Source organism: Streptomyces sp. NPDC050448, assembly GCF_040655295.1.
Lineage (GTDB): Bacteria > Actinomycetota > Actinomycetes > Streptomycetales > Streptomycetaceae > Streptomyces.
Genome location: NZ_JBFAJR010000003.1, coordinates 308,049 through 363,656, shown reverse-complemented (window position 1 = coordinate 363,656; position 55,608 = coordinate 308,049). Strand labels below are relative to the sequence as shown.

Here is a 55,608-nt window from a genome sequence, read left to right as displayed (position 1 = left end):
AGCCCGGCCTCCTGCTCCTCCCGGGACAGGACCGTCACCAGCTGGAACCGGTCGGGGAAGCGGTCCTTGAGGTCGGCGACCTCGTCCAGGAACATCGTCGACGCCGCGGTGCGGTCGCTGCGGACCAGGCAGAACCGGGCGTCGGGCCGCGCCGCCAGCAGCGAGGCGGCGATCGACAGCACCGGGGTGATCCCGCTGCCGCCGACGATCGCCGCGTAGTGCCCGGCGGCCGGAGCGGCGGCCGGCTCCAGGACGAACCGCCCGGCCGGAACCATCACGTCCAGCACGTCCCCGGCGGCGATCTCCTTGTGGGCGAACGTGGAGAACTCGCCGCCCTCCACCAGCCGCACGCCCACCCGCAGCGCCGCCGGGCCGGAGCCCGCGGGGTCCGGGGCGGGGGAGCAGATCGAGTACGTACGGCGGATCTCTTCGCCCTCGGGGGTGACGCGGCGCAGCGTGAGGTGCTGGCCGGGGGCGTGCAGGTACTCGCCGCACAGCTCCGCGGGGACGCGCAGGGTCAGCGCCACGGAGTCGTCGGTGAGCCGGTCGACCGCCGCCACCGTCAGCGGGTGGAAGGCGCCGTGGCGCGCGGGGCGCCCGGAGCCCGACGTGGGCGACGGCGTGGACGCGGCCATCTACAGCTCCTTGAAGTGGTCGAACGGTTCACGGCAGGCGGTGCAGCGGCGCAGCGCCTTGCATGCGGTGGAGGAGAACCGGCTGAGCAGTTCGGTGTCGGTCGATCCGCAGTTCGGGCAGCGGACCGAGAGGGTGAGCGGGACCGGCCCGCCGGCCGCGTGCGGGCGCGGCGGGGCGATGCCGAACTCGGCGAGCTTGCGCCGGCCCTCGGCGCTGATGTCGTCGGTCGACCAGGCCGGGGCGAGGACGGTGCGCACCCGCACGTCCGGAATGCCGTGGCCGGTCAGGACCCGCTCGATGTCGGCGGACATGGCCTCGATGGCGGGGCAGCCGGTGTAGGTCGGGGTGAGGGTGACCTCGACGTGGCCGTCCTCGTGCATCCGCACGCCGCGCATCACGCCGAGCTCGGCGAGGGTGAGCACGGGCAGCTCGGGGTCGGGCACGGAGCCGGCGACCTCGGCCAGCTCGGCCTCCAGGCGGGTCATGGCCTCGGCGCCGTCCGCCGGGGCCACGGCGCGGGGCGTGTCCGTCACCATGACGCCCCCGGATGGCTGCGGTGCAGGTGCTGCATCTCGGCGAGCAGCCTGCCGAACGACTCGGTGTGCAGGCCCTGCCGGCCGGCTCCCGCCGCCCAGGCGCCGGTGCGCGGGCCTTGGGGGAGCGCGAGTCCGGCCCGCTCCAGTACGCCGCCCACGGCGGCCAGCCAGCGGCCCTCCAGAGCGGCCCAGTCCACGCCGTCGATCCCGTCCACCGGCTGGAACATCTCGCCGGTGTACTTCCACAGCGCGTCCAGGGCGGCCCGCATGCGGGCGCGGCTCTCCTGCGTGCCGTCGCCGAGCCGCAGGGTCCACTGCTCGGCGTGGTCGCGGTGGTACGCGGTCTCCTTGACGGCCTTGGCCGCCAGCGGGGCGAACGGGCCGTCGCCGACGGCCAGTTCCGCGTAGAGCTCGTGCTGGTGGAAGGAGAAGTAGAGCTGGCGGGCGATGGTGTGGGCGAAGTCCCCGTTCGGCTGCTCGACCAGCTGGAGGTTGCGGAAGGACCGCTCCTCGCGCAGGAAGGCCAGCTCGTCCTCGTCGCCGGCCATGGACAGCAGGACGCGGGCCTGGCCGAGCAGGTCGAGCGCGATGTTCGCGAGGGCGACCTCCTCCTCCAGGACGGGGGCGTGACCCGCCCACTCGCCGAGGCGGTGGGAGAGGATCAGCGCGTCATCCCCCAGCGCGAGGGCCGCCGACGCCGTGACATCGAACGCGGTGACATCGAAAGAAGTGACATCGGTGCTGGTCACAGGTGGTGCACCCCCTCGGGGATCTCGTAGAAGGTCGGGTGCCGGTACGGCTTGTCGGCCGACGGGGCGAAGAACGGGTCCCGCTCGTCCGGCGAGGACGCGGTGATCTCGGTGGAGGGCACCACCCAGATCGAGATGCCCTCGCCGCGCCGCGTGTAGAGGTCGCGGGCATTGCGCAGGGCCATCTCCGCGTCGGGTGCGTGCAGGCTGCCCGCGTGCGTGTGCGAGAGGCCGCGGCGCGAGCGCACGAACACCTCCCACAGTGGCCAGTTCTGCGTCATACCCCTGCCTCCTCGTTCGTTGCCGTGCTCTGTACGGCGGTGTGTGCGGCGGTCTGTGCGGTGTGCTTCTCCGCGTACGCCGCGGCCGCCTCGCGGACCCAGGCGCCTTCCTCGTGGGCCCGGCGCCGCTGGCCGATCCGCTGGTCGTTGCACGGGCCGTTGCCCTTGAGCACGTCCCAGAACTCCGCCCAGTCGATGGCGCCGAAGTCGTGGTGCCCGCGCTCCTCGTTCCACGTGAGGTCCGGGTCGGGCAGCGTCAGGCCGAGCGCCTCGGCCTGCGGAACGGCGATGTCAACGAAGCGCTGGCGCAGCTCGTCGTTGGAGTGCCGCTTGATCCGCCATGCCATGGACTGCGCGGAGTGCGCCGACTCGTCGTCCGGCGGGCCGAACATCATCAGCGAGGGCCACCACCACCGGTTCACGGCGTCCTGGGCCATCGCGTGCTGCGCCTGCGTGCCCTTGGACAGGGCCATGAGGAGCTCGAAGCCCTGGCGCTGGTGGAAGGACTCCTCCTTGCAGATCCGGACCATCGCGCGGGCGTACGGCCCGTACGAGCAGCGGCAGATCGGCACCTGGTTGGTGATCGCCGCGCCGTCCACGAGCCAGCCGATCGCACCGACATCGGCCCAGGTCAGCGTGGGGTAGTTGAAGATCGAGGAGTACTTCTGCTTGCCGGAGTGCAGCTTGTCGAGCAGCTCGTCGCGGCTGGTGCCGAGGGTCTCGGCGGCGCTGTACAGGTAGAGGCCGTGGCCGGCCTCGTCCTGGACCTTGGCCATCAGGATCGCCTTGCGGCGCAGCGAGGGCGCGCGGGTGATCCAGTTGGCCTCGGGCTGCATGCCGATGATCTCGGAGTGGGCGTGCTGGGCCATCTGGCGGACGAGCGAGGCGCGGTACGCCTCGGGCATCCAGTCGCGCGGCTCGACGCGCTCGTCGGCCGCCACGGCGGCGTCGAAGGCCGCCGCGAGCTGTGCCCCGAGGTCAGCCCCGAGGCCCGTGTCCTGCCCCGTTTCCGGGGTCACTGCCACCATCCCGGCCCCCTGCCAGAGATTGTTGACCGCCCGACCGACCGATCGTTCGGTTCGTACTCTTCAATGGTGGGTCGGCGGCCCGTAGGGTGTCAACCTCTGAGGTCAACCCTGTGGACGCCGGATGATCGGGGCGGGATGGATTCGAACGAGCGCGAGCCCGCGGAAGGGGCTGTTCCGCCGGTCGATCCACCCGTCGTCCCGTCGCCCCGTCCGGCCGCCCGTCCGCCGGCCGACGGGCCGGCCGACGGGCCGGTCGAACCGCCGGCCGGACCGCCGGCCGACCCGGCGCCGCCCCGGGCGCCCGGGATCGCGGGCCTGTCCGCCCCGTACCGGGTCGTCACGGCCCTCGCCCTGGCTGCCGTGGCCCTGGCCGCCTGCGGGCACCTGGCGCTGGTCTTCCTGCACGTCGCGCCGTCCAACACGGTGAGCAAGCAGCACGCGCAGACGGTCGACGACTGGATCTACCCCGAGTTCGAGCAGAACTGGAAGCTCTTCGCCCCCAACCCGCTCCAGCAGAACATCGCGGTGGAGGTACGGGCGGAGGTCCGCACGGCCGGCGGCGGGCCGGTCGCGGGCGGCTGGCGCGACCTGTCCGCGGAGGACGGCGCGGCCATCCGGCACAGCCTGCTGCCGAGCCATGTGCGGCAGAACGAGCTGCGCCGGGCCTGGGACTTCTTCACCGGCTCGCACGACGACGACAACAAGCCGATCGGCGAGCGCGGGGAGCTGTCGGAGCAGTACCTGCGGCGGATCGCGCTGGACCGGCTCGCGGACGACGGGGTCGCCGCGGGTGAGATCCTGCGGATCCAGCTGCGCTCGGCGACGCGGGCGGTGGCGGCGCCGCCGTGGAGCGACGAGAAGACCGACACCCAGACCTACTACCGGGAGCTGCCGTGGTGGACGGTGTGAGGCGGGCACGGGCCGCCGCCGGCCGGGCGGTCGCACAGGTCTCCGGACAGGCGCTGGGCCCGTACCAGAGCGCCGTCGTCCGCATCGGGTTCTCCGCGACCTGGCTGTTCTTCCTGCTGCGGGAGTTTGCGAACCGGCACGAGCTGTACGGGCCGGACGGGCCCTGGAGCTTCGGGCTGGCGGAGCGGCTGATCGACTCGAACCACGCCTTCACGGTGCTGATGTGGTCGGACTCGGCGCTGTGGTTCGAGACCGTCTACGCGGTGTCGGTGCTGTCGAGCGTGCTGCTGATGCTGGGCTGGCGGACGCGCGCGATGTCCGTGGTGTTCATGGTCGGGGTGCTGTCGCTGCAGAACCGCAGTGTGTTCATGGGCGACGGCGGGGACAACGTCGTCCACCTGATGGCGATGTACCTGGTGCTGACGCGGTGCGCCCGGGTGTGGTCGCTGGACGCGCGGCGCGCACGGCTGCGGGGTTCGGCGGCTGCGGGGGCGGCCGGGCCGGTGCTGTGGGGTGTGCTGGGCGCGGTGTTCGCGTACGGGGCGGTGACCGCTCGGTTCGGCTACGGCTGGCTGGCGGCCTTCGCGGCGCTGTGGGTGGTCTGCGCGGTGTGGTGGATGGTGGACCGGTACGAGCCGGAGGGGGAGGGGCGGGCGGTCCTCGACGTCCTGGCGAACCTGGTGCACAACGCGGGGATGCTGGTGATCATGGGGGAGGTCTGCCTGATCTACGCGACGGCCGGCTGGTACAAGATCCAGGGCTCGCGGTGGCAGGACGGCACCGCGCTGTACTACCCGCTCGGGCTGGACTACTTCACGCCGTGGCCGGGGCTGTCGTCGGTGGTGGCGGGGAGCGGGACGGTGGTGATGCTGCTGTCGTACGGGACGGTGGTGGTGCAGGTCGCGTTCCCGTTCACGGTGTTCAACCGGCGGGTCAAGAACGTGCTGCTGGCGCTGATGATGCTGGAGCACGCCGGGATCGCCGTGCTGCTCGGGCTGCCGTTCTTCTCGCTCGCGATGATCGCCGCCGACGCGGTGTTCCTGCCGACCGGCTTTCTGGTCTGGCTCGGCGCCAGGGCCTCCGGCCGGGTGGGCCGGGCGGCTCGTTCGCCGGTTCCGGCGCATGCCGAGGCGGTCCTGGCGCGGGGGGAACCGAGCCCGAGCGTGCGCTGACCGCTGCGCGGTGCCTTCTCCCCGCCCCGCCCTTTCTCCGTTTCCCGGGGCACGGCCCCGGACCCCGTTCGGGTGCGGCCCGGTTGCGGGGGCGCTGCCCCCGAGCCCCCGCGCCTCAAACGCCGGCGGGGCTGGATTGGCTCGGTGGCGCGTGTTGGGGCGGCGGGGCTGGAGTGGCCCCGCGGTGCTGGATGGGGCGGCGGGGCTGGATTGGCTCGGTGGTGCTGGTTGGGGGTGGCGGGGCTGGATTGGCCCGGTGGCGCGGGTTGGGGTGGCGGGGCTGGAGTGGCCCGGCGGCGCAGGATTGGCCGGCGGGGTGGCCGGGCGCGGGGAAGAAAGCCCAGGCCGTGGGACCGTAGGCTCCCGGTATGAGTGAGCAGACTGGGCGGGAGTGGCGGGACGCGGCCGAGCGGGGGGACCTCGTGCTCCTCGACGGGTTCCATGCGCTGAAGCACGCCCTGCGCTTCGGGGCCGACGTGCAGGCCGTCGTCGCCGACGACCCCGACGCGGTACTGGCGCTGGCGGACGAGCTGGCTCCGGACGTGGCGGGCGAGGTCGGGCGGCTGGTGCGCAAGGCCGAGCTGCGCACGCTGCTCCCCCGCGTCCACCCCACGGGGGTCGCGGCGCTGGCGGTACGGCCCGACCGCGCCGAAGGGCGGGCCCGGCTGGAGCGGCAGCCCCGGACCGCGCCCGTCGTCGTGCTCGACAACCCCCGCAACCTCGGCAACGTCGGCGCCGTGGTCCGGCTCGCCGCGGGCTTCGGCGCCACCGGCGTGGTGACCCGCGGCGACCTCGACCCCTGGCACCCGAACGTGGTCCGGGCCGGGGCCGGGCTGCACTACGCCACCACGGTCGACCGCGTCGAGATCGACACGCTGCCCGCCGGGCCGGTGTACGCGCTCGACCCGGAGGGCGAGGACATCCGCGCCCTCACCCTCCCCGACGACGCCCTGCTGGCCTTCGGCTCGGAACGCCACGGCATCTCGCCCGAGCTCCGCGCCCGCGCCGACCACCTGGTGTCCCTGCCGATGCGCCCGCAGGTCTCCAGCTACAACCTGGCGACGAGCGTCGCGATGACCCTGTTCCACTGGGGCGGACCCAGGGGCTGAGCCGCCGGGCCCGGCAGGCCCGTCAGGCCTGGCGGCGGATTTCGACCATGCGGAAGCGGTTCGAGACGAAGGCTCCGTCGCACAGGGCCGCGTTCGCCGCCGGGTTGCCGCCCGAGCCGTGGAAGTCCGAGAAGGCCGCCGTCTGGTTGACGTAGACCCCGCCCGTCAGGTTCAGCGACAGCTGCGCCGACTCCTCGAGGCAGACCTCCTCGATGGCCCGCTCGGTGTCCGCGGACGTCGTGTACGCGCCGACCGTCATCGCGCCCTTCTCCCGGATCGTGCGGCGCAGGAGGTCCAGGGCGTCCGCCGTGGAGTCGACGGCCACGGCGAAGGACACCGGGCCGAAGCACTCCGAGAGGTACGGGGCCGAGTCGTCCGCCGCGTCCCAGTACTTCCGTGCGCCGTCCAGCTTGACCATCACCGGCGTGCGCACGACGGCGTCGGGGAACTCCGGGTTCGCCACCTCGCGCGAGGCCAGCGCCACCTCGCCGAGGCCGGTCGCGGACTCCAGGCGGGCCTTGACGTCCGGGTTGACCAGCGCGCCCAGCAGCGCGTTGGCCCGGGCGTCGTCGCCCAGCAGGCCCCCGACCGAAGCGGCGAGGTCGGCGACGACCTCGTCGTACGACTTGTGGCCGGCGTCCGTCTCGATGCCGTCCCGCGAGATCAGCAGGTTCTGCGGGGTGGTGCACATCTGGCCGCTGTACAGCGACAGCGAGAAGGCCAGGTTGGACAGCATGCCCTTGTAGTTGTCGGTGGAGTCCAGGACGACGGTGTTGACGCCGGCCTTCTCCGTGTAGACCTGGGCCTGGCGGGCGTTGGTCTCCAGCCAGTCGCCGAACTCGGTCGAACCGGTGTAGTCGATCAGCTTGATCTCGGGGCGGACGGCCAGGGTCTTGGCGATGCCCTCGCCGGGCCGCTCGACGGCCAGCGCCACCAGGTTCGGGTCGAAGCCCGTCTCGGCGAGGACCTCGCGGGCCACCTTCACCGTCAGCGCCAGCGGGAGCACGGCGCGCGGGTGCGGCTTGACCAGCACCGCGTTGCCCGTGGCCAGGGAGGCGAACAGGCCCGGGTAGCCGTTCCACGTCGGGAACGTGTTGCAGCCGATCATCAGGGAGACGCCGCGCGGGACGGCCGTGAAGGTCTTGCCCAGCTCCAGCGGGTCCTTCTTGCCCTGCGGCTTCGACCAGTCGGCCCGGCCGGGGACGCGGGTCTGCTCCTCGTACGCGTACGCCACCGCCTCCAGGCCGCGGTCCTGCGCGTGCGGGCCGCCCGCCTGGAACGCCATCATGAAGGCCTGGCCGCTGGTGTGCATGACCGCGTGCGCGAACTCGTGGGTCCGCGCGCCGATCCGGGCCAGGATCTCGATGCAGACCAGGGCGCGCGCCTCGGGGCCGGCGTCCCGCCAGGCGCCCATGCCGGCCTTCATCGCGGGCAGCAGTACGTCGGGGTCGACGTGCGGGTACTCGACGCCCAGCTCGGGGCCGAACGGGGACACCTCGGCGCCGGTCCAGCCGTCCGTGCCGGGCTGGCCCAGGTCGAACCGGGTGCCGCGGACGGCCTCGAAGGCGGCGAGTCCGTCGGCGGGCGCGGTCTCCCCGTAGGCCTTGGGGTGCTCCGGATGCGGGGACCAGTAGGCGCGCCTGCGGATGGCCGCCAGGGCCTGGTCCAGGGTGGACCGGTGCTTGTCGGACAGCTGGGGGACGGTGAGCTCGGCGGCCATCAGGGACCAACTCCTCGTTGAGCCGGGCAAGATCAGGCTGGGTCTCAGACCTGAGATCAGGCAGGGGCGGGTGAAGAAGAGCAGACTGGAGTTAGAGTAACCGAACGATCGGTCGGGACAAGAGGGCCCGGCAGACCTGTGGATAACCCGGTGCGGGAGGATCAGGGCATGACAGCAATCGAGCGGTCCCGCACTGTGGCGGTCGTCGGCGCCGGCACCATGGGGCAGGGCATCGCCCAGGTCGCCCTCCTCGCAGGCCACCGGGTGCTGATCTACGACATCAACACCGCTCTCGCCGCGGGTGGCGTCGGCATCGTCCAGGACCGCGTCGACCGCATGGCCGCCAAGGGCCGCCTCGACCGCGCCGAGGCCGAGGACGCGATCGGCCGGATCGATGCGGCCTCCGACCTCGCCGAGCTCGCGGGTGCGGCGCTCGTCATCGAGGCCGTCGTCGAGGACGCCGCCGTCAAGCGCGCGCTCTTCGAAGCGCTCGAAGGGGTGGTCGCGCCGGACGCCCTGCTGGCCACCAACACCTCCTCCCTCTCCGTCACCGAGCTCGCCGCCGGCCTCGCGCACCCCGGCCGCTTCCTCGGACTGCACTTCTTCAACCCGGCCCCGCTGCTCCCGCTCGTCGAGGTGGTCAGCGGTTTCGCGACCGACCCGGCCGCCGCCGAGCGTGCCTACGGCACCGTGCTGGGCTGGGGGAAGACGCCGGTCCGCTGCGCCGACACCCCCGGCTTCATCGTCAACCGGATCGCCCGCCCCTTCTACGCCGAGGCCTTCGCGGTCTACGAGGAGCAGGGCGCCGACCCGGCCACCATCGACGCCGTGCTCCGCGAGTGCGGCGGCTTCAAGATGGGCCCGTTCCAGCTGACCGACCTGATCGGGCAGGACGTCAACGAGGCCGTCACCCGCTCCGTGTGGGAGTCCTTCTTCCGCAGTCCCAAGTTCACCCCGTCCCTCGCGCAGCGCCGGCTGGTCCAGTCGGGCCGCCTGGGCCGCAAGTCGGGGCACGGCTGGTTCCCGTACGGCCCGGACGTCCAGGCTCCGGCCCCGCACACCGCCGGCCCCGAGGACGCTCCGGAGAAGGTCACCGTGGTCGGCGACCTCGGTCCCGCCGCCGGGCTCGTCGAGCTGCTGGAGGAGGCCGGGATCGCGGTCACGTCCACCGAGCACGGGGGCCCGTACATCCAGCTGCCCGGCGAGGGCCAGCTGGTGCTCGCGGACGGCAAGACCTCGATCGAGTTCGCCGACGTCGTCTACTTCGACCTCGCGCTCGACTACCGCGGCGCCACCCGGATCGCGCTGTCCGCAGGCGAGGACACCGGCGAGCGGACCCTCGCCGAGGCGATCGGCCTGTTCCAGAAGCTCGGCAAGCAGGTCTCCGTCATCGGGGACGTGCCGGGCATGATCGTGGCGCGCACGGTCGCGATGCTGATCGACCTGACCGCAGATGCCGTCGCGCGCGGCGCGGCCACCGCCGAGGACATCGACACGGCGATGCGGCTCGGCGTCAGCTACCCGATGGGCCCGGCCGAATGGCACGACCGGCTCGGCCGCGACTGGGCGTACGACCTGCTGCACCACCTTGACGAGCGCTGTCCCGGCGGCCGCTACGCGCCCTCGCTGGCGCTGTTCAAGCTCGGCTACGCGGAAGGCGACGAGGACGCGGCGGAGGAGACTGCATGACCACCGTCAGGCGGGACACCTACACGCCCGAGACGCTCCTGTCGGTCGCCGTCCAGGTCTTCAACGAGCGCGGATACGACGGCACCTCCATGGAGCACCTCTCCAAGGCGGCGGGCATCTCGAAGTCCTCGATCTACCACCACGTGGCGGGCAAGGAGGAGCTGCTGCGCCGGGCCGTCAGCCGCGCGCTCGACGGGCTCTTCGCCGTGCTGGAGGAGCCGGGAGCGGTACGCGGCCGGGCCGTCGAGCGGGTCGAGTACGTCACGCGGCGCACGGTCGAGGTCCTGGTCGCGGAGCTCCCGTACGTGACGCTGCTGCTGCGGGTCCGGGGCAACACCCGGACCGAGCGCTGGGCCCTGGAGCGCCGCCGCGAGTTCGACCACCAGGTCGCGGAGCTCCTCAAGGCCGCGGCGGCCGACGGGGACCTGCGCGCGGACGTGGACATCCGGCTGGCCACCCGCCTGCTGTTCGGCATGGTGAACTCCCTGGTGGAGTGGTACCGCCCGCACCCCGGCACGACCGTGGACCAACTGGCCGACGCCGTCGTCCACATGGCCCTGGACGGCCTGCGGACCGTGCGCGGCTAGAGAGCGGGCACGATCCGTACGATCCGGCCGCATATTTTCTGATGAATCGCTGTGCGAACTCTGTACGATGAGCAAGCTTTCGAACGCGTTCAAGCAGCTATAGAAAATGGGGGGCCGGTGCGCAAACACCGTCTCGTACTTTCCGCCGCCGCAGTTGTCGCCGCGGCCGGCATCAGCCTGGGCATGATCCCGGGCATGGCCCAGGCGGCCGGCCCGGCCGCACCGGCGGCCAAGGGGGTGTCCGCTCCCGCAGTGGACCTGGGCAAGCTCGGTGCATCCGACGTCAAGACCTTCCACAGCCCCGCGGAGCACTCGGTCCGCAAGGCCCTGCCGACGGCCAAGGGCAAGGCCGCCGCAACCGCTCAGAGCACCGCAACCGCTCAGAGCGCCGATGCCGCCGGCGCCGTCGCCGCCGGCAACCCGGACCTCGGCCTCGTCCTCAACGCGACGAGCATCTCCGCGCACGGTGTCGAGCTCAAGACCACGGTCCTCAGCTCCCCGGGCGCCACGCTCCGCGTCACCTACGACTGGGGCGACGGGACGACCGGCGGCGCAGACGCCTCCCCCGGCCAGGAGGTGTCGCTCAAGCACAGCTACGCCGAGCTCGGCGAGTACAACGTCAAGGTCACCGTGACGGACGCCGCGAACCAGGCCGAGGTCGTCAACGAGCTCCCGCTGTCGACGGTCGGTTCGGACTTCACCCCGTACGCCCCGACCCGTCTCCTGGACACCCGGACCGGCACCGGAGCCCCGATGGGCATGGTCGCCCCGTACGCCTCGACCAAGGTGAAGATCGCCGGCAACGGCAAGATCCCGGCGGGGGTCACGGCCGTGGCCCTGAACGTCACCGTCACCAACACCTCCACGCCCGGGCACGTCACGGCGTTCCCGAGCGGTGCCACGCGTCCGACCACTTCGAACCTCAACTTCGAAGCCCGTCAGACCGTCCCGAACCTGGTGGTCGTGCCCGTCGGCAAGGACGGCTCCGTCGAGCTGTACAACGGCGGCTGGGAGCCGGTGGACCTCATCGCCGACATCACCGGCTACTTCACCCACACCGCGGCCAGCGGCTACACGCCGATGGCCCCGGTCCGCGCCGTGGACACCCGCTCCGGCCAGGGTGCGCCCATGGGCCAGGTCGCGGGCCGCGGCACGATCGGCGTCCAGCTCGGCGGCTCGTTCGTGCCCGGGAACGCCACCGCCGTCGCGCTGAACATGACCGCCACCAACCCGCGTCAGGACGGCCACCTCACGGCCTACCCGAGCGGCCAGCAGGCCCCGAACACCTCGAACGTGAACTTCGTGGCCAACCAGACCGTCGCCAACTCGGTGATCGTCCCGATCGGTCCCGACGGGAAGATCAACATCTTCAACGGCGCCTGGGCGGGGACCGACGTCATCGTCGACGTCGTCGGCTACTACAGCCCCGACAGCTCGGGCTCCTTCATGGCGGTCGACCCGCACCGGATGCTCGACACCCGTGCCTGGGGCAACGGGCCGATGTACGCCCGGGGCTACATCTGGATGCCGCTCTCCCACGGGGAGGAGGGCATCGCGGGCTACGTCCTGAACACCACGGTGACCAACACCAGGGACAGCGGGTTCCTCTCGGTCGCGCCGGACTCGAACACGCCGGACCAGTACCACGACCACACCGAGGTGCAGCTGACGCGTCCCACCGCGTCCACCCTGAACTGGACGGCCGGCAAGACCGTCCCGAACCTGGTCCAGGCGAGCTCCGGCGGCGTCAACGGAGTCGTCGACTTCTGGAACCAGAGCTGGGACACCACCGACCTGATCGTCGACATCTTCGGCTACTACGAGACCAAGTGATCCACCCGTAGGGGCCTCGCACAGCGCCCCGGGACCGGCCTTCCAGGCCGGTCCCGGGGCGCTGTGCCGTCTGCGGCGGGTCCGCCCGGGTGTGGGGGCCCGCCGGGGGTCCGGGGCCCCCGGAGGGCCCGCCGGAGGGCCCGCTACTCCTCGGAGATCGCCGGGCCGCCGTTCGGGCCCGGGGCCAGCAGGTCCGTCTCCTCGAAGACCAGGAGGGTGCGCGTCGAGAGGACCTCCGGGATGGACTGGAGGCGGGTCAGGACCAGCTCGCGCAGGGTGCGGTTGTCCGGGGTGTGGACCAGGAGCAGGACGTCGAAGTCGCCGCTGACCAGGGCGATGTGGGCCGCGCCCGGGAGCTCGCGGAGCTTCTCGCGGACCGTGCGCCAGGAGTTCTGGACGATCTTCAGGGTGATGTACGCGGAGGCGCCCTGACCTGCTCTTTCGTGGTTGACGCGGGCCGTGAACCCGCGGATCACCCCGTCGTCGATCAGCCGGTTGATGCGGGCGTAGGCATTCGCGCGCGACACGTGGACCTGCTCGGCCACGGACCGTATCGACGCGCGGCCGTCCGCCTGGAGCAGGCGCATGATCGAACGGTCGATGGGGTCCAGGGGGCGGGGCGGGACCTGTGGGCCCTGCGGGCCCGCGGGGGCACCCCCCGGGGGGACCGGTGCGGAACCCGGCGTGGAACCCGATGCGGCCATTTGTTCATCCGGCATTGCCCACTGCCTCCCTCTTCTGGACGTCCTGCACCCATCCCAGGGCCCCGGCGCCAGTTTGTCCACAGCCTGGAGCCGCCTGTAGCCAAATTGCGCCATCGACCGAACAATCGGTTGGTGAGGCGCCTCACTCCCCCCGGCCACCGCCGGGTGCTCCCGCCGCGCCGCCCTGCCCGCTTCCCACGAGGAGGTGTACGCCGCCATGACGGTCCAAGAGCTGCCCGGTGCCGGTGCGTCCCACCGGTCCACCCCGCCGCCCGCCTGGAGGCCCCGTACGGATGCCGCCCCGCTGCTCCCGGACCCGGAGCCGTACCGGGTGCTGGGCACGCCGGCCGCCGAGAAGCTCGATCCCGAGCTGATGCGCCGCTGCTACGCCGAGCTGGTGCGCGGCCGCCGCTACAACGCCCAGGCCACTGCCCTCACCCGGCAGGGCCGGCTCGCCGTCTACCCCTCCACCGTGGGCCAGGAGGCCTGCGAGATCGCGGCCGCGCTGGTCCTGGAGGACCAGGACTGGCTGTTCCCGAGCTACCGCGACACCCTCGCGGCCGTGGCGCGCGGACTCGACCCCGTCCAGGCGCTGACCCTGCTGCGCGGCGACTGGCACACCGGCTACGACCCGCGCGAGCACCGGATCGCCCCGCTGAGCACCCCGCTCGCCACCCAGCTGCCGCACGCGGTCGGCCTGGCGCACGCGGCCCGGCTGCGCGGCGACGACGTGGTCGCCCTCGCCCTGGTGGGCGACGGCGGCACCAGCGAGGGCGACTTCCACGAGGCGCTGAACTTCGCGGCCGTCTGGCAGGCCCCGGTGGTCTTCCTCGTCCAGAACAACGGATTCGCGATATCCGTCCCGCTCGCCAAGCAGACCGCCGCCCCCACCCTGGCCCACAAGGCCGTCGGGTACGGGATGCCCGGCCGCCTCGTCGACGGCAACGACATCGCCGCCGTGCACGAGGTGCTGTCCGAGGCCGTCCGGCGGGCCCGGGCCGGCGGCGGACCGACGCTGATCGAGGCGGTCACGTACCGCATCGAGGCCCACACGAACGCCGACGACGCGACCCGCTACCGCGGCGACGCCGAGGTCGAGGCGTGGAAGGCGCACGACCCGGTGGAGCTGCTGGAGCGCGAGCTGACCGCGCGCGGGCTGCTGGACGCGGCAGGCATCCAGGAGGCCAAGGACGCCGCCGAGACGATGGCCGCGACGCTGCGCGAGCGGATGAACGCCGAGCCCGTGCTCGACCCGATGGACCTGTTCGAGAACGTCTACGCGGAGCAGACCGGCCGGCTCCGCGAGCAGGCGGAGATGCTGCGCGCCGAGCTCGAGGCGGAGGAGCAGTCGTGACCACGGTGGCCGTGAAGCCGGCGACGATGGCGCAGGCCCTGGGACGGGCCATGCGCGATGCGATGGCCGAGGACCCGACGGTCCACGTCATGGGCGAGGACGTCGGGACGCTGGGCGGGGTCTTCCGGATCACGGACGGCCTCGCGAAGGAGTTCGGCGAGGAGCGCTGTACGGACACGCCGCTCGCGGAGGCCGGGATCCTGGGCGCCGCGGTGGGCATGGCCATGTACGGGCTGCGGCCGGTCGTGGAGATGCAGTTCGACGCGTTCGCGTACCCGGCGTTCGAGCAGCTGATCTCGCACGTGGCGAAGATGCGCAACCGCACGCGCGGCGCGATGCCGCTGCCGATCACCATCCGGGTGCCGTACGGCGGCGGGATCGGCGGGGTGGAGCACCACAGCGACTCCTCCGAGGCGTACTACGTGGCCACCCCCGGCCTGCACGTGGTGACCCCGGCGACCGTCGAGGACGCGTACGGGCTGCTGCGCGCCTCGATCGCGAGCGACGACCCGGTGGTCTTCCTGGAGCCGAAGCGGCTGTACTGGTCGAAGGCGCAGTGGAACCCCGAGACGCCGACGGCCGTACCGGGGATCGGGAAGACACTCGTCCGGCGTACCGGCACGAGCGCCACGCTGATCACGTACGGGCCCTCGCTGCCGGTGTGCCTGGAGGCGGCCGAGGCGGCGCGCGAGGAGGGCTGGGACCTGGAGGTCGTGGACCTGCGCTCGCTCGTCCCCTTCGACGAGGAGACGGTCGTGGCGTCCGTACGCCGCACCGGGCGCGCAGTGGTGGTCCACGAGGCCAACGGCTTCGCCGGACCGGGCGCGGAGCTCGTCGCCCGCATCCAGGAGAAGTGCTTCCACCACCTGGAGGCGCCGGTGCTGCGGGTGACGGGCTTCGACATCCCGTACCCGCCGCCGATGCTGGAGAAGCACCATCTGCCCGGTGTGGACCGGATCCTGGACACCGTGGCCCGCCTGCAGTGGGAGAACTGATGCCGCAGGTAATGGAGTTCAAGCTCCCCGACCTCGGGGAGGGACTGACCGAGGCCGAGATCGTCCGCTGGCTGGTGGCGGTGGGCGACGTCGTCGCCATCGACCAGCCGGTGGTCGAGGTCGAGACGGCCAAGGCGATGGTGGAGGTTCCGTGCCCGTACGGCGGTGTGGTCACCGCCAGGTTCGGGGAGGAGGGCACGGAACTCCCCGTCGGAGCACCGCTGATCACGGTGGCGGTGGGTGCGGGGGCGGACGAGGCGGTGGAGCCCGAGGAATCCGGCTCGGGCAATGTCCTCGTCGGCTACGGGACGGACCACTCGCGCACGGCGCGTCGGAGGCGGGTGCGACCTGCCTCCGCAACGCCGGCTCCTGCTGCTGCTCCCGCACCCGTGGCCGCTCCCGTCGCGGCTGCGGCGGCTGCTCCTGTTGCGGCTCCCGTCGCGGTTCCCGTCGCTTCCGGGCCCGTCGCGGTGATCTCGCCTCTGGTGCGCAAGCTCGCCCGGGACCACGGGATCGACCTGCGCGCGCTGCACGGGTCCGGGCCCGAGGGCCTGATCCTGCGCTCGGACGTCGAAGCGGCGCTCCGCGCGCCGGAGCCGGTGGCCGTCCCCGCTTCCGCCCCCGCGGCGGCCGCGGTGAGCGGTGACCGGATTCCGCTGAAGGGCCTGCGGGGCGTGGTGGCCGAGAAGCTGTCGCGCAGTCGCCGGGAGATCCCGGACGCCACGTGCTGGGTCGACGCCGATGCGACCGAGCTGATGGCGGCGCGGGCCGCGATGAACGCCGCGGGCGGGCCGAAGATCTCGGTGCTCGCGCTGCTGGCCCGGATCTGTACGGCCGCGCTCGCGAAGTACCCGGAGCTCAACTCGACCGTGGACCTGGCGGCGAACGAGATCGTGCGGCTGCCGTTCGTGCACCTGGGCTTCGCGGCGCAGACGGAGCGCGGCCTGGTGGTCCCGGTGGTCCGGGACGCCCAGACGCGGAACCCGGAATCGCTGTCGGCCGAGTTCGCCCGGCTCACGGAGCTGGCCCGGACCGGGAAGCTGGCACCGGCGGACCTGACCGGCGGGACGTTCACCCTGAACAACTACGGGGTGTTCGGCGTCGACGGGTCCACGCCGATCATCAACCACCCGGAGGCGGCGATGCTCGGGGTGGGCCGGATCGTGGCGAAGCCGTGGGTGCACCAGGGCGAGCTGGCGGTCCGCCAGGTCGTGCAGCTGTCGCTGACGTTCGACCACCGGGTGTGCGACGGCGGCACGGCCGGAGGCTTCCTCCGGTACGTCGCCGACTGCGTGGAGTCCCCGGCGGTGCTGTTGCGCTCGCTGTGACCGCGCGGCCGTGCCCTGCGGGGTGACGGCATTACGGCGCCCGTACCGGGAGCTGCGGCGGGGTCCGGTCCGCATGGCGCAGGACGGCCTTGACCGTGGCCCCGGACGGGGCCGGGCGGAGGGCGGCGTTGCGCAGGGACACCGCCACCGGGTGGGTCAGCCGGTGGCCCAGCCGGCCGGCCTGGCGGGCCGCCCGGGCCACCACGCCTTGTCGTCCATGACGACCCGCCCGGCGTTCTCGCGCGGGACGAGGCACCTGCTCCAGGGCGCCCCGGTCCCCCGGGACGCCCCGGTGGGGCTCATCGCCGCCGCGCTCAGACAGCAGCCGGGCGGCCGTTCAGGCGGCCGGGCCGCTCAGGTGGTCAGCAGGAGCTTGCCGACGTGCGTGCTCGACTCCATGGTCCGGTGCGCCTCGGCCGCGTCGCGCATCGGGAACGCGGTGTGCACGACCGGGCGGATCCGGCCCGCCTCCACCAGCGGCCACACGTGCTCCCGTACGGCGGCGACGATGGCCGCCTTCTCCTCCAGCGGCCGTGCCCGCAGCGAGGTCGCCGTGATCGCCGCTCGCTTCGCCAGCAGCGCGCCCAGGTTGAGCTCGGCCTTCACCCCGCCCTGGAGTCCGATCACCGCGAGCCGTCCGTTCACGGCCAGGGCGTCCAGGTTCCGGGCCAGGTACTTCGCGCCCATGATGTCCAGGATCACGTCCGCGCCGGCGCCGCCCGTCGCGGCCCGCAGCTCCTCCACGAAGTCCTGCTCGCGGTAGTCGATCAGGATGTCCGCGCCCAGCTCCTTGCAGCGGGCCAGCTTCTCCGGGCCGCCGGCCGTCACGGCCACCGTCGCGCCGACCGCCTTCGCCAGCTGGATCGCCATCGTGCCGATGCCGCTGGAGCCGCCGTGCACCAGCACCGTCTCGGCGGGGCGCAGACGGGCCACCATGAACACGTTCGACCACACGGTGCAGACCACCTCGGGCAGCGCCGCGGCCGTCACCAGGTCCACGCCGGCCGGGACCGGCAGCAGCTGGCCCGCCGGGACGGCCACCCGCTCCGCGTACCCGCCGCCGCCGAGCAGCGCGCACACCTCGTCGCCCACCGCCCAGCCGGACACCCCCGGCCCGATGGCGGCGATCCGCCCCGAACACTCCAGGCCGGGATAACGGGAGGCGCCGGGCGGGGGATCGTAGAACCCCTGGCGCTGGAGGATGTCGGCGCGGTTCACGGCGCTCGCCGCGACGTCGACGAGGACCTCGCCCTCGCCGGCCACCGGATCGGGTACCTCGGCCCAGACGAGGGCCTCGGGGCCGCCGGGCTGTTCGATGGTGATCGCATGCATGGCCCGGAGAGTACGCCACCTCCGCGCCGGGTCGGCTAGTCCGCAGGTCCCCGTGTCACCGGCGGCGAGGCGAACGGCGTCGCCCGCACGATGGTGATGAGACGGTCCGTCAGCTGCAGCGGGCTCGCGTGCGGGTCGTCGTACGCGAGCAGCCGGTGGCCGCGCAGCACGCTCACCACCAGGTCGTCCGTCTCGCGTACGCCCTTGCCGACCTCGGCCTTCCGCACGGGCCGTTCGGCCAGGTCGAGCCCGCTGCCCTGGTGGATCAGGCCCTCCATCACCGTGCCTGCGCTGGGGCTCAGCACCGAGAGCCCCAGCAGCCGGCCCCGCTCTCGCTCGTCAACAGGCGTTTGCCGACCTGCCGGAGCGGCTTCTCCACGACGCGCTTGGGCAGTTTGACGCGCCGTGAGACGAGCTTCTCGTCGGCGCCCCGGGCCATCGCGTCCTGGCCGTGCAGTTTCACGTGAAACATCCTCCGGAGACCCACGGCAGATCGAGGATCTCCAGGTCCTGCCCGTCGTGCGCGCCGTGCGGCGGTACGACGGCCAGCCCGTCGGCGGCGGCCACGCCGCGCAGCATCGCGGGGCCGTTGTAGCGCAGCGGCACGGCGTGCTCGTCGGTCAGCAGGACGGGCACGAGCCGGGTGTCGTACGGGTGGCCGGGTACGTCGCCCTGCACCGGGACCGTGTACCGGGGGCGCTGGCGGCGGCCGGCGAGGGCGCGCAGCAGCGGTTCGGCGAGGGTCAGCAGCCCGGAGACGGCGGCGAGCGGGTTGCCGGGCAGGCCGACCAGGTGGCGGACCGAGTCATGGCCGGGGCCCCCGTCGCCGAGCCGGGCCAGCAGCATGGGGTGCCCGGGGCGTACGGCGACCCCGTCGACCAGCAGCTCGGCGCCGGCCTCGCGCAGGACGGGGTGGACGTGGTCGACCGGGCCGGATGCGGTGCCGCCGGTGGTGAGGACCAGGTCGGCGTCGGAGCCCGTGACGGCGTCCAGCAGGGCCTTGGCCCCGGCGGGGTCGTCGCCGAGCCGCCGGGTGGCGGTGACCTCGGCGCCGAGCCGGGTGAGCCAGGGGCCGAGCATGGGGCTCAGGGCGTCCCGGATCAGGCCGTCGTGCGGGCGGCCTTCGGTGAGCAGCTCGTCGCCGAGCACCAGGATCTCGACGCGGGGCCGGGGCCGGGTGGTGAGCTCGTCGTACCCGGCGGCCGCGGCGAGGCCCAGGACGGCCGGGGTGACGAGGGAGCCGGCGGGCAGCAGCAGGTCGCCGGAGCGGCATTCCTGGCCCCGCGGGCGGATGTCCTGGCCGGTGAGGACGGTCCGCTCGGCGTACAGCTGGGTGCCGGACTCGCGGGAGTGCTCGCTGCGGATCACCGCGGTGGTGTCGGCGGGGATCCGGGCGCCGGTGGCGATCCGTACGGCCTCGCCGTCGGCCAGCGGCTCGGGGCGGTCGGTGCCGGCCAGCACCCCGCCGCCGGGGCGGACGGTCCAGGGGCCGGGGCCGGCGACGGCCCAGCCGTCCATGGCGGAGGTGTCGAAGGACGGCAGATCGGTGAGGGCGTCCAGGGACTGGGCCAGCACCTCGCCGAGCGCGTCGGCGAGGGGGACCCGGTGGGTCTGGGGCCGGATGCCGGAGCCGGCCCGGGCGGCGGCCTCCCGGGCCTGCGGCCAGGCGGCGGCGCGGTGGCCGCCGGCCGCGCCGGACCGGGGGTCGCGGTTGACCAGGGCCAGGGCCTCGTCGAGGGCCTGGAGGGCGTGGTCGGCGTCGGTGGGGGTCATCCTGAACCGTTCTGTTCGGCCTCGGCCTCGGCCTCGGCGGCCCAGCGCAGCGCCAGGTCGGCGGCCTTGCGGGAGGCCTCGGCGACGGCGGTGGCCGGGTCGGTGCCGGTGGCTTCGGCCTGGGCGGCCGCGTAGCCGACCAGGAAGGTGGTCAGGGGGGCGGCGGGGCGGGCGACGCCGTGCGCGGCGTCGCGGGCGAGGTCGAGCAGGGTCTTGGTGTCGACGGCGACGTCGATGCCCAGCTCGGTCTTGACGGCGGTGATCCATTGGTCCAGCACGGTTCCATGCTCCCTGATCCTGGCGCGGGCGGCTGCGAGATCGTCCCAGGTGTCGCAGTCGAAGGAGGCGAGTGGCGCAGTGTCCGTCACCTTGGCCAGATCCAGCTCGGCGGTGAGGGCGCGCAGCGGGAGCCCGGAGAGACTGCCGTGCTCGGTCGCCAGGAGGGCGATCTCGCGGCGCAGGGGTTCGGCGCGGTAGGCCGCGACGAGGGGCTGGTCGCGGCCGGCGGGATCGCGCAGCAGGGCGCCGTCGCCTTCGGGGGCGGGGGCGTGGAGGAGGGTGTGGACCGTGGCCCGGTCGAGGAACGGGAGGTCGGCGGAGAGCACGAGGACCAGCTCGGCGGTGGTCTGGCGCAGACCGGCGTCCAGGGCGGCCACGGGGCCGGCGCCGGGCGGGTCCTCGAGGGTCCAGCGGACCGGGCGCGCGGTGGGGCGGCGGCCGCCGACCACGACGGTGGTCGCGGCGTCGGCGCAGGCGTCGAGGACACGGTCGAGGAGGGCGCGGCCGCCGACGTGGAGGGCGGGTTTGTCCGCGCCTCCGAGGCGGCGGGCCGCCCCGCCGGCCAGGACGATTGCGTCGTAGCTCATGCCCCCGAGTATGCGCGGGCCATGTTCCCTGCGGGGAGGAGCACTTACCCGGTGCTTGCCCACGGCGTGACCCGGGGCCCGGCCTCGGCCGGGCCCCGGGGGTGCCGCGGTTACAGGTAGGGGCCCGAGCGGATGGCGCCGTGGACGTCTTCCTCGTCCGTCGGGGCGCCCGGCGGAAGGGCCCGGCGCATCTGCTCCAGCTGGGCCCGCGCGGCCATCTGCTGCGCGAACAGGGCCGTCTGGATGCCGTGGAACAGGCCCTCCAGCCAGCCCACCAACTGGGCCTGCGCGATGCGCAGTTCCGCCTCGGACGGAATGGCCTCCTCCGTGAACGGCAGGGACAGGCGCTCCAGTTCCTCGACCAGTTCCGGAGCCAGACCGTCCTCCAGCTCCTTCACGGACGCTGCGTGGATGTCCTTGAGACGGACCCGGCTGGCCTCGTCCAGAGGTGCGGCGCGTACCTCTTCCAGAAGTTGCTTGATCATGCTGCCGATCCGCATGACCTTGGCGGGCTGTTCGACCATCTCCGTCACCGGGACCTCGCGCGACTCGTCATCGGCGCCGCCGACCGCCATCCCGTCCTGCCCCACGATCAGGACGTGCGGGGGGCTGTCCTGCGACCGTTCACTCCTCGGCATCTCCATGCCAGTCATTCTCTCGCACGCCTTCGTACTCACACGGTGTGCCCCCGTACGGGCGTGATCCACCCTGTACGGGGGCGTGAACGCACAGTGACCGTCAGCCTGCTGCGCGCCGGGCCAGGGCGCCGCTGGACTTCGTGACCAGGGCCGCCAGCAGGGCCGCGCCCAGCGGGACCACGATCAGCAGCCCGCCGAGGGTCTCCCACGGCACCGCGATCGGCACGTACAGCACGTCGTCCGCGCCGCCGGACATCTCCATGAGGTGTTCCGTCTCCCGCCGCTGGACGAGCCGCAGGCCGACCGCCGGCAGGATGCCCGCCGCCGAGCCCAGGACCACGCCCATCAGGGCCACCACCCCGCACTGGAAGCCGCTGAGCGTGCGCCGCACCCGCGGCGGCGCGCCGACCGCCGCCAGGGTCTTCAGATCGGCCTCGGCATCGGCCTGCGCGAGTCCGGTGGCGATGCCGGCCGCGCCGATGGTGACGAGGCCGGCGAAGACGGTGAGGGCCAGCAGGGCCACGTCGGCCTTGGCCTGGTAGCCGGCCTCGATGGTGACGGGGGCCTCGACGCCGATCTGGTCGATCCGCCCGGCCACCCGCTGCCGCTGCTTGCTGGTGGCCTGTCCGTCCAGGGTGAAGTACGAGGCGAACGGCAGGGTGGTCAGCCCGGCGCTCTTGGCAGCGGCGGGCGGCAGGATGAGCTCGATGCCGTACCCCTCCGTGGTGTCGGACGTCTGGTGGACGGCGAAGACCTTGTCCTCCCCCTTCGGATCGACACCCCGCTCGAAGCTGCCGCCGTTCTTGTTGTCGATCAGCCGCACCGTGACCTTGTCGTCCTTGACGTTGTTCTTCTCGAAGGAGACGCCCTTGCCGGCCTTCAGGGCGGACACCGCGCCCGGATCGGTGACCGCGAGCGCCGTCAGCAGCTTCTCGTCGGCGACGACCACGGCGAACTGCGCGGAGTGGCGCTTGAATTGGCACCGAGGGTCCTTGCGCAGCGCCTTCGCCTCTGCCGGGCTGAACGAGGAGGGCCCGTTCTTGGCCTCGTAGAGCGGGCAGCGCTGCTCCTTGGGCCGCATGATGTCGGCGCGGCCGCAGCCTTCGGAGCGGGCGAACTGCTCGCAGCCGGGCTTGCCGTACGTGATGTAGTCCACGTCCGCCCTTACGGACAGCGGGAGTTCCTGCGTCAGGGCCTCGCGGACGGCGGGCATGTCCTTGGTGCGGCCGAGCTCGTGGAGCGCCACCATCCCTGCGCCGGCCGGGAGATCGGCGACGTACTCGTGGCGGGCCTGCACCTCCATGCTGTGCTCGTACGTGGCCACGGCGACGGTGCCGGCGACGGCGGCCAGGACGGCGGCCACGGCGGGGGCCGTACGGCCCCGGTTGCGTACGGCGTCGCGCAGCGCGAGCCGCGGCGACAGCGGCAGCCAGCGCCCGAGCCGCCCGAACAGGCCGACCAGCACCGGGGTGAGGGCGACGATGCCCAGCTCGGCGATGGCGCTGCCGCCCGCGACGACGGTGGCGCCCATCCGGGAGGCCGTGCCGTAGAGGGCGATCGCGGCGCCGGCGGCGAGGGCGATCAGGCCGATGACGGGCAGCACCCGGTTGGACCGGCGGACACCGCGGCGGCCGGTCAGGGAGGCCAGCACGGTCTGCCGGGAGGCGGTGACGGCAGGGACGATCGCGGCCAGCAGGCCGGTGACGACGGCGAGCAGGGCGATGCCGAGGATTTCCAGCGGGCGGAACTCGAAGCCGCCGAAGCGCAGGCCGAGATACTCCTCCAGCACCGGCCGCAGCCCCACGGTGAGGGCGACGCCGATGACCGTGCCGCTGACGGCGGCCGCGGCGCCGATCACGAGGCCGCCGGAGAGCACGATGGCCCGGATGTGGCGCCGGTCGCCGCCGTTGGCGCCGACCAGGCCGAGCTGGCGGCGCGAGCGCCGGGCGCCGACCGCGAAGGCCGGACCGGCGAGCAGGCAGATCTCCAGCATCGCGAGGCCGACGACGGTGGCCAGGACTGCCAGTTCCGTGGTCGGGAGCTTGTCGTTCGGGCTGTAGTAGCCAAGCTCCTTCTGCTGGACGATGTACGGCACCTCGGAGTCGGCCGGCGGGTCGAGGTGCACGGCGCGGGAGACGACCTGCACGCTCTTCGCGTTGAGCTCCTTGACCATGTTCCACGTGAAACCATCGCCGCCGACCTTGACCAGGTAGGTGTCTTGAGCGACCACCCCCGGGGCCCCGGAGGCCTGGAGGGCCTTGTCGAGCGGGGTCATCAGGGTTCCGGGCGGGGCGAGGATCTCGGTCTTCTTGAGCTCGGAGGGCAGCTCGTACGCGCCCACGATCCGGTACCAGGTGTCCGAGCCGCGTGCGCGGAACTCGGAGCCCACGAAGAAGCCGGACTCCTTCAGGAAGGCGGTCGTGGCGACGACCTCGCCCGCCTCCTGGGCCAGCCGTCCGCGCTTCACCGTGATCATGCCCTTGACCAGCGGGTCGGCCGCGTCGATCTCGCGCAGATCGGTGTCCAGCAGGCCGTACCGGGTGCGGATCTTGGCGTGCGCCGTGCTGTCCTTGAGGAACTGGGCACCCGGCGGGATCACCGAGGTGAGGCGCTTCGGATCCGGCTCCGAGGTGGGGTCGTACTTGTCGTAGCCGCCCACGGGCGTGGAGTTCCCGCCCGAGGTGTCCTGGTAGACGGGCCCGGAGAGGCCCGAATCGCTCAGCCGGGCATCCGCCGCGCCGATCTGACGGGAGACGGACTGCTCGGGGGTGAGCTGCGCACTGCGCAGGGTGAGGTCGGCGGCGCTCACGCCGATGATCGGCAGGGCGATCATCGCGAGGACGAGGACGCTGCGGCCCTTGGCCCGCCAGGCGTCGCGGCGGGCGATCCGGATGGCCGCGATCCACGCGTGGTACGAGAACTTCACCGGCCGGCCGCCTGCCCCGAGAGCAGCGAGTCGGCCTGGCTGCGCAGGGTCTCGTCGACCACGCTGCCGTCGCGCAGGAAGACCACGCGGTCCGCCCAGGCCGCGAACCGCGGTTCGTGGGTGACGAGGATGCCGGCGGCGCCCGCGTCGCAGCGCGAGCGCAGCAGGGCGAGGACGGATTCGCCGGTCTCGGAGTCGAGGGCGCCGGTGGGCTCGTCCGCGAGGACCAGGCGGCGGTCGCCGACGAGGGCGCGGGCGATGGCCACGCGCTGCTGCTGGCCGCCGGACATCTCGTCGGGGAAGCGGTCGGCGAGCTGCCCGAGGCCCATCTCCTCCAGTGCCGCCAGCGCGGAGACGCGGGCCTTGCGGGCGGAGGTCCCGTCGAGTTCACGGGGCAGGGCCACGTTCTCCGCGGCGGTGAGCGCCGGGATCAGGTTGTAGTCCTGGAAGACGTACCCGATGCTGCGGCGGCGCAGCGCGGCCAGTTGCCTGCGGTTCGCGGTGGTGATGTCGGTGCCCTCGACGATGACGTGGCCGCTGGTGGGCGTGTCGAGGCCGCCGGCCAGGGTGAGCAGCGTGGACTTGCCGGAGCCGGAGGGGCCCATGACGGCGACGAGTTCGCCGGGGTACACGGCCAGGTCGATGCCGCGCAGGGCGTGCACCTCGGTGGCGCCGCTGCCGTGCGTGCGGGTGAGCTTGTCGAGCTGCAGGACGGGCTGGGCGGGCCGGGCGGGCGGTACGGGCTGTATGTGGGGTGCGGACTGCTGGTCAGGCATGGAGGTCCCCCCTGGGACGGTGGTGGCGTCAGCTCCGCGGCGTGCGGGAGGCGCGGGGCTGCGGTGCGGTGACGGCGACGGTGTCGGTGACGGCGACGGTGTCGGCGGCCTGCGGCGGGTCGGACTCGGCTCTCCGGTCGGCCGGCAGGGAGAGCCGTACGAGCCGTGCTTCCGAGTGGTCGAGCCAGCGGGCCTCGGCCTCGGTCTGGAAGATCAGCTGTTCCAGGACCAGCAGCCAGGCCACGTCGTCGCGCTCGCGGGACTTCCCGCTCTCGATCGCGGCGAGCGCCTGCGCCTTGAGGCGGGTGTAGTCCTGCATCGCCTTGATCGTGGCGTGCCGCTGGGCCTGGATGACGGCGCGGATGTCCACGCCGGGGGCGCCGACGGCCATGGCGAGCTTGATGGAGAGCTCGTCGCGGGGCGGGTTGGTGCGGTCGACCGGGCGCTCGTACCACTGGTGCAGTTCGGCGCGTCCGGAGTCGGTGATGGCGTACAGGGTGTGCCCGGCGGCGTCCTCGCCACCGGGTGCGACGAGGCCGTCGCGTTCCAGGCGGGCGAGGGTGGTGTACACCTGCCCGACGTTGAGCGGCCAGGTGGAGCCAGTGCGGGATTCGAACTCGGTACGCAGCTGAGAGCCGTACCGAGGGCCTCTTTCCAGCAGGGCGAGAAGGCCGTGGCGGATTGACATACTCAGTATGTATACCGAGTATGCCGGGAGCCGCAACCGTCCTGAGGCGTAGGCCGGAAGGGGGAGGAGGGGCCCCGCGTCCCGCCTGAGACGGGGTCAGAGGCCCTTGCGCAGCCGTATCCCGAGGTAGCCCAGGCCCAGCCCCATCAGGGCGAATCCGGCGCCGAGCGGCAGTATGTGCGCGGCCAGATCGGCGGCGCGCTCGTTCGGCCCGGTGCCGAGAGCGGTGACCGCGGGCGGGGGGCTCTGCGGTGCCGGCCGGACGGGCCGGACCGGCTGCGGGGCGAGCGGCCGGTGGTGCGGGCGCACCGGGAGGGGGCGGGCCGCCAGCACCGTCTCCGGGTTCGCGGGCTCGGCCGCCGGCCGCCCGGGCCGCTCCCGCCCGACTCCGGCGGCACTGCCGGCCAGCTCCTCGTACGCCTCATGGGGGACGTCGGCCACCGGGTCGGTGCCGGAGGTGTCGGCGGTGTCGGCCGGATCGGGCCTCGGGGCCCTGCCGGCACCCGCGGCGGAGCCGGCCGGGGCGAGCGGGCGGACGGCCGCGGCGAGGCCGGCGGGGGACGAGGCGGCGGCGGACGAGGCAGACAAGGCGGACAAAGCAGATGAGGCGGACGAGCCAGACGAAGTGGACGAAGTGGACGAGGCGGGGGACAGCGCGGCGGCGGCCACTGCGGCCCCGGCCAGCCAGCGCTGCGCGCGGAGGCGTCGAGTCACGGGGAGCGCCTCCCGTCCCGGGCGACCAATGTTTTGCTCAGGTTTACATAATGGGGCAAAACAGGCATCCCGGGCGCCCCGTCTGGGTCGCCCGGGATGCCGGGTGTGTCGCGAAGGGCGGCGCCGACGCCGCCCGGGGCCGATCCGGATCGCTCCGGACTACTCCGCGTTGCCGGTCGACACGGTCAGCGTGTACTCCGTGCCTTCCTTGTCGATCTTGTCCCCGGCCCGCGGGTTCTGTTCGAGCACCATGTCCTTGCCGTACACGGCCTCGTCCTTCTCGACGATCTTGTACTTGCCGCCGGAGGCCTGGATGCACGCCTTCACCGAGAGCAGGTTCTTGTAGGTCAGGTCCGGCGCCGAGTACTTGTTGGCGTCGCTGTAGGACTTGACCGGGTCCTTGCACTTGGCCGGGTCGATCGTGCGCGAGGGGTCCGGACCCTTGAAGGTGGCCTTGGGTGAAGCGGACCCCGATGCCCCGGGGGTGGGATCGGCCTTTTTGTCCTTGTCGTCGCCGTTCATCGAGATCGCCGCGATCAGACCGCCGACGGCCAGCAGCGCCACCGCGATCGCGCCCACGATCACCGGCATGTTCCGCTTGTCGCCGCTCCCGGAGCCCCCGCCGGCCGGGGCCGCGGTGGCCGCCGGCGAGATGGTGAACGGCGGCGGGGTCTGCGGCGCGTACTGCTGCTGGTGCGAGACCGGCTGCTGCTGGGGCGGGTACGCGTACCCGCCCTGCCCGTGCGGCTGCGCCACCGGCGGCGGGGTCTGCGGTGCGTACGGGGACTGCGTCGAAGTCGGAGCGTACGGCTGCTGGACCGACTGGGCCGTCGGCGCCTGGAACCCGGAGTCCAGCGGCGGGAACACGGCCGAGCCCACGCCCGCCCCGCTGGCGCCCGTGTGCGCGCCCGGGACGATGGCCGGGGCGCCGGTCTGACCGGCCGACAGCACCCGCGCGACCTCGTCGGCCATCGCGGCGGCGGTGGGGAAGCGCTCGTTCGGGTTCTTCTTCAGCGCCCGCGCCACCAGCGCGTCCATCGCCGGCGTGATGGACCGGTTGATGGAGGACGGGGCGACCGGCTCCTCCTGCACGTGCGCGTACGCGATCGCCAGTGGCGAGTCGGCGTCGAACGGGATCCGGCCCGTCAGCAGCTGGAACAGCATGATGCCGACCGAGTAGAGGTCGGAGCGGGCGTCGACGGCGCGCCCCAGGGCCTGCTCGGGCGACAGGTACTGCGGGGTGCCGACGACCATGCCGGTCTGCGTCATCGAGGTGACGCCCGACTGCATGGCCCGGGCGATGCCGAAGTCCATCACCTTGACCACGCCGCGCTTGGTCATCATCACGTTGCCGGGCTTGATGTCGCGGTGGACCAGGCCCATCTCGTGGCTGGTCTCCAGCGCGGCCAGCACGTCGGCCGTCACCTTCAGCGCCTTGTCCGCCGGCATCGCCCCGTACTGGCGGATGTCCGCATCGAGCACGGAGCCGAGCGGCTGGCCCTCCACGTACTCCATGACGATGTACGGCATCACCGCGGCGTCGCCCGCCCCGGGACCGCTGAACGTCACTTCGCCTTCGCCCGTGTCGAAGACCGAGACAATGTTCGTGTGCGACAGTTTCGCTACAGCCTGCGCCTCACGGCGGAAGCGCTCGCGGAACGACTGTTCGCGGCCGAGATCACTGTGCAGGGTCTTGATGGCGACCTGCCGGTCGAGCGCCGAGTCGTACGCCAAGTACACGGACGCCATGCCGCCCGCACCCAGCAAGTCCCTTAGCTGGTAACGGCCACCGGCCAGAGAGCCGCCCGCGTATTGGCCCTGAGTGCCGTCCTGGCTCATGACTGTTGCTTCCCCTCGGGATGTGTCCCTACGCCTCTGGCTGAGCGCATGTCGCGCCCAGTCTGCCGGAGGGCAAGCACACGTCAAGCCAGGTGCCCGTTCCGTGACCACAAGGCCACGGCGCGCCATTGTCCGAACGGCGACCTGTTCCGAGGCTGTAGCGTTCATCGGAGCACCCGAAAAGGACCTACCGCTGAGCGGCGGCCGAGAGAGACGACGGCGAGGACTGATGGCACCCGAACCCGAGGGAAACGGCGCCGGGATGGCCGAGAGTCCTGAGCACTGGGGCGCCGGCGGCCTGGTCGGCGACGGCCGCTACCGGCTCACCCACCGCCTGGGCCGCGGCGGCATGGCGGAGGTGTTCGCCGCCGAGGACGTCCGGCTGGGCCGGACCGTCGCCGTGAAGCTGCTGCGCCCCGACCTCGCCGAGGACCCGGTCTCCAAGGCCCGCTTCACGCGTGAGGCACAGTCGGTCGCCGGGCTCAACCACCACGCCGTCGTCGCCGTGTACGACTCCGGCGAGGACAAGGTCGGCCCCAGCACGGTCCCGTACATCGTCATGGAGCTGGTCGAGGGCCGCACCATCCGCGACCTGCTGATCAGCGCGGAGGCGCCCGGCCCCGAGCAGGCGCTGATCATCGTCTCGGGCGTGCTCGAGGCGCTCGCGTACTCGCACCAGCACGGCATCGTGCACCGCGACATCAAGCCGGCCAACGTCATCATCACGGACTCCGGCGCGGTGAAGGTGATGGACTTCGGCATCGCCCGCGCCCTGCACGGCGCCCAGTCGACGATGACCCAGACCGGCATGGTCATGGGCACTCCGCAGTACCTGTCGCCCGAGCAGGCGCTCGGCAAGGCGGTGGACCACCGCTCCGACCTGTACGCGACCGGCTGCCTGCTGTACGAACTGCTCGCGCTGCGGCCCCCGTTCACGGGCGAGACCCCGCTGTCGGTGGTCTACCAGCACGTGCAGGACGCGCCGGTGCCGCCCTCGCAGCTGCCGGAGGGCCACCACATCCCGCAGGAGCTCGACGGCCTCGTCATGCGCTCCCTCGCCAAGGACCCGGACGACCGGTTCCAGAGCGCCGAGGAGATGCGCGGGCTGGTCCAGTACGCGCTGCAGATGCTGCACGACCAGGGACCGAACACGGGAACCTGGAACACCGGTCCGGTCGCCATGGCCCTGCCGCACGGGCGCGGCGGCGCGGCGCAGACCACGGCGATGCCGATGGGCCCGGCCGGCGGCCAGCAGAATTACCCGGCGCACGCCACGACCTCGCAGTTCCAGCAGCCGATGGTGCCGCCGCTGAACCCGGACGACGGCTCGGCCTTCCCCGGCGGTGGCGGGTACGACAACCGCGGCCACGGCGGTGGACCGGGCGGCCGCGACGGCTACGACGGCTACGACGACCGCGGCAGCAGCCGCTGGAAGCTGTGGCTGTTCGCGGTGCTGGCGATCGTCGCGATCGCCGGCGGCGTGGCGTACGCCGTCAACTCGGTGTCGCACAAGGGCAAGGACGACAGCACTCCGCCCGCCGTCCAGAGTTCCTCGAGCAACCAGCCGAGCACCCCGACCGAGCAGCAGAGCACGCCGTCGCACGAGACGCCGTCGACGCGCTCGTCGGAGGACTTCTCGCCGGCGCCGACCCGCAGCAGGTTCACGCAGAGCCCCAGCCCGTCGTACTCGCCGTCGTCCAGCCCGTCGTCGTCGCCCTCGGCCACTCCGTCGAAGACGCCGCCGACGAAGACGCCGCCGTCGAAGATCGTGACTCCGCCGGTGGAGACGCCGAATCCGGTGGAAGAGCCTTAGGCACTTCGAGTGAACGGGCCCGGCGGAATTCAATTCCGCCGGGCCCGTCCGCGTTCATCGGTGAATGTGCAGGTCAGAGGGCATGCTGGTGCTCCCGGTCCGGATTGCAGACCAGGGAGTGCACGGTGACGAACTGGGGCTCGATACGCATGTAGACGGGGTCGAACACCGCACCGTCCGCGAAATGCGGGACCGGCCCGAATAGTTCGAGTTCACGCGCGGTCGGCTCGATGGTCTGCGCGGTCCCGGTGAACTGCACGGACCACAAACGGGAGTCGCGGGAATTGGAGTTGTCGGCCCCGTAGGCCACCACGCTGCCGTTGCAGGCCTGGTGGTAGCCGAAGCCGGCGTGCATTCTCAGGACGACCTTGCCGTCCACCACGACGTGGCGGGCGAGGGCGAGGAAGGGCAGCGCGCGCATGCTGGTGGCCACCCTGCCGTACGGCACCCGGCGTAGCAGTTCGATGGCGTGGAGTTCCTCCGGTGACATGCGTCCACTCTCCGGTACGGACACTCCGCCGGAAAAGAGGAAGCCGCCCCGACGATCCGGGACGTTGGTCCCGAAGGGAACGGCCGTGTCACGCGAGGAGCGGCCGCATCACGCGCCGCTGCCGCTCAGGCGCGGTTCTCGGCCTGCAGCCGGGCCACGTACGCGGCGGCCTGGGAGCGGCGCTCCATGCCCAGCTTGGACAGCAGGCTGGAGACGTAGTTCTTGATGGTCTTCTCGGCCAGGTGCAGGCGCTCGCCGATGACGCGGTTGGTCAGGCCCTCGCCTATCAGGTCGAGGATCTTCCGCTCCTGCTCGGTGAGGTTGGCCAGCCGGTCGTCGGCCTTGCCGTTCTTGCCGTCGCGCAGCCGCTCCAGCACGCGCGCCGTGGCGACCGGGTCCAGCAGCGACTTGCCGGCCGCGACGTCCCGTACCGCACTCAGCAGCTCATTGCCGCGGATCGCCTTGAGCACGTAGCCCGAGGCCCCGGCCATGATCGCGTCGAACAGCGCCTCGTCGTCGGCGAACGACGTCAGCATCAGGCATTTGATGTCCTCGTCCCGGGAGCGGACCTCGCGGCAGACCTCCACTCCGCTGCCGTCCGGCAGGCGCACGTCGAGCACGGCCACGTCGGGCCGGGTGGCGGGGATACGGGCCAGTGCGTCCGCGGCGGTACCGGCCTCGCCGACGATCTCGATGTCCTCTTCGACCGAAAGGAGCTCATGGACACCGCGACGTACCACTTCGTGGTCGTCCAGGAGGAATACCTTGATTTTTCCGTCTTCGCGCACGAACTCAGTTTCACACACTCACCCCTTCCCTGCCGTCGTTACCCGGGATAACGTGCCGTTGTTCCGGCCCCCTGCAAGGCTGTGACCAGTAGTTGTTCCCCGCACTGCGGATTTACTTGGAAATCCAAGCAAAAACGCAGGTCAAGTGGGGTTTCGCAGATATGCGGCGTACTGGGTAACGTGCATTGCGCAGGGCACTTGCCGGGGCACCTGTCACGCCTGAATCCGCACACGACGCGCACCCACCCCGTGCGCTGGTACGGATCCAGGTGAGCCGCACTGGACCCCGGAGAACCCGGGAGCCGGACCGACGGAGGAGCAACACGTGACCGTGGAGAGCACTGCCGCGCGCAAGCCGCGACGCAGCAGCGGCACCAAGCGGGCGGCAGGCGCGGCGAGCGCCGCCAAGGCCCCCGCTGCCAAGGCTGTCGCCACCGTGCAGAACGCCGAGCCCCAGCTCGTACAGCTGCTGACGCCCGAAGGGGAACGGGTCAGCGCCGCAGACAATCCCGATGCTGCGGAGTTCTTGTCCTTCGTCGAGGACATCACCACCGAGGACCTGCGCGGGCTCTACCGCGACATGGTCCTGACCCGCCGTTTCGACGGCGAGGCGACGGCCCTGCAGCGTCAGGGCGAACTGGGTCTGTGGGCCTCGCTGCTCGGGCAGGAGGCCGCTCAGATCGGCTCCGGCCGCGCGCTGCGCGACGACGACTACGTGTTCCCGACGTACCGCGAGCACGGTGTGGCCTGGTGCCGCGGCGTCGACCCGACGAACCTGCTCGGCATGTTCCGCGGTGTGAACCACGGCGGCTGGGACCCGAACACCAACAACTTCCACCTGTACACGATCGTCATCGGCTCGCAGACGCTGCACGCGACCGGTTACGCGATGGGTGTGGCCAAGGACGGCGCGGACTCCGCGGTCATCGCCTACTTCGGCGACGGCGCGTCCAGCCAGGGCGATGTCGCCGAGGCGTTCACCTTCTCGGCCGTCTACAACTCCCCCGTGGTGTTCTTCTGCCAGAACAACCAGTGGGCGATCTCCGAGCCGACCGAGCGCCAGATGCGCGTGCCGCTGTACCAGCGCGCCCAGGGCTTCGGCTTCCCGGGCGTCCGCGTGGACGGCAACGACGTCCTGGCCTGCCTCGCGGTCACCCGCTGGGCGCTGGAGCGGGCGCGCCGCGGCGAGGGCCCGACCCTGGTCGAGGCGTTCACGTACCGGATGGGTGCGCACACCACCTCCGACGACCCGACGAAGTACCGGCGGGACGAGGAGACGGCGGCCTGGGAGTCGAAGGACCCGATCCTGCGCCTGAGGACCTACCTGCTGGCCAGCGGCGGCGCCGACGAGGCCTTCTTCGAGGCCCTGGAGGCCGAGAGCGAGACACTGGGCAAGCGGGTGCGCGAGGTCGTGCGCGCCATGCCCGACCCGGACACGATGGCGATCTTCGAGAACGTCTACGCGGACGGGCACGCGCTCGTCGACGAGGAGCGCGCCCAGTTCGCCGCCTACCTCGCGTCCTTCGAGGAGGGTCACTGATGGCTGTCGAGAAGATGTCGATCGCGAAGGCGCTCAACGAGTCCCTGCGCAAGGCCCTGGAGACGGACCCGAAGGTCCTGATCATGGGCGAGGACGTCGGCAAGCTGGGCGGTGTCTTCCGGATCACCGACGGGCTCCAGAAGGACTTCGGCGAGGAGCGGGTCATCGACACCCCGCTCGCCGAGTCCGGCATCGTCGGCACGGCGATCGGCCTGGCGCTGCGCGGCTACCGCCCGGTGGTGGAGATCCAGTTCGACGGGTTCGTCTTCCCCGCGTACGACCAGATCGTCACGCAGCTCGCGAAGATGCACGCGCGGGCGCTGGGCAAGGTCAAGATGCCGGTCGTCGTCCGCATCCCGTACGCGGGCGGCATCGGCGCGGTGGAGCACCACTCGGAGTCCCCCGAGGCGCTGTTCGCGCACGTCCCGGGCCTGAAGGTGGTCTCCCCGTCGAACGCGAGCGACGCGTACTGGATGCTCCAGCAGGCGATCCTCAGCGACGACCCGGTGATCTTCTTCGAGCCGAAGCGGCGCTACTGGGACAAGGGCGAGGTCGACACCGACGCCATCCCGGACGCCCTGCACGCGGCGCGGGTGGCGCGGGAGGGCTCGGACATCACCCTGGCGGCTTACGGCCCGATGGTGAAGGTCTGCCTGGAGGCGGCGGCCGCGGCGGCCGAGGAGGGCAAGTCGGTGGAGGTCGTGGACCTGCGCTCGATGTCCCCGATCGACTTCGACGGGCTGCAGGCCTCCGTGGAGAAGACCCGCCGGCTCGTGGTCGTCCACGAGGCCCCGGTGTTCCTGGGCACGGGCGCGGAGATCGCCGCCCGCATCACGGAGCGGTGCTTCTACCACCTGGAGGCTCCGGTGCTGCGCGTGGGCGGATTCCACGCCCCGTACCCGCCGGCCCGCCTGGAGGACGAGTACCTGCCGGGCCTGGACAGGGTGCTCGACGCCGTCGACCGCTCGCTGGCGTACTGAGGAGAGCCCTGTGACCATCCGCGAATTCAAGATGCCCGATGTGGGCGAGGGCCTCACCGAGGCCGAGATCCTCAAGTGGTACGTCCAGCCGGGTGACACGGTCACCGACGGCCAGGTCGTCTGCGAGGTCGAGACGGCGAAGGCGGCCGTGGAGCTGCCGATCCCGTTCGACGGGGTCGTGCACGCGCTGCTCTTCGAGGAGGGCACCACGGTCGACGTCGGCCAGGTGATCATCTCCGTGCGGACGGGTCCGGCCCCGGCCGAGGCCCCGGCTGCCGCCGTTGCCGCCCCGGTCGCGGCCCCGGCCCCGGCCCCGGCTCCCGCCGAGGAGCCGGCCGTCGCGGCCCGCCAGCCCGTCCTGGTGGGTTACGGCGTCTCCCAGGCCTCCACGAAGCGCCGCCCGCGCAAGGCCGTGGCCGGCGCGGCCGCGGCCGCGCCGGCCGGCACCGCCGCGGCGGCCGCCGGGATGAACGGCAACGGCCACGCCGGCGGGGAGCGCCCGCTGGCGAAGCCGCCGGTGCGCAAGCTCGCCAAGGACCTCGGGATCGACCTGGCCTCCGTGGTGCCCACCGGGGACGGCGGGGTCGTGACCCGCGAGGACGTGCACGCCGCCGCCGCGGCCGCGATCACCCCGCAGGCCGTGATCGCGTCGGCTCCGGCCGCCGCGGTGCCCGTCCAGGCGTCGGTGCCTGCACCGGCAGCGGCATCGGTGTCGGCCGAGGCGACGGCGCGGGAGACCCGTATCCCGGTCAAGGGCGTCCGCAAGGTCACCGCCCAGGCCATGGTCGGCTCCGCGTTCACCGCGCCGCACGTCACCGAGTTCATCACGTTCGACGTGACCCGCACGATGAAGCTGGTCCAGGAGCTCAAGGCCGACCCGGACCTGGCAGGGCTGCGCATCAACCCGCTGCTGCTCATCGCCAAGGCGGTGCTGGTGGCCATCCGCCGCAACCCGGACGTCAACGCGTCCTGGGACGAGGCGGCCCAGGAGATCGTGCTCAAGCACTACGTCAACCTGGGCATCGCGGCGGCCACCCCCCGCGGCCTGATCGTCCCGAACATCAAGGACGCGCACGCCAAGACGCTGCCCGAGCTGTCGACGGCCCTGTCCGAGCTGGTCACCACGGCCCGCGACGGCAAGACCTCCCCCGCCGACATGCAGAACGGCACCATCACCATCACCAACGTCGGCGTCTTCGGCGTCGACACCGGTACGCCCATCCTGAACCCCGGCGAGTCCGCGATCCTCGCGGTCGGCGCGATCAAGCTCCAGCCGTGGGTCCACAAGGGCAAGGTGAAGGCGCGCCAGGTCACCACCCTGGCGCTGTCGTTCGACCACCGGCTCATCGACGGCGAGCTCGGCTCCCGCTTCCTGGCGGACATCGCGGCCGTCCTGGAGCACCCGCGCCGCCTGATCACCTGGTCGTAACGGGACGACGGCCGGCCCCCGAGTGCGGGGGCCGGTCGAAACCCCTGGTCAGGCCGGTCACCCCGTGTGATCATCGCCGGATGAACTACCGCTCTGCCACGGCAGACCCCGCCGACCTCGACCGGGCCGTCGCCTACCCGGCCGACGGCCCGGTCGAAGCCCTGTCCGCCGAGACGATCCGCGAGGAGCTCGCCGGGAACCGGTTCCGCCCCGAGTGGATCTGGTTCGCCGAGGACGAGAACGGCGAGATCCTGGCCCGCGCGCTGTGGTGGGGCCGCGCCGACAGCGAGCGGCCCATCGCGCTCGACTGCCTCCAGGTCCGCGCCTGCGTGGCCGACCCGGCGGGCGTCGCCGCGGCCCTGCTGGCCGCCGGGCACGAGGCCTTCGGCAACCTCCCGCTCTACAACATCTCGCTGCCCGGCGGCTGGCGGACCGCCCCCGACCTGGTCGACGCCGTCGCCTGGCGGCAGGAGGCCGCCTACGAGGCGGGTCTGACCCGGGAGATCGAGCGGCTGCGCTACGAGTGGATCCTCCCCCAGCTACCGCCGGGGGTACCCCCGGCCGCCGGGACCGCCGAGCCCACCGGGCGCCTGGTGTTCCGCGAGGGCACCGACGAGGAGTTCCTCGACGCGTTCGTCCGGGTGTCCGCCGGCAGTCTCGACCTCGCCACGCAGAACGAACTGCGCTCGATGGACGCCGAGCAGCTGGCCCGCGAGGACCTCGCGTTCTACCTCGACTGCCCGGGCGAGCGTTCCTGGTGGCGCCTCGCCGAGCTGCCGGACGGCACCCTCGCCGGCCTGGCCGTCCCGTCGGCGACCCCGTACCACCGCAACGTCGGCTACCTGGGCGTCGTACCGGAGCAGCGCGGCCGGGGCCTGATCGACGAGGTCCTGGCGGAGATCACCCGCTTCCACGCCGCCGCGGGCGCCGAGCGCATCACCGCGACCACGGACACCGTCAACGCCCCCATGGCCGCGGCCTTCGACCGCGCCGGCTACCAGGTCACCGAGATCCGCCTGGTCCTGGAGGCACCGACCGCATGACCCGACGGGACGGGTTCGTCGTCAACGGGCCGGATTTCGAGCCCTACGACGACGAGGTGCCCGAGCCGGCCGGTGTCCGGCTGCGGTCGCTGCACCTGGACGGCTGGTCCCCGACCGTCGTCCTGAGGTTCGACACGCCGCGGTACCCGGCCCCTCGGCGGCTGCCCCTCGCGTGATCTGCGGCCGGGTCGGGCTTCAGGGGGCGCTCTGACCGCGGAGCCCGCCCGGAGCGGCGGCCGGATGCCGGCAGGCGGTAGCCTCCCGCCCGGGGAAGGGGGGCCGGGGTGGCCATCGCCGAGTTGCAGGTGTACTCCGTCGAGGAGGCCGACGTCACGGGCGGCGTGTGCGTGGTCCGCTGTCTCGGCGGGGTCGCGCGCGCCGGACAGGTCTACGCCGTCGGGGAACTGCGGCTCGGGCTGCGGCGGATCGAGCGGTACGGGCGCTCCGTGGCCTCCTTCGACGCGGGGCACACGGCCAAGGTCCACCTCACGGGCGCCTTGGTCGCGCTGCTGACCCGGGGGCAGGTGCTGACCGCGGTGCCGCCCGGCGGGCATGCGCTCGAGGACATCGAGGCCTGGCTGGCCACCGATCCGCCGCTGCTGGACGAGCCGCATCCGCTGACCCTGCGGACCCTGGCCGTCGGCCGGATGAAGGGGGACTGGCTGCCCGAGGAGACCCGGCTGCGCTGGGGCCGGGTGGCACTGGCCGCGACCCACCGCACGGCCGAGTGGGCGGGGTCGCACGAGCTGGACCGCGCGGTCGAAGTGGCCGCCGTACGGGGCTACTTGATCCGGCAGTTCGGCCCGGGCCGCGGCGGCGACCCGGCGGCCCTGTGCCGGGACGCGCTGGCCCTGATCGACCTGACCCCGGCTGAGGCGGCCGCGGAGGCCCGCACCTGGCGCGACCTGCCGCGACCCCGCATCCAGCACCTGCGGCGCATCAAGCTCCTGCTGCCCTGGATGGCTCTCGCACGGCCCCACCTCCCGGCCGGCGACCCCCTCGCGGAGGCCGTGGACGCCTGGTCGGAGGTCCGCCCGCGGCTGCCGTAGCCGAGCTAGCCGGCCTTGGCGGCGTTGCCGAGCACCTTGGTCGGGGTGATGCGGACGACGACGCGTACGTCCTCGGCCGGGGCCTCGGCGTACTCCTTGCCGGCGCCCGGTCCCATGTACTCCTCGGCGATGCGTACGGCGACCGCGCGGCCCGCGTCCTCGGTGACGGTGGCCGTGCCGCGGATCTCGACGTAGAGGAAGGGGTTGGCGGTGTCGAAGACGGTCAGCCCGACGCGCGCGTCCCGGGCGATGTTGCGCTCCTTGCGGCGGCCCTGCTCGGTCGAGACCAGCAGGTCGCCGCCGTCCCGGGTGACCCAGACCACCGAACTCTGCGGACTGCCGTCGGGGTTGAGGGTGGAGAGCACCGCCGGGTGCGGGGAGTCGAGCAGCTTGCGTACGGTGTCGTTCAGCACAATGGTCATGCGGGCGAGGTTAGTTGGCGGCCTCGGCGTCCGCACAGGAATGGGCTGCGACTGGGCGAGGTCGGGGCTGGAGCGCCCTGTCAGTCGATGGGTTCGCCGTCGTACTTGCCGCCGATGCACGTCCACAGGCCGGTTGCGGAGTTGTACTCCACCGATCCTTTCCCGACGTCCGTGCACGTGTGCGCGTCGACAGCGGGCACGGCGGCTTGTGCGGCAGGGCTCATGACGCCGAGAACGGCCAGGATGACGGCGGCGGTGAATCCGAGAAGTCGTGTACGCACGGGGACCTCCTGTGTGAGGACGGGCCATGATTCATGACGCTACTCCGGTCGGGTGCGGGGCGCTCCGGGAGCGTTCACCGGCCTGCGGAGGCAGACTGGTGTCATGGCGAACACACCCGTGGTAGCCGTGGGTCGACCGGATGACCTGGGCTGGCGGCAGGTCACCATCAACGACCAGCCTGCGGGCAGGGTCCGCTCCATGGGGGAGCTGAGAAGACTCATACGCCGCGCTGGTCTGGCATCCGGGTCCGACATCCGTTGGATCGGCGAGGACTGCACCAACTGGCCGGACCGCCCGTGGTACAGACGCATCGTCGGCACTCTCATGGCAGCGGGACTCCTGGCGACCGCGTGCATGCTGACCGTGATCGGCATGAAGGATGCCTTCGGCGCCCTCACCTACTCCGGGCGCGTCACGGGAATCATCTTCCTCCTTGCGGCCGGGCTGGAAATCATTGCCGTCCTGGCCGCTGTCGACTATTGGCACAAGCGAAGAGTGGCCCACTCCGGGATGGTCATCCTGATCGGCGCCTCGGTCTCTCTCGCCGTCGGCTTGCTCATGCTCATCATGCTGATGATCGACGGCGGGCGGTACACGAATTACGTGCCGTTGTGGGTGATTTTCACAATGCTGTCGGTGGCGGCTCTGTGCATACTTGTCCGCGACCGGGTGTGGAAGACGGTTCCCCATCCCGGGCGAATCGCGGCCGGGGCGATCGTCTCCGCTCTCCTCGCCGTTCCCAACGTGACGTATACGCAGATATACATCCCCTATGCGACATCTCCGATCCTGAACAGTGCAGCGTATTTCGGGAAGCCGAGCCTGAACAAGGGCCAGACGAAGATGTACCTGCCGGTACATCTGTCCGTGAAGAACTCCGGCCAGATTCCCGTCTACGTCGTCGGCAGCATCTACTGGGTCCATGGCTGGATCCCCGTCGCGAAGAGGAATCCGGCCTCCAGATTGATCCACGATGGCGAGTTCGTCCGGCCGCCGGGGCAGTCGTTGAATCCGGGAGAGGAATTCTCGGAGGATGAGGTCATCGAGATCCATTGCCCTTGTGAGAACAAATACGAGAAAGTCGATGTCCAGGCCGAGCTGTACGCGATCAGGAAGGACAGGATGGCAATAGTCGGTGACTATGCGCGCTCCGGGGAGAATCTGGACAAGCTCAAAGAGGAAGGCAAGGATCAGGATCCTCGGGGGCCGGAAGGGCAGCAGTACTTCAGATACCAGACCAGCATCTCGAACAGCAACGAGATCCTCAACGCGACTCGGGGTCGCCAGCGCATCACTCTCTGGTATGTGAAAAAACACGAATGGCCGTACGTTTATGTGGTGGTGGAGCCTCCCGGTGAGAGAGTGAATTTCGACATTTGGGATCCCAATCGAAACAAGAAAGCCGTTGATCGGTACGGCCTGGAACGCGTGCGCAGCTCGATGCAGCAGAAACCCTTCGTGGAACTCATGGAGATGGCCAAGGAGCAGCCCTCCACCAGCGAAACGCCCACTCCGACGACGTGGTGAAGCTCCCTACTTCCAGGGGATGTTGAGCCAGGGACTGGCGGGCTCGGTGGTCAGCGTCAGGTGCGTGGCGAGGGAGCTCTCGTACCACTCCCCGAACTCCTCCTCGTCGAAGTGCAGGCACCGGCCCAGGAGGTACCCGGCGGAGAACTCCTCCCAGGAGCGGTACGTCTCGCAGACCGCCTCACCGGCGCGGAGCACGGCGCGCTCCGCCTCCTCCAGGGTGCCGTAGCGGGCGCCGAGGCCCCAGCGGGCCATCTGGGAGGCCCGGCCTAGGTCCCAGCCCTCGACGGACCGTACGTATCCCCCCTCGGGGAGCAGCCCGTCGGCCCGGAAGCGCTGCTCGTACCGGGCGATGCGGCCGATGAGGCGCTGCACGCCGGCGATCTCGCCCTCGACCTCGGCGGTGGGGCGCGGTTGTGCGACCGTGACCCCGTCGGGGGTGAGCTGCGGCTCGGCGGCCCGCTCGGCGCTGCGGCGCAGGCTGGCCTCGGCGGCGTGCCGCCAGTGCTCGACGTCGACGGGCCCGGCGAAGTCGGAGGCGAGGATCCGGCGGACGCGCAGGACGAACTCCCAGACGGGGCTGACGATCTCGGCTTCCAGCATGCGGTGCAGGACGTCGAGCCAGTCCGCCCGGGTGGTGATGCCCCACCACTTGCGGAGGCGTTCGCGCTCGGGGGTGTAGCCGCTGCCGTGGTAGGCGAGCGCGTTCCAGAACTCCCCGTTGCTCACGGAGAGATGGGCGCCCACGGCGAGTCCGCGGGCGACGGGTCCGTGCAGGGGCCCGCCGGCGTGCAGTGCGTGCAGGGCGCCGGGGGCCAGACCCCAGGTGGTGTTGGCGTCCCAGTGGGCGCGCCAGCGGGCGCGGTCGGCGGGGGCGGTGGTGAGGTAGGCCTCGGCGGGGCTGCCGGGGTTCACGGCGAGGTACGGGGGGTCGCGGTGGTCCCAGGCGTTGGCGAACCAGGCGAGGCTCTGGCGCAGGAAGACGGTCTCGGGAGTGGGCACGGGCAGCATCCCGCCGGTGTAGACGGGGAGGCTGTGGCCGACCGGGTGGAAGCGGGCCTGTGTGGGCTCGGCGTCGACCTGGGTGCGGGGCTGGGGGAGGAACAGCTCGGCGCGGGCGAGCACGTCGAGATACCGGCCCCACTCGCCGGCGCTCTTGGCCTCGTACAGCTCTCTCTCGATGGCGCTCGGCGCGATCCAGGTTCCCATACGGCGAAACCCTAACCGGGCCCGCCGTCACCCGGTCCGGCCCGTCCTGTCGGCCCGTCCGGGCCACCCGCCGAGCTGTGCAGTGGTGGGCGGGTCACCATGGCGCGACGGTGTGGTGGTGGCCCGGGCACCCTCGTGGGGGGATGCCCGCGACGCGGTGCGGATGGGGCGGGTGGTCCAGCCCGGCTCCAGTGGTGCTCGACCGGTCTGCGAGCGGTTGCTGCCCTGGCCAAAGGCTTGTGGCGCATTTCGTCAAATGATCATTCGGGCGGGCCTGGTCTCTCCGGGGCTGATGGCCCGCTGCGCATGCCGGGCCGAATGTGTGTGACGGGTCCACCTGGTTCTCCCGCCTCCCCCGGACGCAGGGTTGAGGAGCTGGAGAGTACGTCGGGGGAAGGGATGGATCCGTCATGAGCGCACCGAGTCTCGAACGACTGGAGACCCTGAGCAGCCGGTTCGTACCGGACCTGGTCGTGGACGAGCTCTGCGCCGAGCTGTTCGCCTCGCTGCCGCGCAGTGACCAGCGGCGTAAGGGGGAGGTGTACCTGCGCGGTCTCCTGAAGGCCGAGGGGCGCAAGTCGATACGCAACATCGCGGCGCACGTCGGCGACCGGGCGGCCGAGCAGAGCCTGCACCACTTCGTGGTCTCGTCCACCTGGGACTGGGGTCCGGTACGGGCCGCCCTCGCCCGGTATCTGGAGCGGGCGCTGCGCCCCCGCGCCTGGGTCGTGCAGCCGGTGGTCATCTCCAAGGCCGGCACGGAGTCCGTCGGGGTGGCCCGCCGCTTCGTGCCCGAGCGGGGCCAGATGGTCAACAGCCAGGTGGCGTTCGGGGTGTGGTCCGTCGGCGAGGAGCAGAGCTGCCCGGTGAACTGGCGGCTCGCGCTCACCCAGAAGTGGCGCGACAGCGTTGGCCCCCTCTCGCCCAGCGTCCACGAGTCGGAACTGGCGACCAGCCCGCTCGAATGCGCCGCCGGAGCCGTCGAGGAGCTGCGCGACTGGGTCGGGCAGCCCCGCCGCCCGGTGGTGTTCGACCTGCCCGACGTCGATCCGGCCGCGGTGGCCCGCCGGTTCGGCCCGGCCGCGATGCCCTTCGTGGCCTCGGCCCGCGGCTCGATGCGGGTCCGCTGCGTGGACCCGGTCCTGCCGAGCAGCGGCAACCGGGAACTCGCGGCGCACCAGCTGCTGTTGATGGCGGGCACCTTACGCCGTCCGGTGACCTGGCTGGACCCGGTGACCCTGCAGCCGCGCACCACGCTGGTGGTGGGCGTACGGGTGGAGCTGCCGCAGGCGCCCCGGCCGCTGCTGCTGTTCGGCGAGTGGAGCGACCCGCGGGGCTGGCCCGAGCAGTGCTGGATCAGCGATATGACGCAGGCGCCTCCCGGCGGGCTGCTGCGGCTCGCGAAGCGGGCGCAGAACGTCGAGGCGGACTTCGCGAACGTCTCGCAGAAGGTGGGGCTCACCGACTTCGGCGGCCGCTCCTTCGGCGGCTGGCACCGGCACACCACCCTGGCCTCGGCCGCGCACGCGGTGCGGATGCTGACCCAGCGCGCCGGCGACCGGTAGGCCGCCGGGCCGCAGGCGGGCGCCGCAGGCCGGCCGGTGGCCCGCCGGTCGTCAGCCGATGGTCTGCCGGGGCTGGTCGCCGCGGGGGCCCTTGTTCAGCGCCTGCCGGGTCCGCTGCAGCTGGAGGGCCAGCTGCACCTGGAGGGCCTGGGTCGGCTTCTGCCAGTCCTCGCCCAGGATCTCGGTGATCCGCTCCAGCCTGCGCGAGACGGTGTTGGGGTGGACGTGCAGGGACTCGGCCGCCCTGGAGGGGCTGTTGGCCGAGGCGAAGTACGCCTCCATGGTGCGGATCAGCTCGGTGTACTGCTGGTCGTCGTAGTCCAGGACGGGACCGATGGTGTCGTTGATGAATCCGGCGACGTTCGGCTTCTCGGAGAGCAGGACGCCGAGGAAGCCCAGTTCCTCGGGGGATGCCGTGCTGCCGGGGCCGGTGAGCACCGCGACGGCGTCCAGGACCCGGCGGGCCTCCTGGTACAGGCGGACGATCCCGGCCGGGTCGTCGACGGGACCGGCGGAACCGGCGGTGACGGGCTTGCCGAGCACCTCGGAGAGCTCCTTGGACGCCGTACGGGCGATGGCCCCGGCCTGGGTGCCGGGCAGCAGCAGCACGACGATGTCGCCGTCCACGCTCTTGAGGCCGTGGTGGCGGTTGGCGTACGAGGCGGCCCAGGCGAGCACACGGCCCTGGACTCCCCCCTCGGGCCGGGCGATCACGATGACGTGGGGTTCGTCGAGGTCGAGCGCGAGGCGGCGGCTCTGCTCCGCGATCTGCACCGGGGACAGCGAGGTGCCCCGCAGCAGGTCGTGGAAGAACTCGTCCCGCATGTGGCCCTCGGCGGCGGCCATGCCCTGCTCCATCAGCAGCACCACGGCGGTGACCTGGGCGGTGAGCGCGAGGAGCTGGACCTGGCGGTCGGAGGCCGGCTCGTCGCAGGCCAGGATGAGCGTGCCCAGCATCTCGTCGCCCGCGGCGACCGAGGCGACCCAGACCCCGTCGCTCGTGCTGCGCGGCTGCCGGTCGGTGTGCGCGTCCAGCAGGACGGTGCGGATCTCCGCCTCGTCCAGCTCGGGGGGCGCGCCGCCGGGGCAGGCGAGGTTGCGGCCGGCCGCGTCCCGTACGAGGAGCGTTCCGTCCAGGTCCTTGACCGCCTCGGCGGCCAGATTGCCGAGGCCGCCGCCCTGGAGCACCAGGTCGAGCAGGCGGCCGTGCGTCTCGCGGAGCTGGCGGGCGGTGGTGGAGGAGTCCAGGGCGCGGGAGGTGTCCTGCTCCAGCTCCACTACCTCGTACCGGGTCTGCTCCAGCAGCCGGGCCTTTTCGATCGCAACGGTGGCGAGGTCACCGAGCGAACTCATCAGCGACACCTCGTCCGGGGTGAAGTGCCGGATGTGCCGGTCCGCGACGTACAGGGCTCCCAGAGTGGTTCCGGCGTGCCGCAGCGGGACGGCCATGACGGCGCGCAGGCCCTCGGCCCGCACGACCTCGTCGATGACGGTGCTGTGCTGGAAGGTTTTGTCGCTCATGTAATCGGCCGACCAGAACGGGGCCGATCCGTCCGCGGCGCGCTTGCCGACGCCCCCGCCGGTCAGCGGGATGGCGAACCCGATGGTGAGCGCGGAGGCGTGGCCGTCGGCCGAACGCACCCGCGAGCACTGCTCGTCGAAGTCGTCGAAGCTGACCCACGCCATGTCGAGCCCGAGCAGCAGCCGGGCGCGGCGCGTGATCACCTTCAGCAGCTCGTCGAGGTCGTACGGCAGGGTCAGGTCGCGCGCGGTGTCGACGAGGGCGGCGAGGCCGGCCTCGCGCTGCTGGCGTCGTACGAACAGGGCCCGGATGCCGAGACTCTGATCTCTGGCCCTGGTCAGCTGGGCGAGGGCGTCCCCGGACAGGCCGGATTCACGGGCTTTGCGGACCACGTCGTCGAAGGCAGCCGCAGGCGCCTCTCTGTTCAGCAGTTCCAGCATTTCGTAAGCGTGGTCAACCACGACTTCTCCCCCGACCCCCCATAAAACCCGTTCACGATTGCACCAACTGGGTGCAAGCAATCCCTGGCTCGCCTGAAAGTATCTCTTGGGGCAAGAACCGGTCAAGAAACACTCGAGAAGCGATCCAGGTCAGCGACGCGGAGGGTGATCGCACCACCACGCTCCATGAGTGATGCTGTCACGTGAACACCTTCTGGTCGAGGCTCACTCAAGGGCAGGCTGATCACCGCGCGTTCCGGTGCCGACACCACCATCGGCACCACCACAGCCTGACGTTTCCTTGGGGGAGTTCGTATGTCTCAGCTGTCTCAGCTGTCTCAGCTCCAGAGCTACGAGCGGTCGCTGCTCCGCAGCCGGCTGTCGCTGACCCGGCAGGACCGGCCACGGGTGTTCACGCTCGGCGACCGCGAGTGGGACCTGTTCGACGAGGTCTTCGCCCCCGTCTACTCCCCTTCGACGGGTGTGGCCATCGAGCAGCTCGGCCTCAACGACTGTGCGGCGGGCCCGCGTTCGGGTTCGTTCCTGGAGATAGGGTGCGGCACCGGCGTGATCGCCGTGACGGCCGCGCTGGCCGGATACGAGCGGGTCGTGGCGGCCGACATCAGCCCCTCCGCCGTGGAGAACGCGTCCGTCAACGCGGAGCGGCACGGGGTGGCGGACCGCCTGCAGGCGCTGCACAGCGACCTGTTCTCCGGACTGCGCGAGGAAGAGCGGTTCGACGTCGTCTTCTGGAGCTCCAACTACGTGATGGGGCCCGAGAGTTACCAGTACAAGTCGGTACACGAGCGGGCCTATGTGGACACCGGCTACCAGACGCACCGCCGGTACCTGGAGCAGGCCGTGCACTGGACGGCCCCGGGCGGCCGTGTCCTGCTCCACTTCAGCGACCGCGGCGACCTGGCCGCGCTGCACGAGATGGCGGACGGCAGCGGGCGCGAGGTGTCGACCGTGGCGAGCTGCCGGGTCCGCGAGGGGGAGTACGGAGAGGACATGGTCGAGCACATGCTACTCGAAATCAAGCCAATTTCGGCCTGATTCGGACGGGGGGGTATTTCATCGTGCGTACGCTGCTTGTAGACAACTACGACTCGTTTACCTATAACGTCTTCCACTATCTGACCGAGGTCAATGGCCGGGAGCCGGAAGTCGTGCGAAATGACGACCCGCACTGGAAGATCACGGAACTCGGCGCGTTCGACAACGTCGTGGTCTCACCCGGTCCCGGCACCCCGCGCCGGGCGGCCGACTTCGGGATCTGCGCCGAGATCGTCGAGCGCGCGGAGCTGCCGCTGCTGGGCATCTGCCTCGGCCACCAGGGGATCGGGCACGTGCACGGCGCCACGGTCGCCCGCGCGCCGGAGCCCCGGCACGGACGCACCTCGCCCGTCCTGCACGACGGCACCGGCCTGTTCGCCGGGCTGCCCTCCCCGATGGAGGTGGTCCGGTACCACTCCCTCGCCGTGACGGACCTGCCGGACGAGCTCGAAGCCACCGCGTGGACGCCGGACGGCATCCTGATGGGGCTGCGGCACCGGACGCGGCCGATGTGGGGGGTGCAGTTCCACCCCGAGTCCATTTGCAGTCAGTACGGAATCGAGCTGCTTGCAAACTTCGCCGGGCTGACCCGCGCGCACCAGGCGAGCCGGGCGCGGCACGCAACCGGGGCCCGCCGCAGTGCTGCCGCAGCACCCGCGCCCGCGCCTGCTCCCGCCCTCGCTCCCGCGCCCGCGCCCGCGCCCGTCGCCACACCCGCGCCCGTGCTGCCCGCCGCCGGGGGCCCGGTCCGCCGGCTCCGGCTGGTCGCGACCGAGCTGCCCACCCGCTGGTTCCCCGAGACCGTCTACGACCAGCTCTTCCGCGGCAACGACCACGCCTACTGGCTGGACAGCAGCCTGCCCGGAGGCGACCGCGGCAGGTTCTCGGTCATGGGCGATGCCACCGGCCCGCTCGCCCGGGTCGCCACGGCCGACGTGTGGAGCGGCTGCGTCACCGTCGAGTCCGCCGGCGGCGAGAGCGAACTGGTCGCCGCTCCCTTCCTGGAGTGGGTCGACCGCGACCTGCGCTCCCTGCACACCGAGCTGCCCGAGCTGCCCTTCGACTTCGCCCTCGGCTGGGTCGGCTACCTCGGGTACGAGCTCAAGGCCGAATGCGGCGGCGATCTCGTGCACCGGTCACCGGTGGCCGACGCCACCATGGTCTTCGCCGACCGTGCCCTGGTCTTCGACCACGTCGAGAACACCACCCACCTGCTGGCCCTCGTGGAGGGGACCGGCGAGGAGTCCGCCGCCGCGGCCGACGCCTGGCTGATCGGCACGGCGGAGCGGCTCGCCCAGCTCGCGGGTATGCGCCTGCCGGCCCCCCGGCCGACCGCTCCGAGCGGGGAGATCCGGCTGCGCCACGACCGCGGCGCCTACCTGGACCTCATCGACACCTGCCTGGAGGAGATAGCCGCCGGCGAGACGTACGAGGTCTGCCTCACCAACATGGCCGAGGCCGAAGCCCGCCTCGACCCCTGGGCCGCGTACCGCACCCTGCGCCGCACCAGCCCGGCGCCGTTCGCCGCGCTGCTCCAGTTCGGGGAGCTGTCCGTGCTCAGCACCTCGCCCGAACGGTTCCTGCGCGTCTCCCGCGACGGGCTCGTCGAGTCCTCGCCCATCAAGGGCACCCGGCCGCGCGGCACCACCCCCCAGGAGGAGGCGGCGCTGATCGCGGACCTGCTGACCGACGAGAAGGACCGCTCCGAGAACCTCATGATCGTCGACCTGGTCCGCAACGACCTCGGCCGGTGCGCGGTACCGGGCTCGGTCGAGGCCGAGGAGCTGTTCCGGGTCGAGACGTACGCCACCGTCCACCAGCTGGTGAGCACCGTACGGGCGCGCCGGCGGCCGGAGCTGTCGGCCGTGGACTGCGTCCGGGCCGCCTTCCCGGGCGGGTCGATGACCGGTGCCCCCAAGATCCGCACGATGCAGATCATCGACCGGCTGGAGGCGGGCCCGCGCGGGGTGTACTCGGGCGCCATCGGCTACTTCTCGCTGTCCGGCGCCGCGGACCTGAGCATCGTGATCCGCACCGCCACGGTCACGGCCGACCGCGTCGGGTACGGGGTGGGCGGGGCCGTGGTGGCCCTGTCCGACCCGGCCGCCGAATACGAGGAGACCGCCGTCAAGTCTGCTCCGCTGCTGGCGCTGACGAACACCCGGTTCCCGGAGAGGCGGCGAGACCCGATCCCGTCCTGATCCCCCAGCTGTGCTGGAGGCGGGCGAGTTCCTCCGTCTCCAGCACGGCCGCGACCCGACGGGCGGGGACACCGAGCCGCTCCAGGGCCCGGAGGGCGCACGCCGCCTCCCCGTCGGCGTTGAGCAGGGTGTCGCCGGTCAGCTCCGGCTTGCGGGTGGCGGCCTCCAGGGTGTCCACGGACAGGGCGAGCGCGGTGTTCCAGCCCACCAGGGCGCCCACGCCGCCGTCGGCGCCGGTACCCCACAGCAGCCGCGGCTGCGGGGCGCCGTTGGCCCGGAGCACCCGCCACCAGTCCCCGGACAGCCGTTCCTCGCGCAGCCGGTACATCGTGCGGGCCACGGCCAGTCCCGCCGCGCCGCGCACCTCGTGGCGGGGGCCGACGCGGAGCTCGTCCAGCCGGGCGTCGACCGCCGCGTCGAGCAGGCCCACCGGGAAGGAGGCCACCATCGGGGCGTCGCCCAGTGTCCGGCCGCAGGACAGGGACCGCTCCAGCCCGTCGAGGTAGGCGTCGAGCACCTCGGCGTACCGCTCGTCCGAGAAGACCATCGAGGCGTGCACCCCGATACCGTCGGCGAGGCAGCCGGACAGCACCTCCAGGCCCGCCGGGGTCATGGGGATGCGGACGAGCGCATTGGGGCGGTCCACCGTCCGGTGCACCGCACGGGCCGCCACGCCCAGCGCCTTCGCGTCATGGGCCCAGCGCGGGGACACGGGCACGGAGACCTGGCCCACCGTGCCCTTGCTGATCTCGTGCACGGGCAGCAGGAGATCGCAGGCCCGCCGGAGCTGGGCCGGGCTGCTGCCCCCGGGCGCGAGGGCGTTGTGGAAGTGGGCGCCCAGGGTCGGATACCGGACTCTGGCGTCGAACTCCGCGGGATCCTGCGTGCTCAGCCACGGCGAGACCCCCTCGGACACCAGTTGCTTCAGCAGCGCTCCAGCTCCTTGACTAACCACGAACACGACCTTAGAACGTCATGACATCCGCCTGAACTGAACCGTTGATGGTGTGTCAAGTACCGGACCGGTGACGTCCGTACCCCCTCGGGAGTGCGGACCTTAAAGGGTTCGAAGGCCGCCCGGGCGCAAAGTCCCCGGCAGTGCGTCAGGTTTATTTCGGAGTCTTCCATTCAACCTGACCGAATGCACCACCACCTGACGTAGTGGTGAATCTCTTGTGGTTCACCCGAATCCCGGCTTCACAGACTTTGGCTGCATCTGATGTCACGGCAGGTTCAGCACTGGGAGGTGCCGCATGTACGGTGTTGCACGCTGGAAATCATTGCCCGCGGGCCAACAGCCCGTTTGGCCGGATGAGGGCGCCCTGGAGAATGCCAGGGCCGAACTCACGGACTCGCCCGCACTCGTTCGCCCGCAGGACGTCGCGGACCTTCGCGTCCTGCTCGCCGCGGCCGCGCGGGGCGAGGTGCAGGTCGTCCAGGGCGGGGACTGCGCGGAGGACCCCGCGGAGTGCACTCCCGGCTATGTGGCGCGCAAGGCGGCGCTCCTCGATGTGCTGGCCGGTGTCATGAAGACGCGTTCGCTCAAGCCCGTCATACGGGTGGGCCGGCTGGCCGGCCAGTTCGGCAAGCCCCGTTCCCACCCGACCGAGACCGTGGGCGGCGTCGAACTGCCCGTCTACCGCGGCCACATGGTCAACAGCCCGGAACCGGACCCCGAGCTGCGCCGTCCCGACCCCCGGCGCCTGGTCGCCGGCTACCGGGCGGCCGCGGGGGCCATGGCCTTCCTCGGCTGGCACGGCGAGGGGCGGCCCTCGGCGGCCGAGGCCCCGGTGTGGACCAGCCACGAGGCGCTGCTGCTCGATTACGAGGGCTCGATGCTGCGCACCCAGCCGGACGGCTCGGCGCTGCTGACCTCGACGCACTGGCCGTGGGTCGGTGAGCGTACCCGCGAGCTGGACGGCGCCCACGTCGAGCTGTTCGCGACCATCGCCAATCCGATCGCCACCAAGGTCGGCCCGAAGATGACCCCGGCCGAGCTGGTGGAGCTGTGCGGGAGGCTCGATCCGAAGCGGGAGCCGGGCCGGCTCACCCTGATCTCCCGGATGGGCCAGGGCACGGCCGCCGAGAGGCTGCCGGAGCTGGTCCGCGCGGTCCGCGGGGCCGGGCATCCGGTGCTGTGGATCTGCGACCCGATGCACGGGAATACCGTCAGTCTGCCCGGCGGCGTCAAGACCCGTTATGTCGAAACGGTCGTGCGGGAGGTCGAGGAATTCCAGAAGGCCGTTGTCGACAACGGCGGGGTGGCGGCCGGGCTCCACCTGGAAACGACCCCGGACCAGGTCCACGAATGCGTTTCCGACCAATACCACGTCGATGAGCTGGGGGAGAAGTACACCTCGTTCTGCGACCCGCGCCTCAATTTCGACCAGGCCGTCGAAGTCGCTTCCGCCTGGCGCGGCTGAGGCCGAAGAGAAAAAAAGGGGTTACTCCATCATGGAAGGAAAGATCGCTCTGGTCACCGGAGCGGCAGGCGGCATCGGTGAGGCCATTGTCCGCGCCCTGGCCTCCCGGGGCGTCCGGGTCGCCGCGGTCGACCGGGACGCGGGCCGCCTGCGCGACGTGGCCAAGTCCGTCGCCGAGGAGGGCGGCCGGGTCGATCCGTTCCCGGCCGACGTCACCTCCAGCGCCGACGTCGAATCCCTGGTCGACGACGTCGAGGCGCTCGTCGGTCCGCTCGACTTCCTCGTCAACGCCGCCGGCGTGCTGCGGCTCGCCGAGGCACGCACCCTGACCGACCAGGAGTGGAGCACGACGTTCGCGGTCAACACCACGGGCGTCTTCTTCGTCTCCCGGGCCGTCGTCAACCGCATGGTGCCGCGCCGCCGGGGCGCGATCGTCACGATCGCCTCCAACGCCGCGGGCACCGCCCGTACCGAGATGTCCGCGTACGCCGCCTCCAAGGCCGCCGCGACGATGTTCACGAAGTGCCTGGGGCTGGAGGTCGCCAAGTTCGGCATCCGCGCGAACCTCGTGGCGCCGGGCTCCACGGACACCCCGATGCTCAACTCCATGTGGCAGGACGAGAGCAGCGCGCGGGCCTCCATCGACGGCGTCCCCGACGCGTACCGCGTCGGGATCCCGCTGGGCAAGCTGGCGCGCCCCGAGGACGTCGCCGAGGCCGTGGTCTTCCTGCTCTCCGACAAGGCCGCCCACATCACGATGCACGACCTCACCGTGGACGGCGGTGCGGCGCTCGGTGCCTGAGACCGGTGCAACCAGTCAGCGAACCGTGAACGAGAGCGTGAACGAGAGGGAGAAACGCATGGCAGGCATACCTGCGATCAGTCCCTATCCGATGCCGTCGGCGGCCGACCTGCCCGCCTCCGGCGTCGACTGGGAGGTCGATCCGGACCGCGCCGTCCTGCTGGTGCACGATCTGCAGAAGTACTTCCTGGCCCCCTTCCCCGCGGGCGAGCAGCCCGTCGTGGACCTGTCCCGCAACGCCGGCGCGCTGCGCGTCCGCGCCGCCGAGCTCGGCATCCCGGTCGCGTACACCGCGCAGCCGGGCGGTATGACCCCCGAGGAGCGCGGACTGCTCGGGGACTTCTGGGGCCCGGGCATGCAGCCCAGCCCGGAGCACCGCCAGGTCGTGGAGCCGGTGGCGCCCGCCACCGGCGACTGGATGCTCACCAAATGGCGCTACAGCGCCTTCTTCAAGACCGATCTGCTGGAGCGGATGCGCGCGCAGGGCCGCGACCAGCTGATCATCTGCGGCGTGTACGCGCACGTGGGCGTCCTGGTGACCGCGGTCGACGCGTTCACCAACGACATCCAGACCTTCCTGGTCGCCGACGCCGTCGCCGACTTCAGCTGGGAGGAGCACCGGATGGCGCTCGAGTACGCCGCCGGCCGCTGCGCCCGCCTGACCACCACCAAGGAGCTCCTCACGGCCCTCCCGGACCGGGCGGCCGCGTACGCGGGAGCGGGAGGGGAATCCACATGACAGGAGACCTGCTGGGCCGGATCCTGACCGGCCGGCCGCCGGCCTTCGCGCTGATCCACCGTCCGGAGACCACCGTCACCCGGCACGTCGACCTCTTCCTCGGCGAGTTCGCCGAGGCGGCCACGCTCGCCGACATCCCGCTCCGGGACGTCGAGGCGGGCGCCGGCTCCCGCCAGGACGTGCTCACCCTGGTCCCGTACCGGCAGCTCGCCGAGCGCGGCTTCGAGGCGCCCGACGACGGCACCCCGCTGCTCGCCATGGTGATCGAGGAGCAGGCGCAGGTGCCGCTCGCCGCCGTCCTGGCCGGGATCCCCGACGCCCCCGTCCACCTCGCGGCGGGCGGCGACTTCGACATCGACGACGACACGTACGCGGAAACGGTTCGCCGCGTCATCGCGGACGAGATCGGCACCGGCGCGGGCGCCAACTTCGTGATGAAGCGGTCCTTCGTGGCCGACATCAGCGAGTACTCCGTCGCCGCTGCGCTGCGCTTCTTCCGCCGGCTGCTGGAGCGGGAGACCGGCGCGTACTGGACGTTCATCGTGCACACCGGCGACCGCACGCTCATCGGTGCCTCGCCCGAGCGGCACGTGAGCCTCTCCGGCCGTCGGGCCGTGATGAACCCCATCAGCGGCACGTACCGGTTCCCCGCGTCGGGGCCCGAACTGCCCGGCGTCATGGACTTCCTCGCCGACCGCAAGGAGGCCGACGAGCTGTACATGGTCGTCGACGAGGAACTCAAGATGATGGCCCGGATCTGCGAATCGGGCGGCCGGGTGGTCGGGCCGTACCTCAAGGAGATGGCCCGCCTCGCCCACACCGAGTACTTCATCGAGGGCCGCACCTCCCGCGATCCGCGCGAGATCCTGCACGAGACCCTGTTCGCACCGACGGTCACCGGGTCCCCGCTGGAGAGCGCGGGCCGCGTCATCAAGAAGTACGAACCCCGGGGCCGCGGCTACTACAGCGGTGTGCTGGCCCTGATGGGCCAGGACGACAACAGCGAGCGGACGCTGGACTCGGCGATCCTGATCCGCACCGCCGACATCGACAGCGGCGGCCGGATGCGCATCGGCGTCGGCGCCACCCTCGTACGCCACTCGGATCCGCTGTCCGAGGTCGCCGAGACCCGCGCGAAGGCGGCCGGCCTGCTCGCGATGTTCGAGCAGTCGGGGCCGCGCCGCTTCGGCGACCACCCGGACGTACGGGCGGCCCTGAGCCGGCGCAATGAGACGATCGCCGGGTTCTGGCTGGACGACGACGCCTCCCGCGCCCGGCCGGTACCGCTGCTGATGGGCCGCAAGGTGCTGGTGGTCGACGCGGAGGACACCTTCACCGCGATGATCGAGCACCAGCTGCGGGCCATGGAGGCCGACGTCACGGTCCGCCGGTTCGACGAGCCGTACAGCTTCGCCCCGTACGACCTGGTCGTGATGGGGCCGGGGCCGGGCGACCCGCGGGAGGTGGACGACCCGAAGATCGCGCACCTGCGGTCCGCGGTGGACACCCTCCTCACGGAGGGGCGGCCGTTCCTCGCGGTCTGCCTCAGCCACCAGGTGCTCAGCACGAAGCTGGGCTTCGGGCTGAAGCGCCGGGAGCAGCCCAACCAGGGCGTGCAGCGGGAGATCGAGCTGTTCGGGCGGCCTGAGCGGGTCGGCTTCTACAACACCTTCGCCGCACAGAGCGCCTCGGACACCGTCGAGGTGCCCGGGATCGGCACGGTCGAGGTGTGCCGGGAGCCGGGGACCAGGGAGGTGCACGCGCTGCGCGGGCCCGGCTTCCGCTCGATGCAGTTCCACGCCGAGTCGGTGCTCACGGAGGACGGCATCCGCATCGTCGGCGAGGCCCTGTCCGGACTGCTCCAGGAGCAGTCCGTATGAAGGCGACGGTGGCCTGGTGGGACCTGTCGGGCTCGGGGCACAGCATCGCCTCGCTGCGGGCGTACCTGCGCGATGAGGCGGTGGACCGGTTCGCCTCGGTCGAGGGGCTGCGGCTGAAGTTCTGGATCGCGGACCCGGCGACGGAACGCTGGGGCGCGGTGCTGCTGTGGGAGTCCGCGGAGGCGGCGGCGCGGCCGCTGGCCCCGCGGGCGGCCGAGCTCATCGGGCGGGCGCCGGTGCAGTACACGGTGTTCGACGTGGAGGCGACGGTCGAGGGCGTCCACACGCTGCCCGGGCTGCCGGGGCCCGGCCTGATCCGGGAGGAGCCGGCCGGGCGGGCGTGAGCACGAGAGCGCGTACGGCCCCTCACGGCCCCTCGGGGGCGTGAGGGGCCGCCGGCGTGGCGTCATGCCCCTCTGGTCATGCCGCTCTTGTTCATCACCTGGCGCAGGACCTCCGTCATCGCGTCCAGCGTGCCGTGGAAATCGCAGTCCAGATCCCGCAGATAGGTGTTCTGCGCCAGGATCGCGGCCGCCGGGCGGTCGGTCAGCGTGATGCTCAGCGTGAGCGTGAGCCGGCCGTCCTCGTCCTCGCCGATCTCATTGCGTATCTCCGCGATGTCGGTGTCGTTCAGATGCCGGTAGGTAATCCGTCCGGCGCTCTCCTGCGGAGTGACGCGTTGCAGGAAGGTCAGCTCGCCGCGCCGGATTTCCCGTAGAAATCCATCGGCGTACCTTTCGTTGATCCGGCAATCCGTAATGGCCGGAACATAGCCGGTGGGGAACTCCGCCTTGTGGAGCAGCGCCTGCCACAGACTCTCCCGCGTAGGTGCCGGACACCCCTCCTGACCTGCGCCGACGACCGGACGGGTCCACGATAGCGTCAGCATTGATCTCCCCTTTCCGCCGCTGGGCCGGCGTGCAGCATCGGTCGCCGGAACAGCGGTGTCAAAGCCGGGCGGAGCATTACGTCACATGCCCCATGACCTGACGGAATGATGAAAATCGACTGCCTCACCGGCTCTTGTTTCTTGCAGGGTGACGGTTGGTTGGTGGCGTTCCGCAGAGCGCCTTCCCGGTAAATTCGAAGCGGAGAATCAGGAGAACGCTGATGTCTGAACGGTTCGACGGCCAGGTCGTCCTCGTCACCGGAGGAGGCGAAGGCATCGGCCGGGCAGCGGCGGTTGCCTTCGCCCGGCTCGGCGCACTGGTGGTGGTCTCGGGCCGCCACCCGGAGACGCTCGAAGGAACGGTCAAGCTGATCCGCGACGCGGGCGGGCAGGCCGACAGCGTGGTCGCCGACGTGTCGGACACGACGGCCGGCGCGGACGCCGGCGCCGCGTACGTCGTCGCCGAGACCGTGCGCCGGCACGGCGCCCTGGACGTGGCCTTCAACAACACCACCGAACTGGGCCCGCACCAGTCCGTCGCGGACATCGACGAGACGGTCTGGGCCCACACCCTGACGGCCAACCTCACCGGCGTCTGGCTGTCCATGAAGCACGAGATCGCCCACATGGCGACCGCCGGCGGCGGGGTCATCGTCAACACGGCCAGCAACATCGGCGCCCAGGGCATGCTCCCCGGCCTCGGCGCGTACGCCGCGTCCACGGCCGCCGTCAGCGCCCTGACCCGGACCGCGGCCCGCGAGTACGTCGCCCAGTCGATCCGCATCAACGCCATCAGCCCGTGCCCGCTCGGCCGGGGAGCCAGCGTCGAGGAGATCGCCGACACCGTGGTCTGGCTCTGCTCCGACGCGGCCGCGTACATCGTCGGGCACGACCTCGTACTCGACCGCAAGACCGGCGAGTAGAGCGGTGACCCGTCGCACGCAGAGCTTCCCCCGTCCCTCCGAACGTGCCCCGGCCGCCGGCGCCTTCGACACCGTTCACACCGCCGACGAGCCGGGCGAGCCGGGCTGGTCCCACCGGGACGGCGTTCCGGCCGAGGCCGAGGGCGTCCCCGACGTGGTGCTGATCGCCACCGGCAGCGAGGTCTGCATCGCCCTCGACGCCCGCGCCATCCTGCGCCGCGAGGGCATCGCCGCCCGCGTGGTGTCGCCGCCCTGCCCGCAGTGGCCGCGCGGCGTCCGGGCCCGGGTGTCCGTGGCGGCCGGCTCCGCGCTCGGCTGGTACGAAATGCTCGGTGACGCCGGGATCCCGGTCGGGCTCGACCAGTGCGGCGCGCGCGGCCCGTACACCGCGCTCCACGAGCAGCACGGCTTCAC

Annotated in this window: 52 protein-coding genes and 2 pseudogenes (2 of these 54 running past the window's edge); 27 read left to right on the top strand and 27 right to left on the bottom strand. The window is 72.0% G+C overall.

The window, feature by feature from the left end; all coding sequences use genetic code 11:
• The 5 genes in view from AB0I68_RS06645 to paaA are tightly spaced (at most 44 nt apart) and all read right to left on the bottom strand, a layout consistent with a single transcriptional unit that may run on beyond the window.
• Positions 1-635 carry the 5' portion of a 2Fe-2S iron-sulfur cluster-binding protein gene (locus AB0I68_RS06645; protein ID WP_363176091.1) on the bottom strand. The gene continues 493 nt to the left of window position 1, outside the view, so the window shows 635 of its 1,128 coding nt (coding positions 1-635); the start codon lies at positions 633-635; its stop codon lies off the left edge, out of view.
• Positions 636-1,121 carry a 1,2-phenylacetyl-CoA epoxidase subunit PaaD gene (gene paaD / locus AB0I68_RS06640; RefSeq protein WP_363176118.1) on the bottom strand — a complete coding sequence of 162 codons (486 nt, stop codon included), beginning with the start codon at positions 1,119-1,121 and terminating at the stop codon, positions 636-638.
• A 44-nt stretch (positions 1,122-1,165) separates the two neighbouring features.
• Positions 1,166-1,921, bottom strand: coding sequence for a 1,2-phenylacetyl-CoA epoxidase subunit PaaC (gene paaC / locus AB0I68_RS06635; protein WP_363176090.1), 756 nt, complete (start codon positions 1,919-1,921; stop codon positions 1,166-1,168).
• On the bottom strand, positions 1,918-2,202 hold the full coding sequence (gene paaB, locus AB0I68_RS06630) for a 1,2-phenylacetyl-CoA epoxidase subunit PaaB (RefSeq protein ID WP_030292728.1): 285 nt from the start codon (positions 2,200-2,202) through the stop codon (positions 1,918-1,920). The genes paaC and paaB overlap by 4 nt, the downstream gene beginning before the upstream one ends.
• Positions 2,199-3,107: a 1,2-phenylacetyl-CoA epoxidase subunit PaaA gene (gene paaA / locus AB0I68_RS06625; protein WP_363176117.1), complete on the bottom strand. Its 909-nt coding sequence runs from the start codon at positions 3,105-3,107 to the stop codon at positions 2,199-2,201. Before paaA ends, paaB begins: the two co-directional genes overlap by 4 nt.
• 258 nt (positions 3,108-3,365) lie before the next feature.
• On the opposite strand from paaA, the gene AB0I68_RS06620 reads away from it, so the two are divergent.
• The 3 genes from AB0I68_RS06620 to AB0I68_RS06610 all read left to right on the top strand — a co-directional run bounded on the left by AB0I68_RS06620 (position 3,366) and on the right by AB0I68_RS06610 (position 6,420).
• Positions 3,366-4,139 carry a DUF5819 family protein gene (locus AB0I68_RS06620; RefSeq protein WP_363176089.1) on the top strand — a complete coding sequence of 258 codons (774 nt, stop codon included), beginning with the start codon at positions 3,366-3,368 and terminating at the stop codon, positions 4,137-4,139.
• The gene (locus AB0I68_RS06615) at positions 4,124-5,311 is read left to right on the top strand and encodes an HTTM domain-containing protein (RefSeq protein ID WP_363176088.1); all 1,188 of its coding nucleotides are present in this window, start codon (positions 4,124-4,126) and stop codon (positions 5,309-5,311) included. Before AB0I68_RS06620 ends, AB0I68_RS06615 begins: the two co-directional genes overlap by 16 nt.
• A gap of 368 nt (positions 5,312-5,679) precedes the next feature.
• On the top strand, positions 5,680-6,420 hold the full coding sequence (locus AB0I68_RS06610) for a TrmH family RNA methyltransferase (protein WP_363176087.1): 741 nt from the start codon (positions 5,680-5,682) through the stop codon (positions 6,418-6,420).
• 22 nt (positions 6,421-6,442) lie between these two features.
• Here AB0I68_RS06610 and paaN read toward each other — a convergent pair whose 3' ends face one another.
• Positions 6,443-8,140, bottom strand: coding sequence for a phenylacetic acid degradation protein PaaN (gene paaN / locus AB0I68_RS06605; protein ID WP_363176086.1), 1,698 nt, complete (start codon positions 8,138-8,140; stop codon positions 6,443-6,445).
• Positions 8,141-8,308: 168 nt separating this feature from the next.
• Between paaN and AB0I68_RS06600 the strand changes: the two genes are divergently transcribed.
• The 3 genes from AB0I68_RS06600 (at position 8,309) to AB0I68_RS06590 (ending at position 12,249) form a co-directional block, all read left to right on the top strand.
• A complete protein-coding gene (locus AB0I68_RS06600; RefSeq protein ID WP_363176085.1) occupies positions 8,309-9,829 on the top strand; it encodes a 3-hydroxyacyl-CoA dehydrogenase in 1,521 nt (506 codons plus the stop codon).
• The gene (locus tag AB0I68_RS06595) at positions 9,826-10,416 is read left to right on the top strand and encodes a TetR/AcrR family transcriptional regulator (protein ID WP_363176084.1); all 591 of its coding nucleotides are present in this window, start codon (positions 9,826-9,828) and stop codon (positions 10,414-10,416) included. Before AB0I68_RS06600 ends, AB0I68_RS06595 begins: the two co-directional genes overlap by 4 nt.
• Positions 10,417-10,533: 117 nt before the next feature.
• Complete coding sequence (locus AB0I68_RS06590) at positions 10,534-12,249, top strand: PKD domain-containing protein (protein ID WP_363176083.1); 1,716 nt, start codon at positions 10,534-10,536, stop codon at positions 12,247-12,249.
• Between the two features lie 143 nt (positions 12,250-12,392).
• Here AB0I68_RS06590 and AB0I68_RS06585 read toward each other — a convergent pair whose 3' ends face one another.
• Positions 12,393-12,968, bottom strand: coding sequence for an Lrp/AsnC family transcriptional regulator (locus tag AB0I68_RS06585; RefSeq protein ID WP_363176082.1), 576 nt, complete (start codon positions 12,966-12,968; stop codon positions 12,393-12,395).
• A gap of 202 nt (positions 12,969-13,170) precedes the next feature.
• On the opposite strand from AB0I68_RS06585, the gene pdhA (AB0I68_RS06580) reads away from it, so the two are divergent.
• From pdhA (AB0I68_RS06580) to AB0I68_RS06570, 3 genes are read left to right on the top strand one after another with little or no spacing between them, the layout of a single operon-like run.
• Positions 13,171-14,307: a pyruvate dehydrogenase (acetyl-transferring) E1 component subunit alpha gene (pdhA, locus tag AB0I68_RS06580; protein WP_363176081.1), complete on the top strand. Its 1,137-nt coding sequence runs from the start codon at positions 13,171-13,173 to the stop codon at positions 14,305-14,307.
• Positions 14,304-15,302, top strand: a complete 999-nt coding sequence (locus AB0I68_RS06575; RefSeq protein WP_363176080.1) for an alpha-ketoacid dehydrogenase subunit beta — start codon at positions 14,304-14,306, stop codon at positions 15,300-15,302. Before pdhA (AB0I68_RS06580) ends, AB0I68_RS06575 begins: the two co-directional genes overlap by 4 nt.
• Positions 15,302-16,630 (top strand): dihydrolipoamide acetyltransferase family protein, encoded by a 1,329-nt coding sequence (locus tag AB0I68_RS06570; protein WP_363176079.1) that lies wholly within the window; start codon positions 15,302-15,304, stop codon positions 16,628-16,630. Before AB0I68_RS06575 ends, AB0I68_RS06570 begins: the two co-directional genes overlap by 1 nt.
• 31 nt (positions 16,631-16,661) lie before the next feature.
• On the opposite strand, the pseudogene AB0I68_RS06565 reads toward AB0I68_RS06570, so the two are convergent.
• The 12 genes and pseudogenes from AB0I68_RS06565 to AB0I68_RS06510 form a co-directional block, all read right to left on the bottom strand.
• Positions 16,662-16,832, bottom strand: a pseudogene (locus tag AB0I68_RS06565) (FAD-dependent oxidoreductase); the annotation flags it as partial.
• A gap of 152 nt (positions 16,833-16,984) precedes the next feature.
• Positions 16,985-17,962, bottom strand: coding sequence for an NAD(P)H-quinone oxidoreductase (locus AB0I68_RS06560; RefSeq protein WP_363176078.1), 978 nt, complete (start codon positions 17,960-17,962; stop codon positions 16,985-16,987).
• Between the two features lie 35 nt (positions 17,963-17,997).
• A pseudogene (locus tag AB0I68_RS06555) lies at positions 17,998-18,288 on the bottom strand (Ion channel protein); the annotation flags it as partial.
• Positions 18,261-18,425, bottom strand: coding sequence for a hypothetical protein (locus tag AB0I68_RS06550; protein ID WP_363176076.1), 165 nt, complete (start codon positions 18,423-18,425; stop codon positions 18,261-18,263). The pseudogene AB0I68_RS06555 and the gene AB0I68_RS06550, both read right to left, overlap by 28 nt.
• Positions 18,422-19,735, bottom strand: coding sequence for a molybdopterin molybdotransferase MoeA (locus AB0I68_RS06545; RefSeq protein ID WP_363176075.1), 1,314 nt, complete (start codon positions 19,733-19,735; stop codon positions 18,422-18,424). Before AB0I68_RS06545 ends, AB0I68_RS06550 begins: the two co-directional genes overlap by 4 nt.
• Positions 19,732-20,601 (bottom strand): NTP transferase domain-containing protein, encoded by an 870-nt coding sequence (locus tag AB0I68_RS06540; protein WP_363176074.1) that lies wholly within the window; start codon positions 20,599-20,601, stop codon positions 19,732-19,734. The genes AB0I68_RS06545 and AB0I68_RS06540 overlap by 4 nt, the downstream gene beginning before the upstream one ends.
• A gap of 110 nt (positions 20,602-20,711) precedes the next feature.
• A complete protein-coding gene (locus tag AB0I68_RS06535; RefSeq protein WP_363176073.1) occupies positions 20,712-21,245 on the bottom strand; it encodes a bacterial proteasome activator family protein in 534 nt (177 codons plus the stop codon).
• Positions 21,246-21,339: 94 nt separating this feature from the next.
• On the bottom strand, positions 21,340-24,165 hold the full coding sequence (locus AB0I68_RS06530; protein WP_363176072.1) for an ABC transporter permease: 2,826 nt from the start codon (positions 24,163-24,165) through the stop codon (positions 21,340-21,342).
• Positions 24,162-24,941, bottom strand: coding sequence for an ABC transporter ATP-binding protein (locus tag AB0I68_RS06525; RefSeq protein WP_363176071.1), 780 nt, complete (start codon positions 24,939-24,941; stop codon positions 24,162-24,164). The genes AB0I68_RS06530 and AB0I68_RS06525 overlap by 4 nt, the downstream gene beginning before the upstream one ends.
• A gap of 28 nt (positions 24,942-24,969) precedes the next feature.
• Positions 24,970-25,629 carry a PadR family transcriptional regulator gene (locus tag AB0I68_RS06520; RefSeq protein ID WP_363176070.1) on the bottom strand — a complete coding sequence of 220 codons (660 nt, stop codon included), beginning with the start codon at positions 25,627-25,629 and terminating at the stop codon, positions 24,970-24,972.
• A 96-nt stretch (positions 25,630-25,725) separates the two neighbouring features.
• Complete coding sequence (locus tag AB0I68_RS06515; RefSeq protein ID WP_363176069.1) at positions 25,726-26,217, bottom strand: hypothetical protein; 492 nt, start codon at positions 26,215-26,217, stop codon at positions 25,726-25,728.
• A 285-nt stretch (positions 26,218-26,502) separates the two neighbouring features.
• Positions 26,503-28,182 carry a protein kinase gene (locus tag AB0I68_RS06510; protein ID WP_363176068.1) on the bottom strand — a complete coding sequence of 560 codons (1,680 nt, stop codon included), beginning with the start codon at positions 28,180-28,182 and terminating at the stop codon, positions 26,503-26,505.
• 262 nt (positions 28,183-28,444) lie between these two features.
• Here AB0I68_RS06510 and AB0I68_RS06505 point away from each other — a divergent pair, with 262 nt between their 5' ends.
• Complete coding sequence (locus tag AB0I68_RS06505) at positions 28,445-29,995, top strand: protein kinase (RefSeq protein ID WP_363176066.1); 1,551 nt, start codon at positions 28,445-28,447, stop codon at positions 29,993-29,995.
• A gap of 73 nt (positions 29,996-30,068) precedes the next feature.
• Here the strand turns inward: AB0I68_RS06505 and AB0I68_RS06500 are convergent, their stop codons facing one another.
• Entirely contained in the window at positions 30,069-30,485 is a 417-nt protein-coding gene (locus tag AB0I68_RS06500; RefSeq protein WP_363176065.1) for a pyridoxamine 5'-phosphate oxidase family protein, read from the bottom strand.
• Between the two features lie 125 nt (positions 30,486-30,610).
• The gene (locus AB0I68_RS06495) at positions 30,611-31,273 is read right to left on the bottom strand and encodes a response regulator transcription factor (RefSeq protein WP_363176064.1); all 663 of its coding nucleotides are present in this window, start codon (positions 31,271-31,273) and stop codon (positions 30,611-30,613) included.
• Positions 31,274-31,598: 325 nt separating this feature from the next.
• Here AB0I68_RS06495 and pdhA (AB0I68_RS06490) point away from each other — a divergent pair, with 325 nt between their 5' ends.
• From pdhA (AB0I68_RS06490) to AB0I68_RS06465, 6 genes are all read left to right on the top strand, one after another.
• Positions 31,599-32,813: a pyruvate dehydrogenase (acetyl-transferring) E1 component subunit alpha gene (gene pdhA, locus AB0I68_RS06490; RefSeq protein WP_363176063.1), complete on the top strand. Its 1,215-nt coding sequence runs from the start codon at positions 31,599-31,601 to the stop codon at positions 32,811-32,813.
• Complete coding sequence (locus AB0I68_RS06485; protein ID WP_363176062.1) at positions 32,813-33,793, top strand: alpha-ketoacid dehydrogenase subunit beta; 981 nt, start codon at positions 32,813-32,815, stop codon at positions 33,791-33,793. The genes pdhA (AB0I68_RS06490) and AB0I68_RS06485 overlap by 1 nt, the downstream gene beginning before the upstream one ends.
• Positions 33,794-33,824: 31 nt before the next feature.
• Positions 33,825-35,222, top strand: a complete 1,398-nt coding sequence (locus AB0I68_RS06480; RefSeq protein WP_363176116.1) for a dihydrolipoamide acetyltransferase family protein — start codon at positions 33,825-33,827, stop codon at positions 35,220-35,222.
• Between the two features lie 80 nt (positions 35,223-35,302).
• Positions 35,303-36,265: a GNAT family N-acetyltransferase gene (locus AB0I68_RS06475; protein ID WP_363176061.1), complete on the top strand. Its 963-nt coding sequence runs from the start codon at positions 35,303-35,305 to the stop codon at positions 36,263-36,265.
• Positions 36,262-36,441, top strand: a complete 180-nt coding sequence (locus tag AB0I68_RS06470; RefSeq protein WP_363176060.1) for a hypothetical protein — start codon at positions 36,262-36,264, stop codon at positions 36,439-36,441. Before AB0I68_RS06475 ends, AB0I68_RS06470 begins: the two co-directional genes overlap by 4 nt.
• A 108-nt stretch (positions 36,442-36,549) precedes the next feature.
• Complete coding sequence (locus tag AB0I68_RS06465) at positions 36,550-37,314, top strand: hypothetical protein (RefSeq protein ID WP_363176058.1); 765 nt, start codon at positions 36,550-36,552, stop codon at positions 37,312-37,314.
• A gap of 5 nt (positions 37,315-37,319) precedes the next feature.
• Here the strand turns inward: AB0I68_RS06465 and AB0I68_RS06460 are convergent, their stop codons facing one another.
• Together AB0I68_RS06460 and AB0I68_RS06455 are read right to left on the bottom strand one after the other, a co-directional pair.
• Positions 37,320-37,736, bottom strand: coding sequence for a PPOX class F420-dependent oxidoreductase (locus AB0I68_RS06460; protein ID WP_363176057.1), 417 nt, complete (start codon positions 37,734-37,736; stop codon positions 37,320-37,322).
• Between the two features lie 80 nt (positions 37,737-37,816).
• A complete protein-coding gene (locus tag AB0I68_RS06455; protein WP_363176056.1) occupies positions 37,817-38,017 on the bottom strand; it encodes a hypothetical protein in 201 nt (66 codons plus the stop codon).
• Between the two features lie 103 nt (positions 38,018-38,120).
• Between AB0I68_RS06455 and AB0I68_RS06450 the strand changes: the two genes are divergently transcribed.
• The gene (locus AB0I68_RS06450; protein WP_363176055.1) at positions 38,121-39,545 is read left to right on the top strand and encodes a DUF4126 domain-containing protein; all 1,425 of its coding nucleotides are present in this window, start codon (positions 38,121-38,123) and stop codon (positions 39,543-39,545) included.
• Between the two features lie 6 nt (positions 39,546-39,551).
• Here the strand turns inward: AB0I68_RS06450 and AB0I68_RS06445 are convergent, their stop codons facing one another.
• Complete coding sequence (locus AB0I68_RS06445) at positions 39,552-40,754, bottom strand: DUF1266 domain-containing protein (protein WP_363176054.1); 1,203 nt, start codon at positions 40,752-40,754, stop codon at positions 39,552-39,554.
• Positions 40,755-41,164: 410 nt separating this feature from the next.
• Here AB0I68_RS06445 and AB0I68_RS06440 point away from each other — a divergent pair, with 410 nt between their 5' ends.
• Positions 41,165-42,319 (top strand): transposase, encoded by a 1,155-nt coding sequence (locus tag AB0I68_RS06440; RefSeq protein WP_363176053.1) that lies wholly within the window; start codon positions 41,165-41,167, stop codon positions 42,317-42,319.
• Between the two features lie 51 nt (positions 42,320-42,370).
• Here AB0I68_RS06440 and AB0I68_RS06435 read toward each other — a convergent pair whose 3' ends face one another.
• Positions 42,371-44,302 carry a helix-turn-helix domain-containing protein gene (locus AB0I68_RS06435; RefSeq protein ID WP_363176052.1) on the bottom strand — a complete coding sequence of 644 codons (1,932 nt, stop codon included), beginning with the start codon at positions 44,300-44,302 and terminating at the stop codon, positions 42,371-42,373.
• Between the two features lie 294 nt (positions 44,303-44,596).
• Here AB0I68_RS06435 and AB0I68_RS06430 point away from each other — a divergent pair, with 294 nt between their 5' ends.
• Positions 44,597-45,337 (top strand): class I SAM-dependent methyltransferase, encoded by a 741-nt coding sequence (locus AB0I68_RS06430; RefSeq protein ID WP_363176050.1) that lies wholly within the window; start codon positions 44,597-44,599, stop codon positions 45,335-45,337.
• A 23-nt stretch (positions 45,338-45,360) separates the two neighbouring features.
• Positions 45,361-47,538: an aminodeoxychorismate synthase component I gene (pabB, locus tag AB0I68_RS06425; RefSeq protein WP_363176049.1), complete on the top strand. Its 2,178-nt coding sequence runs from the start codon at positions 45,361-45,363 to the stop codon at positions 47,536-47,538.
• Here the strand turns inward: pabB and AB0I68_RS06420 are convergent.
• Positions 47,465-48,493 carry a transaldolase family protein gene (locus AB0I68_RS06420; RefSeq protein ID WP_363176048.1) on the bottom strand — a complete coding sequence of 343 codons (1,029 nt, stop codon included), beginning with the start codon at positions 48,491-48,493 and terminating at the stop codon, positions 47,465-47,467. The genes pabB and AB0I68_RS06420 overlap by 74 nt on opposite strands.
• A 298-nt stretch (positions 48,494-48,791) precedes the next feature.
• Between AB0I68_RS06420 and AB0I68_RS06415 the strand changes: the two genes are divergently transcribed.
• The 5 genes from AB0I68_RS06415 to AB0I68_RS06395 are packed head-to-tail and all read left to right on the top strand — an operon-like array spanning position 48,792 to position 53,726.
• Positions 48,792-49,961 (top strand): 3-deoxy-7-phosphoheptulonate synthase, encoded by a 1,170-nt coding sequence (locus AB0I68_RS06415; RefSeq protein ID WP_363176047.1) that lies wholly within the window; start codon positions 48,792-48,794, stop codon positions 49,959-49,961.
• Positions 49,962-49,992: 31 nt separating this feature from the next.
• Positions 49,993-50,763, top strand: coding sequence for a 2,3-dihydro-2,3-dihydroxybenzoate dehydrogenase (locus AB0I68_RS06410; RefSeq protein WP_363176046.1), 771 nt, complete (start codon positions 49,993-49,995; stop codon positions 50,761-50,763).
• A gap of 58 nt (positions 50,764-50,821) precedes the next feature.
• Complete coding sequence (locus tag AB0I68_RS06405; protein WP_363176045.1) at positions 50,822-51,502, top strand: isochorismatase family protein; 681 nt, start codon at positions 50,822-50,824, stop codon at positions 51,500-51,502.
• Complete coding sequence (locus tag AB0I68_RS06400) at positions 51,499-53,382, top strand: anthranilate synthase family protein (RefSeq protein ID WP_363176044.1); 1,884 nt, start codon at positions 51,499-51,501, stop codon at positions 53,380-53,382. The genes AB0I68_RS06405 and AB0I68_RS06400 overlap by 4 nt, the downstream gene beginning before the upstream one ends.
• A complete protein-coding gene (locus AB0I68_RS06395; protein ID WP_363176043.1) occupies positions 53,379-53,726 on the top strand; it encodes a hypothetical protein in 348 nt (115 codons plus the stop codon). The genes AB0I68_RS06400 and AB0I68_RS06395 overlap by 4 nt, the downstream gene beginning before the upstream one ends.
• Before the next feature lie 62 nt (positions 53,727-53,788).
• On the opposite strand, the gene AB0I68_RS06390 is transcribed toward AB0I68_RS06395, so the two are convergent.
• A complete protein-coding gene (locus AB0I68_RS06390) occupies positions 53,789-54,271 on the bottom strand; it encodes an AtaL-like protein (protein ID WP_363176042.1) in 483 nt (160 codons plus the stop codon).
• A 221-nt stretch (positions 54,272-54,492) separates the two neighbouring features.
• On the opposite strand from AB0I68_RS06390, the gene AB0I68_RS06385 reads away from it, so the two are divergent.
• On the top strand, positions 54,493-55,194 hold the full coding sequence (locus AB0I68_RS06385; RefSeq protein WP_363176041.1) for an SDR family oxidoreductase: 702 nt from the start codon (positions 54,493-54,495) through the stop codon (positions 55,192-55,194).
• A gap of 4 nt (positions 55,195-55,198) precedes the next feature.
• A protein-coding gene (locus AB0I68_RS06380; RefSeq protein ID WP_363176040.1) for a transketolase C-terminal domain-containing protein crosses the window boundary here: on the top strand, positions 55,199-55,608 show its 5' portion. It continues 67 nt past the right edge of the window; 410 of the gene's 477 nt are visible here — the first part of the coding sequence; its start codon is at positions 55,199-55,201; its stop codon lies beyond the right edge, outside the window.

What these genes read in the sequence shown, in the direction of transcription:
- paaD (WP_363176118.1), bottom strand. Translation starts at nt 1,121, where the DNA reads ATGACCCGCCTGGAGGCCGAGCTGGCCGAGGTCGCCGGCTCCGTGCCC.
- paaB (WP_030292728.1), bottom strand. Translation starts at nt 2,202, where the DNA reads ATGACGCAGAACTGGCCACTGTGGGAGGTGTTCGTGCGCTCGCGCCGC.
- paaA (WP_363176117.1), bottom strand. Translation starts at nt 3,107, where the DNA reads ATGCCCGAGGCGTACCGCGCCTCGCTCGTCCGCCAGATGGCCCAGCAC.
- AB0I68_RS06620 (WP_363176089.1), top strand. Translation starts at nt 3,366, where the DNA reads ATGGATTCGAACGAGCGCGAGCCCGCGGAAGGGGCTGTTCCGCCGGTC.
- AB0I68_RS06610 (WP_363176087.1), top strand. Translation starts at nt 5,680, where the DNA reads ATGAGTGAGCAGACTGGGCGGGAGTGGCGGGACGCGGCCGAGCGGGGG.
- paaN (WP_363176086.1), bottom strand. Translation starts at nt 8,140, where the DNA reads ATGGCCGCCGAGCTCACCGTCCCCCAGCTGTCCGACAAGCACCGGTCC.
- AB0I68_RS06600 (WP_363176085.1), top strand. Translation starts at nt 8,309, where the DNA reads ATGACAGCAATCGAGCGGTCCCGCACTGTGGCGGTCGTCGGCGCCGGC.
- AB0I68_RS06595 (WP_363176084.1), top strand. Translation starts at nt 9,826, where the DNA reads ATGACCACCGTCAGGCGGGACACCTACACGCCCGAGACGCTCCTGTCG.
- AB0I68_RS06585 (WP_363176082.1), bottom strand. Translation starts at nt 12,968, where the DNA reads ATGCCGGATGAACAAATGGCCGCATCGGGTTCCACGCCGGGTTCCGCA.
- pdhA (WP_363176081.1), top strand. Translation starts at nt 13,171, where the DNA reads ATGACGGTCCAAGAGCTGCCCGGTGCCGGTGCGTCCCACCGGTCCACC.
- AB0I68_RS06570 (WP_363176079.1), top strand. Translation starts at nt 15,302, where the DNA reads ATGCCGCAGGTAATGGAGTTCAAGCTCCCCGACCTCGGGGAGGGACTG.
- AB0I68_RS06560 (WP_363176078.1), bottom strand. Translation starts at nt 17,962, where the DNA reads ATGCATGCGATCACCATCGAACAGCCCGGCGGCCCCGAGGCCCTCGTC.
- AB0I68_RS06545 (WP_363176075.1), bottom strand. Translation starts at nt 19,735, where the DNA reads ATGACCCCCACCGACGCCGACCACGCCCTCCAGGCCCTCGACGAGGCC.
- AB0I68_RS06540 (WP_363176074.1), bottom strand. Translation starts at nt 20,601, where the DNA reads ATGAGCTACGACGCAATCGTCCTGGCCGGCGGGGCGGCCCGCCGCCTC.
- AB0I68_RS06535 (WP_363176073.1), bottom strand. Translation starts at nt 21,245, where the DNA reads ATGGAGATGCCGAGGAGTGAACGGTCGCAGGACAGCCCCCCGCACGTC.
- AB0I68_RS06525 (WP_363176071.1), bottom strand. Translation starts at nt 24,941, where the DNA reads ATGCCTGACCAGCAGTCCGCACCCCACATACAGCCCGTACCGCCCGCC.
- AB0I68_RS06520 (WP_363176070.1), bottom strand. Translation starts at nt 25,629, where the DNA reads ATGTCAATCCGCCACGGCCTTCTCGCCCTGCTGGAAAGAGGCCCTCGG.
- AB0I68_RS06510 (WP_363176068.1), bottom strand. Translation starts at nt 28,182, where the DNA reads ATGAGCCAGGACGGCACTCAGGGCCAATACGCGGGCGGCTCTCTGGCC.
- AB0I68_RS06505 (WP_363176066.1), top strand. Translation starts at nt 28,445, where the DNA reads ATGGCCGAGAGTCCTGAGCACTGGGGCGCCGGCGGCCTGGTCGGCGAC.
- AB0I68_RS06500 (WP_363176065.1), bottom strand. Translation starts at nt 30,485, where the DNA reads ATGTCACCGGAGGAACTCCACGCCATCGAACTGCTACGCCGGGTGCCG.
- AB0I68_RS06485 (WP_363176062.1), top strand. Translation starts at nt 32,813, where the DNA reads ATGGCTGTCGAGAAGATGTCGATCGCGAAGGCGCTCAACGAGTCCCTG.
- AB0I68_RS06480 (WP_363176116.1), top strand. Translation starts at nt 33,825, where the DNA reads ATGCCCGATGTGGGCGAGGGCCTCACCGAGGCCGAGATCCTCAAGTGG.
- AB0I68_RS06475 (WP_363176061.1), top strand. Translation starts at nt 35,303, where the DNA reads ATGAACTACCGCTCTGCCACGGCAGACCCCGCCGACCTCGACCGGGCC.
- AB0I68_RS06470 (WP_363176060.1), top strand. Translation starts at nt 36,262, where the DNA reads ATGACCCGACGGGACGGGTTCGTCGTCAACGGGCCGGATTTCGAGCCC.
- AB0I68_RS06460 (WP_363176057.1), bottom strand. Translation starts at nt 37,736, where the DNA reads ATGACCATTGTGCTGAACGACACCGTACGCAAGCTGCTCGACTCCCCG.
- AB0I68_RS06450 (WP_363176055.1), top strand. Translation starts at nt 38,121, where the DNA reads ATGGCGAACACACCCGTGGTAGCCGTGGGTCGACCGGATGACCTGGGC.
- AB0I68_RS06445 (WP_363176054.1), bottom strand. Translation starts at nt 40,754, where the DNA reads ATGGGAACCTGGATCGCGCCGAGCGCCATCGAGAGAGAGCTGTACGAG.
- AB0I68_RS06440 (WP_363176053.1), top strand. Translation starts at nt 41,165, where the DNA reads ATGAGCGCACCGAGTCTCGAACGACTGGAGACCCTGAGCAGCCGGTTC.
- AB0I68_RS06430 (WP_363176050.1), top strand. Translation starts at nt 44,597, where the DNA reads ATGTCTCAGCTGTCTCAGCTGTCTCAGCTCCAGAGCTACGAGCGGTCG.
- AB0I68_RS06415 (WP_363176047.1), top strand. Translation starts at nt 48,792, where the DNA reads ATGTACGGTGTTGCACGCTGGAAATCATTGCCCGCGGGCCAACAGCCC.
- AB0I68_RS06410 (WP_363176046.1), top strand. Translation starts at nt 49,993, where the DNA reads ATGGAAGGAAAGATCGCTCTGGTCACCGGAGCGGCAGGCGGCATCGGT.
- AB0I68_RS06405 (WP_363176045.1), top strand. Translation starts at nt 50,822, where the DNA reads ATGGCAGGCATACCTGCGATCAGTCCCTATCCGATGCCGTCGGCGGCC.
- AB0I68_RS06400 (WP_363176044.1), top strand. Translation starts at nt 51,499, where the DNA reads ATGACAGGAGACCTGCTGGGCCGGATCCTGACCGGCCGGCCGCCGGCC.
- AB0I68_RS06395 (WP_363176043.1), top strand. Translation starts at nt 53,379, where the DNA reads ATGAAGGCGACGGTGGCCTGGTGGGACCTGTCGGGCTCGGGGCACAGC.
- AB0I68_RS06390 (WP_363176042.1), bottom strand. Translation starts at nt 54,271, where the DNA reads ATGCTGACGCTATCGTGGACCCGTCCGGTCGTCGGCGCAGGTCAGGAG.
- AB0I68_RS06385 (WP_363176041.1), top strand. Translation starts at nt 54,493, where the DNA reads ATGTCTGAACGGTTCGACGGCCAGGTCGTCCTCGTCACCGGAGGAGGC.